Origin of the sequence: uncultured Planktomarina sp. (assembly GCA_943788425.1) — a bacterium.
In the GTDB taxonomy this organism is placed as follows: Bacteria; Pseudomonadota; Alphaproteobacteria; order Rhodobacterales; family Rhodobacteraceae; genus Planktomarina.
This window is the reverse complement of the sequence record CALSQF010000013.1, coordinates 1-55,652: the sequence shown is the minus strand read 5'-3', so window position 1 is coordinate 55,652 and position 55,652 is coordinate 1. Positions and strand designations below refer to the sequence as shown.

The following is a 55,652-nucleotide window of genomic DNA, read 5'->3' as shown; positions in this document are numbered from 1 at the left end:
TGACGCCGAGCCGCGCGATGACGGTAGCCGGCGCACAACCCGTTACGATATTGATATGACAAAATGCATTTACTGTGGATTTTGCCAAGAGGCCTGCCCAGTGGATGCGATTGTCGAGGGACCGAATTTTGAATTCTCAACCGAGACGCGTGAAGAGTTATTTTACGACAAATCCAAACTGCTAGAAAATGGCGACCGTTGGGAAGCTGAGATTGCCCGCAATCTCGAACTCGACGCGCCATATCGCTAAGCGGCCAAGGGAAGGAATTACAATGGGTATCGCGGAACTCGCGTTCTACGCATTCTCAATGTCCACTTTGATCGGGGGCATTTTCACAGTCGTGGCGCGCAACCCTGTGCATTCGGTTTTGTGGCTGATTTTGGCTTTTCTCTCGGCGGCGGGCCTCTTTGTCCTACTGGGAGCGGAGTTTGTGGCCATGCTGCTGATCATCGTCTACGTAGGGGCCGTTGCGGTATTGTTCCTTTTTGTGGTGATGATGCTTGATGTGGACTTTGCTGAATTGAAAGCCGAGATGGCAAGATATCTGCCGCTCGGGTTGGTGATCGGCGTGATTGTCTTAATCCAGTTGATGTTTGCGTTTGGCGTTTGGGACTACTCCGCCGGATATGAGGGGCGCTTAGCCGCTGAATTCGGCGCTGGAACCAATACGGGCGAGCTGGGCGTCATTCTTTATGATGACTATATATTGATTTTCCAATTGGCCGGCTTGGTTCTGTTGGTGGCGATGATTGGGGCAATTGTTCTGACGCTGCGCCATCGGGTCGATGTTAAGCGCCAGGATGTGGTCGCTCAGATGATGCGTGATCCCGCAAAAGCTATGGAATTGAAAGACGTGAAACCGGGGCAGGGACTATGATCGGACTTGAACATTATTTGGCCGTTGCGGCGGCCCTGTTTGTGATTGGTATCTTTGGGCTGTTTCTAAATCGCAAAAATATCATCATCTTGCTGATGAGCATCGAATTGATGCTGCTGAGTGTGAATATCAATTTCGTTGCTTTTTCGGCCTTCCTTGGTGACTATGTTGGGCAAATCTTCACGCTGTTTGTATTGACTGTGGCAGCCGCCGAAGCGGCCATTGGTTTGGCGATTTTAGTGTGTTTCTTCCGTAACAAAGGCTCGATTGACGTTGAAGACGTCAACGTAATGAAAGGGTAAGGCGTTATGGAAACTATACTCCTTTTCGCTCCATTGGTGGGGGCTTTGATTGCAGGCTTCGGTCATGGGGTTATCGGCGATAAAGCGGCGCAGGTTTTGACCACTGGTCTTTTGTTTCTGTCGGCGCTTTTGTCTTGGGTGCTGTTCCTCAGCTTTGACGGGCCAGACTGAAAGCATTCATATTTTGCGCTGGATTGAGAGCGGAACCTTGTCGACCGATTGGGCCATTCGTATGGACCGTCTGACGACGATTATGTTGATTGTGATCACCACCGTCTCGGCTTTGGTGCATCTCTATTCCATGGGCTATATGGCACATGATGATCACTTCCGGGACGGCGAGAGCTATCGGCCAAGGTTCTTTGCCTATCTGTCGTTCTTCACATTTGCCATGTTGATGTTGGTGACCTCTGACAACCTATTACAGCTGTTCTTTGGCTGGGAAGGTGTGGGCGTGGCCTCTTATTTGCTGATTGGGTTTTATATTCGCAAACAAAGCGCAGGCGCGGCTGCGATCAAAGCTTTTGTGGTGAACCGTGTTGGCGATTTTGGATTTTTGCTTGGTATCTTTGGCCTTTATCTTGTGGCTGATAGTATCAAGTTTGAGGACATCTTCCTGATCGGTCCGCAGCTGGCCACGATGGAGCTGCAGTTTTTGTGGCGCGATTGGAACGCGGCGAACCTGATCGCCTTCTTGCTGTTCGTCGGTGCGATGGGCAAATCTGCGCAGTTGATCTTGCACACTTGGTTGCCGGACGCGATGGAAGGCCCGACGCCTGTGTCTGCCTTGATCCATGCGGCGACCATGGTCACAGCGGGGGTCTTTTTGGTCTGCCGCATGTCTCCCATCATGGAGTTTGCACCCGATACGATGAGCTTTATCGTCTTTTTGGGGGCGTCCACGGCCTTCTTTGCGGCCACTGTCGGTCTCGTCCAAAATGACATCAAACGGGTGATCGCTTATTCAACCTGCTCGCAGCTGGGATATATGTTTGTCGCCGCAGGGCTTGGGGTTTATTCCGTGGCAATGTTCCACCTTTTAACCCATGCCTTTTTCAAGGCGATGCTGTTTTTAGGTGCGGGTTCGGTTATTCACGGCATGCATCACGAGCAGGATATGCACAATTATGGCGGTTTGCGTAAGAAACTGCCGTATACATTCTGGGCTATGATGATCGGCACGCTCGCGATCACCGGTGTGGGTATCCCCCTCACGCACTATGGTTTTGCCGGCTTTCTGTCGAAAGACGCGGTTATTGAGAGTGCCTATGCGGGAACAATGGGGGGCTATGCCTTCTGGATGTTGGTGATAGCTGCGATGTTCACCAGTTTTTACAGCTGGCGTTTAATGTTCTTGACCTTCTTTGGCGCGGCGCGTGGTGACAAACACACCCATGAGCACGCCCATGAAAGCCCAAAGGTCATGTTGGTGCCGCTTGCGGTGCTGGCGGTTGGGGCGATTTTCTCTGGCATGGTGTTTTACAAGCCGTTTTTTGGCGATCATCACAAGGTTGAGGTGTTCTTTGGGATCATCCAGGAAGATGCAGATCACGCCGAGGGCTATGGGCTGGATGGGTTTAGCTTGATTGCGCCTGCACATGCGGCCACGAGCGCGGCCAGCCGCTCTGACGCCGATGCGGTCGCGCATGACAGCGGCGAGGACAAACTGGGTCGCGGTGCCATCTATATGGCGCCAAGCAACACGGTGCTTGACGATGCCCATCACGTCCATTGGTTGGTCAAATTATCGCCATTTATCGCCATGGTATTGGGGTTTGCGGGGGCTTGGGCGTTTTACATGACAAAACTGGACCTGCCGCGCCGGGTGGCTGAGAGCAATCCCGTGCTCTACCGCTTCTTGCTCAACAAATGGTATTTTGATGAAATTTACGATGTGATCTTCCTGCGCCCTGCGCAATGGTTGGGGCGGAGCTTCTGGAAAATTGGAGATGGCAAAATCATTGACGGCGGCATCAACGGTTTGGCCATGGGGATTATCCCCTTCTTTACCAAATGGGCCGGGCGCATGCAGTCGGGTTATATTTTCACCTATGCTTTCGGCATGGTCATCGGTATCGCAGCCTTGGTTACTTGGATGACCATCGCGGGAGGTAAATAATGAGCAACCTTCTTAGCCTAATTACATTCATTCCTCTGGTCGCAGCGATCATTTTGGCGCTTTTGGCCCGCGGGGATGGTGAGGCCTCTCAAAACAATGTGAAATATTTGGCGCTGGCAGCGACCGGGTTTACATTTCTGGCCTCCCTTATGCTGCTGTCGGGTTTTGAGCCAAATGATACGAGCTTTCAATTTGTCGAAGAGCGCAGCTGGCTGTTGGGCATGCAGTATAAGATGGGGGTCGATGGGATAAGCCTGTTATTTGTTTTGCTGACCACCTTCACGATGCCCTTGGTTGTTGCAGCTTCTTGGAATGTCACGCATCGTTTAAAGGAATACATGATCGCCTTTTTGGTGCTTGAAAGCCTGATGATCGGCGTGTTCTGCGCTTTGGATCTGGTATTGTTTTACATGTTTTTTGAAGCGTGTTTGATCCCAATGTTCCTGATCATTGGCATTTGGGGCGGAAAAGAGCGGATTTATGCGTCGTTCAAGTTCTTTCTCTACACCTTCTTAGGCTCGGTTCTGATGCTGGTTGCCATGGTGGCCATGTTCGCTGATGCAGGTACGACGGATATGGTCGTGCTTTTGAGCCATAATTTTGGATCTGAAACTCTGAGTGTTGCAGGATTTCATATTATTGGTGGGGCTCAAACACTCATGTGGCTGGCTTTCTTTGCCTCTTTTGCGGTGAAAATGCCGATGTGGCCGGTGCACACTTGGTTGCCGGACGCCCATGTGCAAGCGCCCACGGCTGGCTCTGTGGTGCTTGCGGCTATTTTGCTAAAAATGGGTGGCTACGGGTTTCTGCGGTTCTCTTTGCCGATGTTCCCTGTCGCCTCCGATTTTCTAGCACCCTTGGTGTTTTGGATGTCGGCGATTGCGATCGTCTACACGTCACTGGTCGCCTTGGCGCAGCAAGATATGAAAAAGTTGATTGCCTATTCATCAGTAGCGCATATGGGTTATGTCACTATGGGAATATTTGCCGCCAATCAGCAAGGGATTGATGGCGCGATATTCCAGATGCTGAGTCATGGCTTTATCTCTGGCGCCTTGTTCCTGTGTGTTGGGGTGATTTATGACCGGATGCACACCCGCGACATTGACGCCTATGGTGGCTTGGTCAATCGGATGCCCAGCTATGCATTGATCTTTATGTTCTTTACTATGGCCAATGTTGGCCTGCCCGGCACATCTGGATTCGTGGGTGAATTCCTTACCCTGATGGGGATTTTTCAAGTGAACACCTGGGTGGCGCTCTTTGCGACCTCTGGGGTGATTTTATCGGCTGGATATGCTTTGTGGCTGTATCGCCGCGTGGTATTGGGCGATTTGATCAAAGAGAGCTTGAAATCCATTACCGATATGGCGCCGCGTGAGAAGATGATCTTTGCCCCTCTTGTGGCAATGACACTGATTTTGGGTGTTTATCCGGCGCTTATTCTTGACATCATTGGGCCGTCGGTTGCGGCTTTGGTTGAAACCTATCACAGCAATGTGGCCGCTCACGGCATTGTGAGTTCGGCCGCATCCACTGCGTCCCATTAAAGGGGAATTTTGGATCATGATCGCTTCTGATTTCACGACTGTTCTCCCTGAGGTTCTTCTGTCGCTTTATGCTATGCTGGCTTTGGTTGTTTTCGTTTATACCGGCAAGGATCGGCATGCGGTGCTGTCGATTTGGTTGACCAGCGGTGTATTTTTGCTTCTGGCGTTGGTCTTGGCGATGGGTACGCCAACTGGCACAGCCGCCTTTGACGGGATGTTCATGGATGACAGCTTCGCGCGCTTTTGCAAAATCGTGATCTTACTGTCGGCGGCTTTGATTTTGGTCATGGGCCAGGATTACGCGGCCAAACACGATATGCTGAAGTTCGAATACCCGCTGTTGGTGGCCCTGTCGGTTGTCGGTATGATGGTGATGGTCTCCGCTGGAAGCCTTTTGACACTCTATATGGGGTTAGAGCTGCAATCTTTGGCGCTTTATGTGATCGCAGCTTTCCGCCGTGACAGTGCCAGATCGACCGAAGCGGGATTGAAATATTTTGTGCTGGGAGCCTTGTCGTCTGGCCTCCTGCTGTATGGCACCTCTTTGGTCTATGGCTTTGCCGGCACGGTAGAATTTTCCGGTATTATGGCCGCAACCAGCGATGGGGATATATCCATCGGTTTGTTGTTGGGCTTGGTCTTCGTGATCGCTGGCATGGGCTTTAAGGTCTCTGCAGCGCCGTTTCACATGTGGGCGCCAGATGTCTATGAAGGGGCGCCAACACCTGTCACCGCTTTTTTTGCTACGGCGCCAAAGATGGCGGCGATGGGTCTATTTGCGCGGGTTGTGCATGACGCATTCGGCGGTGTGACTGCCGACTGGCAGCAAATTGTAGCCGTTTTATCTGTCTTTTCAATGTTTCTTGGCGCAGTGGCGGCGATTGGACAAAAAGACATAAAGCGTCTGATGGCCTACTCCTCGATTGCCCATATGGGGTTTGCTTTGATGGGGCTGACCGCGGGCACCGTGTTCGGCGTCCAAGCCATGCTGATCTATATGGCAATTTATATCTCCATGAACATCGGCATGTTTGCCCTGATCCTCTCCATGGAGCGAGACGGCCGCCCCGTGAGCGACATTGCGTCCCTTAGCATGCTGTCAAAATATCAGCCCTTGCGCGCCCTTTGCGTGGTTTTCATTATGTTCTCTATGGCAGGTGTCCCGCCGATGGTTGGATTTTTCGGCAAATTCTACGTGCTGCGTGCCGCTTATGAGGCGGGTTTGGCTTGGCTCGCGATAGCCGGGGTGGTGGCCTCTGTGATTGGCGCCTACTATTATATACGCATCGTTTACTTCATGTATTTTGGCGCGGACAGTGAGCCGCTCGATACGCAGACGCCGCGTCGGCTTACTTTGATTTTGGTGGTCTCTACCGCTCTAATCACCGTGGGTGCAGCCTTTAGCCTATTTGGCATCGAGCCTTTGGCGCAATTGGCGGCGGAGTCTCTTGCAAATTAACTTGCCATCTGGCGTCAGCGCTAGTTTTCATGCGCGGGCGGCATCCACAATGGATTTGGCGCGCAGTTATGACGGGGCCCAGGGATTTCCGCATTGGATCTTGGCCGGCACGCAAACTCATGCCCGCGGACGGCAGGGGCGCAGTTGGCTAAGCCCAGCCGGCGCCTTTTCTGCCAGTTTGGTTATGCAGCCTCGCTGCTCCCCTTCAAAGGCCGCGCAGCGGTCATTCGTTGCAGCCTGCGCTTTGCGGAGGGCTTTGGCCAGCGTGGTGGACGCAGGGGCTCTGGCTCAAAAATGGCCAAACGATGTTTTGCTGAATGGCGGGAAAGTCGCTGGGATCTTGCTTGAATCTTTCGGGTCTGGACAGCTGGTGGAGCGGTTGACGATCGGGATAGGGGTGAACCTTAGTCATGCGCCTCAGGATGTCGCGCAGGCCAGTTTTGCTCCGATTGGCGTGGCGGATGTGACCGGCCAGAGCCTTTTCCCGGATGCCTTTCTTTCAATGCTTGCGGCAGAATTTGCAGCGGTTGAGGCGGTTTTAGACGAGCAAGGCTTTGCCGAAGTTCGCGCGGAATGGACGGCGCATGCGGCGCGTTTAGGTGAGAATATTACTGCGCGCACAGGCCAAGAGGAGATCACCGGCCGTTTTGAAGGGCTGGATGCACAGGGCAATTTGCTGCTGTTGACGGCAGGCGGCAAGAGGGTCATACCAGCCGCTGATATCTATTTCTAGGGCCCGTAAAGATGCTACTCGCGATTGACTGCGGAAATACCAATACAGTGTTCTCGATTTGGGATGGCACTCAGTTCATCGCCAACTGGCGGCTTGCCACGTCCCATAAACGCACAGCCGACCAATATTTTGTCTGGCTCAATACGTTGATGACCCTCGATGGCATCGCCAGCGACATTGATGAGATGGTGATTTCCTCGACCGTCCCGCGGGTTGTGCTGAACCTTAGGGTTCTGGCAGATAAATACTTTGGGACGCGGCCGCTGGTGGTTGGGCGTACGGATTGCCGGCTTCCGATTGATGTTCGTGTCGATGCGGGCACGGCGGTCGGACCGGATCGGTTGGTCAATTCCGTGGCTGGGCATGATTTGTTCGGCGGCGATCTGATTATTGTAGATTTTGGGACAGCCACCACCTTTGATGTGGTCGACAGCGATGGTGCTTATGTCGGCGGCTCCATTGCGCCGGGGGTTAATCTCAGCCTTGAAGCATTGCATCAAGCGGCCGCGGCACTGCCTCATGTGGATATCTCAAGGCCCCAACGTGTGATCGGCACCAATACTGTGGCCTGCATGCAGTCGGGTGTGTTTTGGGGCTATGTTGGCCTGGTGCGGGAGATCTGCGAGCAGATCAAAGCAGAACACGGCAAACCGATGAAAGTTATCTCTACGGGCGGCCTGGCGCCGCTTTTTCAACACTCAGTTCATCTGTTCGATGCTTACGAAGATGAGCTTACAATGCACGGTCTTACCGTGATCCATCAATTCAATAAGGAAATTTGATGAGCCAAGAACGTTTAATGTATCTCCCTCTCGGCGGCGCCGGAGAGGTGGGAATGAATTGTTATGTCTACGGGTACGGACCCCAAGACAAAGAGCGCCTAATTGTCGTTGATCTTGGCGTGACCTTTCCAGATATGGATAGCTCCCCCGGGGTTGATTTGATTATTCCTGATATTTCTTGGCTCGAGGCGCGCAAAGACCGCATTGATGGCGTGTTCATTACCCATGCACATGAAGACCATGTGGGAGCGGTCGGCCATACATATGCCCGGCTGGGCGCCCCAATCTACAGCCGCGCCTTCACGGCCAATATCGCCCGGCGGAAACTGGAGGAGCATGGTGTGGCCGCCAATGCGGTGACGGTCATGGGAGCTTGGCCTGACCAAGTGGCTTTGGGGTCGTTTAAAGTGGGTTTCCTGCCCATCAGCCACTCGATTCCTGAAAGTTCGGGTTTGGTGATCGACACGCCCGAAGGGCGGGTTGTGCATACGGGGGATTTCAAACTGGATGAGACGCCGTTGGTCGGCGAAGGTTGGGATCCTGTCCTTTGGGGCGAGATTGCCAAACCCGGCGTCAAGGCTTTGGTTTGTGACAGCACCAACGTATTTTCTTTGTCCCCGGGACGGTCTGAGGCGACTTTGGGTGACAATATCACGCAATTGGTGGCATCCGCCGATCAATTGGTGGTGGCCACCACCTTCGCCAGCAATGTGGCACGGGTCAAAACCCTGGCAGAGGCAGCGCGCCGTGCGGGGCGCTCGGTCTGTCTTATGGGACGTGCGATGAACAAAATGGTGGAAGCGGCGCTTGAAGCTGGTGTTTTATCAGATTTTCCTCCGGTGATTAGCCTGGAGGAAGCTTTGGATGTGCCGCGGGGCAATCTGATGTTCTTGGTCACTGGCAGTCAGGGCGAGCGGCGCGCAGCCTCTGCGCAATTGGCCAATGGTAAATATCGTGGGCATAAGTTGAAGGAAGGGGATTTGTTCCTCTTCTCATCAAAAACCATTCCAGGCAACGAACGTGGCGTGATTAAGATCATTAACCAACTGTCTGAAATTGGCGTGGATGTGGTGGATGACTCTACCGGGGCTTATCACGTGTCGGGCCATGCCAACCGCCCGGATCTGGAGACGATGCACGCTTTGATGCAGCCACAGATTTTGGTGCCCATGCATGGCGAACACCGCCATCTGCGTGCGCATGCCAATTTGGCCAAAGCCAAGGGGATGCAATCGGTTGTTGCGGTCAATGGGATGGTAATCAACCTGTCAGGCAACGCGCCTAAGGTTGAGGAATTCATTGAAACAGGTCGCACCTATATTGATGGATCTGTGCAGATCGGTGCTTTGGATGGGGTGGTGCGCGACCGTATTCGCATGTCGCTCAACGGTCACGTGATGGTGAGTGTGATATTGGATGATGATGGCCCGTTGGGCGAACCTTGGTGTGAAATCAAGGGTCTGCCAGAAATTGGTAATAGCCGCGCTGGTTTGGCCGAAGTTCTTGAAGAAGACTTGAACCAATTTATGATGCGTGCAGGTCGCAAGACGTTGCTTGACGATAAAAAGCTTGAAGACGAGCTGCGCCGCATTGCACGGCATTCCGCCCAATCGGAGATTGGCAAAAAGCCAGAAGTCACAGTTGTGATTAGCCGTTTGTCGTAAGCAAACCGTTTCAGACCCTGCCCGATGTTGCCAGGGGGCAGGGAATATTTGCTGCAATTGTCTGTTATGCCCAGATCGCTTTAAGCGTGGTCTTCCTGAAAAGACGTATTGTCCTCTGGCGCCTGGGCCGTCAGGCTAAGATCTTCGGTGTCACCGTCGCTGCTGAGCTGTTCAGCATCCTCGGGCGCGGTATTGGAAGCCGATGGATCTCTGCCCTCTGCCAACAAACGTTCGGTGAAACTTTGCGCAATAAAATTGGGCATGGAGGCATCCAAAGCCGCCCCACCACGATTGTTGTTGCGCGGCTCTGCGTCGCGGCTGCGACCACGTCCACGGCCACCGCGCTTGTTTTTATGATCTTCGCGTGCTGGGGTGAGCGGTTGCGCTGCGTCTTCAGCTGTGGCCACGACTGCCGGCGCAGCATCTTCTGGCGCCGAAGCCGTATCGATTGCCTCTGGCAGGGCCTGCGCCTCGGACGGTGGCTCTGCAGGTAATGTCTTTGCTTTGACAGTGCGGCCGCGTCTTGCCGGTTTCTTTTCTGTGCGATCCTCGGAAGCTGTTTCAGCCTCGGCAGTCTTGCCAGACATCGCGTGCTCCATCCGGGGAATTTCCATTTTCACCAGCCCTTCGATTGCGGCAAAATTCTTATCATCTCGGGGGCTGCAAATCATCATCGCTGTGCCAGACTTTCCGGCCCGGCCTGTGCGACCGATGCGGTGGACATAGTCCTCCGCATGGCTGGGAACGTCATAGTTGAAAACATGGCTCACATTCGGCACATCAAGCCCGCGCGCCGCCACATCAGAGGCCACCAGAAATCGCAGGGCGCCGGATCGAAAATTATCAAGCGTTTCCATGCGCTTAGATTGATCCAGATCGCCATGAATTGGCGCTGCATCAAGGCCGTATTTTTGCATGGACTTGGCCACTACATCCACATCCATCTTACGATTGCAAAAGATAATGGCATTGGTGCAGTTTTCCGCTTCGCTGGCAATCATGCCCCGCAAGAGTGCCCGTTTCTCTTTGCCATCACGATCTTTGCGGCTGGCTTTGAACATGATGACAGATTGGGTGATGGTATCGGAGGTGGTGGCGGCGCGGGCCACCTCTATTTTTGCAGGCGCTGAGAGGAACGTATTGGTGATCCGCTCGATCTCTGGCGCCATTGTCGCGCTAAAAAATAGGGTTTGGCGGGTGAAGGGGGTGAGTTTGAAGATCCGCTCAATATCTGGAATGAAACCCATATCGAGCATCCGATCTGCCTCATCCACCACCATGATCTGCACGCCGGTCAAAAGTAACTTGCCGCGTTCAACGTGATCGAGCAGCCGACCGGGTGTTGCAATCAACACATCGACGCCTCGGTCAATCAGCTTGTCTTGCTCTTTGAAGCTCACGCCGCCAATTAGCAGAGCTTTGGTCAATTTGCTGTATTTCGTATAGGTGTCGAAGTTTTCAGCAACTTGCGCGGCTAATTCGCGGGTCGGGCAAAGCACCAAACTGCGGGGCATTCGCGCGCGCGCGCGGCCACGCCCCAGCAAGGTGATCATGGGCAGGGTAAAACTGGCAGTCTTGCCGGTTCCGGTCTGTGCGATGCCCAAGACATCTTTTCCTTCGAGTGCCGGCGGAATGGCTCCAGCTTGAATGGGGGTAGGGGTGTCATAGCCCGCTTCGGCGATGGATTTAAGGACTTTAGCGTCCAAATTTAGGTCAGTGAATTTTATCATGTACGTCCATTAAGATGTGTTGCGACAAGAATTTTGCACAACGTGTTTGGACGCAGGTCATTCGCGCCCATCGCAGGGTTGGCCCCTTGCCAACTCCGCTCGTATAGGCGGTAATCTGCCATAGGTCAAACCCGCATGCTGGCATGGCCGCCGCGGCGAATAGGCCGTTATACCATCATTTCTTTCGTCGCGGTCAATGCCACATCTGGATAGTCGCGTGCGACGCGGTCAATGTCCCATTGTAGCCGCGTCAAAAACACCATGTCGTCATCATTGTCCCGCGCCATATGCTGTTTGTTGGTCTGTGCGAAGGCGTCGATCTTGTCCAGCGGCCCTGAGACCCAGCGGGCCGAGGTAAATTGACTGGGCTCCATCCTCACCGGAAGCCCGTATTCAAGCTCAATGCGGCTGGCTAGCACCTCAAATTGTAAGGCTCCCACCACTCCGACAATAAAGCCTGATCCAATCATCGGTTTAAAGACCTTGGCTGCGCCTTCTTCGGCAAATTGCATGAGGGCTTTTTCCAAGTGCTTGGCTTTAAGCGGATCGCCTGCGCGGACAGATTGCAGCAATTCTGGTGCAAAACTCGGAATGCCAGTTACCTGGAGCGTTTCCCCTTCTGTCAGCGTGTCGCCAATGCGCAATTGTCCGTGGTTCGGAATGCCAATGATGTCCCCCGCCCAAGCCTCCTCGGCCAGTTCACGGTCGGCAGCAAGAAAGAGGACCGGGTTGGAAATCGACATCTGCTTCTTACTGCGCACATGCGTCAATTTCATCCCGCGTTTGAAGTGGCCTGAAGCCAAGCGTACAAAGGCGACGCGATCGCGGTGTTTAGGGTCCATATTGGCCTGCACTTTGAACACAAACCCCGCCACTTTGAGCTCTTCCGGGGCGAGAAAGCGCGGTTCTGCCCTTTGCGGCTGTGGCTCGGGGCCAAAATCAGCGATGCCCTGCATCAATTCTTGTACCCCAAAGGAATTGATGGCCGAACCGAACCAAATTGGGGTTAAAGTACCATCCAGCAGCGCCTGACGGTCCATAGTTGGCAACAGCTCTTTGGCCATTTCAATCTCTTCAAGAAACACTTCAAGAAGGTCCGCAGGCAAATGTTCTGCCAGGGCTGGATCGTCCAATCCATTGATTTTTAGAGATCCAGACACTCTATTGCGGTCTGCTCTGTCCATAAGTTCCAATCGGTCACGCAAGAGGTCATAGGTGCCAATGAATTCCCGACCGCGCCCAATGGGCCAAGAGGCGGGCGTGACATCAATCGCGAGATTTTGTTGAATCTCATCAATGATATCGAAAGTGTCACGGCTTTCGCGGTCCATTTTATTACAAAACGTCAATATTGGCAGATCGCGCAGGCGGCAGACTTCAAAGAGCTTTTGGGTCTGGCTTTCAACACCTTTGGCGCCGTCAATGACCATTACGGCCGCGTCAACAGCTGTGAGCGTGCGATAAGTATCTTCGGAAAAATCCGAGTGGCCCGGGGTGTCCACCAAATTGAACCGAAAGGTTTGGAAGTCAAATGACATGGCTGAGGCGGATACCGAGATGCCTCGATCTTGCTCCATTTTCATGAAATCTGAGCGCGTTCTTCGGGCCTCACCCTTGGCGCGTACTTGCCCGGCCATTTGAATGGCGCCGCCGTAAAGCAGAAATTTTTCCGTTAAAGTGGTCTTGCCGGCATCAGGGTGGCTGATGATGGCAAAGGTGCGCCGGCGGGCAATTTCTGGTGGAAGGGTGGGGCGGTTGTCTAACATGACCCGCGTATAGGTTGGGATGATGCCATTGGCAAGAAATCCTGTCTCACACAGGTGGCATGGGCGGTTTTTTCGAGTGGCCCAGCTCTAGCCGACATTTTTATAAGGCAGGCCACTGGGCAAATACAGAGCGCGCCGGCTGGGTTTTGCGGGGTGAGATGAGGATTGCACAGCCCGCGGCAATCTTTCGGATGCCTCGCTGCTCCGATCTTCGCCGCGCATGCGAGATTGCACAGCAAGGCCATTGGCAAAAACCAAGTGCGAAATGGCAAAACGTATTTGAACGCAATCCACAAAACCAGCCTCCACCCAATCGATTGTTGTGCCACTGTACAAATGCATTGCTTTGATGAATCGTCCCCCGTGGCTGCCATCGGTTTGGGGATATCAGATGTGGTGCTCTGCGCTCAGGATGAGATCGCGATCTGTGCCAAAGTAGGATTTCGCGATCCATATAGGACGGTTCTCGCCCTGCTTGCGTTGGGTTTTGATCTCAACGCCTGTCACGTTTTGCTCTGCGAAGTCCTGAGTGAGAAGCTTTTGCCTGGGTTTGAGATCCTCGACAGCGCATAGGCGCCGGTCAGCTAGGGTGATTTGCGTACCGGGATAGAAAATTGGATAGCTCAGCTCGGCCAATTTGCCTAGATTAACATGGGACTCAATGCTAGTAATCGATAGTCTGTATCGGGCCGCATGGCGCAGAATCCAGATAGATAGACTTGTTTAATCTTTCCAAGTTCAACCTCTACAAAGATCAGAGCGCCGAAGGTCTGCCCGACATCGGACATGAGGGTGATTTTACAGTCCAGGTAGACTGCCGCGCCGATTGCACCAATGGCGCTATGAGGCGCCACACGAAGCCTCTGACCAGAAGCGTCCGCTTGCAAAGTCAATCGGGTGGGTTGGGCTTTTGCCTTTAGACGATGAATATCTTCGAGATATAGATCTGTCTTATGGGACAAGAGATCGCCATAGTTAACGCCTTGCACCGCGGCGAGCTGCCCGCTCGTATAAATTGTGAAGGCCTGCACCTTTGCCATCATTTGAAATTATTCAGGTATAAACGTTCTACTAAAGGATAATATCCCCCATATGTGTGAGAAAATTTTATATACGTAAACTCAAATTTATGCTTTGGTAACTTTTTTGTTCAATTAGCACGTATTTTTTAACAAGGACTGGTGTCATAAGACCCTCCCAAATGCTAGACTTTGTGAATACTTAACGAGGAAATAAACAATGGATATGGGAATTTCTGGCAAGAAAGCTTTGGTGTGTGCCTCTTCAAAAGGTCTTGGGCGGGGCTGTGCTGAGGCTTTGGCCGGTGAAGGGGTTCATCTGGTGATCAATGGGCGGAATGGTGATGTGTTGGCCGCCACGGCCTCTGAGATTCGCTCTAACTGTGGGGTATCTGTCACCGAGGTGGCCTGCGATGTCACCACGCCCGAGGGGCAGGAGATGTTGCTGAGCGCAGCCGGGGATGTCGATATTTTGGTGACCAACGCCGGAGGGCCGCCGCCAGGGCTATGGTCCGACTGGGATCGCGCTGATTTTATCGCAGCTCTTGACGCCAATATGTTAACGCCGATTGCCTTGATGAAAGCCTGCCTGCCGGCAATGATGACCCGCGGTTGGGGCCGGGTGGTGAATATCACCAGCCAGTCGGTCAAAGCGCCTATCGGGGTTCTTGGCCTGTCCAATGCCGCCCGCACGGGGTTGACCGGATATGTTGCAGGAACGGCACGACAAGTGGCCGAACATGGCGTTACGATTAACAATCTTTTGCCCGGCATTCATGCCACGGACCGGGCGGTCTCACTCGACAGTGGCATCGTAAAGGCCCAAGGTATCACAATGGCGCAGGCGCAAAGCCAGCGACAGGCCACGATTCCCGCGCGCCGCTATGGCACTGCTGAAGAATTCGGAGCGGCCTGTGCGTTTTTATGCTCGCAACATGCGGGATTTATGGTGGGGCAGAATATTTTGCTTGATGGTGGCGCGACAAACGCCACAATTTAACCGGATCACGCCGCGTAGAGCTTTCCTTTTTCAAGCGAATGTCCAAAGGTATGACCGGGCATGCGCGGCAAGCAATGCGCGGCGGATTTTGAAACGAAACATATTGAAGGGCTTTATTGATGAAACATGAAAACGTGCAAGAATATTATGGCAAAACCTTGCAGTCTTCGGCCGATCTTCAAACCAATGCCTGCTGCGAGCCGGCCGAAATGCCCAGCTGGTTGAAGAAAATCCTAGCGCAGCTGCATGATGCGGTGCTGATGCGCTATTATGGCTGCGGTTTGATTGCGCCCGAAGCCCTCAAGGGCGCGCGGGTATTAGATCTTGGCTGCGGCGCGGGCCGGGATGTTTATGCGCTGTCGCAAATGGTGGGCGAAGAGGGCTTTGTGGTCGGTGTGGATATGACCGACGCGCAGCTCGATGTCGCCCGAAGCTTTCAAGACTATCATCGGGAGGCATTTGGATATCGCGCATCAAATGTTGCGTTTCACAAAGGTTATATTGAATCGCTCGGAGATTTACCGCTGGATCCGGACTCCTTCGACGTGATTGTCTCCAATTGCGTGGTCAATCTCGCGAGCGATAAGCAAGCGGTGTTGCAGGGGGCTTATGAGCTGCTCAAACCCGGTGGCGAGATGTATTTTTCGGATGTCTATGCCGATCGCCGCGTGCCAGAGGCTATGGCGCGCGATGAGGTGCTCTATGGCGAATGCCTGTCTGGAGCTCTGTATTGGAATGATTTTCTTAACCATGCGGGAATGGCAGGCTTCAAAGATCCGCGTTTGGTCACCCATCGCCCCATCACCATTGAAAACCCCGTGCTGGAAGCCGCGGTAGCGCCGCTAAAATTTACCTCCGCCACCTATCGCCTATGGAAATTGGCGGATTTGGAAAGTGATTGCGAGGACTACGGGCAGGCGGTGATCTACAAAGGGACAATTGAAAATTGCCCTCATGGTCTGCCGCTGGATGGGCATCATTGGATCGAAACGGGGAAGGTCTTCCCGGTCTGTGGGAATACTTGGAATATGCTGGCGCAAACGCGATTTGCGGCGCATTTCGAGTTCATCGGCTCATTTGATACGCACTATGGCATTTTCGAAGGCTGCGGCGCTGCGTCTCCTTTTGAAGCTGATGCCGCAGAGGCCAGCTGTTGCTAAATCACCGCATGCCACATACATAAGCCTGAGTGTTTTTGTCAGTTAGGCGCTTCTGTTGTCGAATCCGAGACTTGAAATCCGAAACTTGTCGCGCCGCTTTGCCGGTCAATTCGCGGTGGATGATGTCAGCCTGCGGCTTGAACCGGGGCAGGTGACGTGCCTGCTGGGCCCCTCGGGATGCGGGAAATCGACCACGTTGCGCATTGTGGCAGGGGTTGAGCGGCAAGATAGCGGCGAGGTGTTGATTGACGGCGCATTGGTCTGTGATGGCACGCGCTCGCAACCCCCTGAGCTGCGCAACATCGGCATGATGTTCCAAGATTTTGCACTTTTCCCACATCTATCTGTTTGGGAAAACGTCGCTTTTGGTCTGAAAGGCGCAAAGTCGATGCGTCGTGCGCGGGCCGAAGAGCTTTTGGAGCGGGTCGATCTGGCCGGCTATGGCGCTCAGATGCCCCATGAATTATCCGGCGGGGAGCAGCAGCGGGTGGCATTGGCCCGCGCGGTGGCGCCGGGACCCAGAATCATGCTTCTTGATGAGCCGTTTTCCGGCCTAGATGATCGCTTGCGCGATGGAATCCGTGATGAGACGCTCGAGGTTCTGCGCGAAGCGGGCACGGCAGTTTTAATGGTGACGCATGATCCTGGCGAGGCGATGAAAATGGCCGATGAGATTGCCCTGATGCGAGACGGCAAGATTGTGCAAAAAGGCGCGCCCTATACAATCTATAATTCGCCGATCGATAAAGACGCTGCATCATTTTTTAGTGATATCAATGTCATGGTGGGAAAAGTTAAAGGCGCCCTGGCCAAAACGCCCTTCGGCGAATTCTTCGCGCCCGGTCATGCAGATGGCACGATATTGGACATCGTCATCCGCCCGCAACACATTCGCATTGATTTTGACCGTGCTGGCCAAGGCCCCAGCCCGACCGATGCCATGGGCCATGCGGCGCGCGCCAAGGTGCTGCGGTCGCGTTTTTTGGGGCAGAATTCATTGGTCGATTTTAAGCTTGAGCAAGGCGCGGTGCTGACCGCTTCGGTGCCCTCAGTGTTTTTGCCAAAGCCTGACACGCTGTTTTGGCTGCTGGCGCCACGCAAGAATTGCTACGTCTTTCCCCGCTCTGAATGACGCCCAAGCGCGGTTATGATCGATGGCGTGCGCGGTCGGGATGTTTGCTCCACGCCAAATAATCGACCAAGGATTTGCCGGGCTCCTCAACAAATACGGCTGGCATGGCGTCAAGCCGCGTGATTTCATCCACCCGGAGGGTGACAAACCCCTGCGTGCTTTCACACCAAGCGGCTAGGGTCCACAGCCGCCCCCAATAATCCAGCGCCAAAGGTCGCAATCGCCGTATTTGGGAGCCAATCGTAATCTGCATCAACTGTTTCGAACGAATGGCCTGCCTGAGTTTTGGCATATGCTGAAAGCCGCGGGCGGCATCGGCGAAAGGGTAGGTGGCAAAGGACCAACCCGAGGCTGCAGCGCTATCTTCGGGTAAAACCCCGTCTATGCGCCGCGACAGGGCTTTTGCGGCGGCCGAAAGCTCGGCATCTTCACTTTCCCCCACGGCTGCCAATCCCAAATGCAGCGCCTCCAGCTCAGTTTTCGTCAAATTGAGCGCCGGCAGCGTGTAGGCGGCGGTGATTTGATATCCGAGGCCGCGCTCACCGCGAATGGGCACGCCAGAAGCTGCCAAAGTGTCCATGTCGCGATAAAGCGTACGGAGCGACACGCCAACAAGCTCTGCCAAATCGCAAGCCCGGTAGAGATTTCCATCGCGTAGGATTTGAATCAGGGAAAAAAGACGGTCTTTGCGTGCCATACTGACAGAATAATGGCAGTTGAGTGTCCACACAACGGCAAAATGTTGCGAACCTGCTTTCTGCTCCGGCACAACTGGCTTAGAAACAGCCAACACTTCATCTAAGGATACACGATATGACCCCTGCATTTCTCACAAACATCCCTCCGATGGGCTATTTGATCATAGCCCTTGTCGTCTTGGTTCTATTCGGCCGCGGAAAAATCTCTGCCATGATGGGCGAAATGGGCAAAGGCATCACCGCCTTCAAAAAAGGCGTCAATGATGGCCAGCAAGAGATTGAGGAAGCCGCATCCGAAGGCGCAAAAGATGTGACGCCTGATACGGAAAAAGACAAATCCTAATCACTATTACCTCTTTGACATAAGGAAGGGTCTCGATGTTTGGATTGGGATGGGCTGAGATACTGGTCGCGGCTGTCGTGGGGCTGATTGTCATCGGTCCTAAAGAATTGCCCGGCGTGTTTCGCAAAATTGGTCAATTTGTCGGTAAAGCCAAGGCCATGGCCCGTGATTTCAGCCGGGCGATGAACGACGCTGCTGATGATGCGGGCGTGAAAGATGCGATGGACTCGGTCAACTCTCTCAAAGACGGGGTGCGCAGCGTCTCGGATCCGACCACCAAGTGGAAAGATTTCGTACCGGGATCTGAAATTGGAAAACTGTCAGAAGAGCGGGCTGAAAAAGCCAAGAAAATGCATGATGCCATGGCTGAAAGAGCGCAGCAGCGCCTTGACGCGGAAAAAGTGACGAAGGCCGTGGCCTCCAAGGAGACCCAAAAACCTGCGGCAGCTAAAAAACCCGCGCCGGCTAAGAAACTTGCGGCTGCTAAGAAACCTGCGGCAGCCAAGAAACCAGCGGCTGCGAAAAAATCGGCGACGCCCAAAAAATCTGCGGCTAAAAAGGCTGCTCCAAAACCTGGTAAAGATACATGAGCCGCGAAGACGAAAACCTAGACGATTCTTCTGCCCCTCTGATCGAACATTTGACAGAGCTGCGCACATGCCTAATCCGGGCTGCGCTTGCCTTTATCGTTGGTCTGTTCGCCTGTTTCTTCGTGGCGGAATATATCTTGAATTTCCTGGCTGAACCCATTGCCGAAATTTTACGCCGCCGCGGTGAACTCGCACAGTTGATTTTCACGGCGCCACAAGAAAAATTCTTTGTTTTGATCCGCATATCGGTGATTTTTGGCCTCGGGGTCTCTTCGCCTGTGATCGGCTATCAACTTTGGCGCTTTGTCGCGCCAGGCCTATATAAGGCCGAAAAAAATGCCTTTTTGCCCTTTATCATCGCCTCGCCTGTTCTTTTCCTGATGGGGGCTGCTTTTGCCCATTATGTCGTCAGTCCGCTGGCTCTCAACTTCTTTATTGGATATGCCGATATCATGCCGACGGTGACCGCCTTATTGACGGGAACTGAGGTGCAAGTGGCTGATACCGCCTTGAAGACGCGGTTTCTCGGGTCAGTCCGCGAGACTTTGGACATTGTTTTGAAATTCATCATGGCCTTCGGCATATGTTTCCAATTGCCAGTTTTGCTGACCTTGATGGGCAAAGCGGGCTTGGTCTCTGCGATAGGCCTGCGGGCTGTGCGCAAATATGCTATTGTTGGTATTTTGATCCTCGCTGGGATCGTCACGCCACCGGATGTGGTGACTCAAATTATTCTTTTCGTGGTGGTTTATGGGCTTTACGAAATATCGATTTGGTTGGTTGTCTATGTGGAGCGTAAACGCAACGCGTTCTTGAAAGAGCAGGGCGTCTCTGACGAAGATCTGTTTGCGGATGAGGATGAAGATGGCACCGGGGGGCAAGCATGAGTGATGCGGCTTTGATCCGAATTGCCAATGCGCTAGAGCGTATGTCGCCCGCCCCGCTTGAGGCTCCTGACGTTGCCGAGGCGGAGGCGTTTTTGTGGCACACAAGCCCCGATCAGTTGGAGCCGATTGCCAAAGTGTCTCGGGTTGATCTTGATCTGCTCGTCGGCATCGACCGGTCGCGGGACGTTTTGCTTGAAAACACCCTGCGCTTTGCGCGCGGCATGTCGGCGAATAATGCGCTGTTGTGGGGCGCGCGAGGGATGGGAAAATCCTCTCTGGTCAAAGCGGTGCATGCGCAGATCAATGCGCAAGGCCTGCCGTTGAAAGTGGTCGAGCTGCAACGCGAAGATTTGCCGTCGGTCACGCGCCTTCTGGCCTTGCTACGCGGCGCGCCCTATCGCTTTTTACTGTTCTGTGATGATCTATCCTTTTCCCATGATGACCAGCATTATAAGTCTCTCAAAGCTGTTTTGGATGGGGGCATCGCGGGGCGTCCAGACAATGTGATCTTCTATGCCACCTCAAACCGCCGGCATCTCATGCCCCGCGATATGATCGAAAACGAGCGATCAAGCGCTATCAATCCGGGCGAGGCCGTTGAAGAAAAGGTCAGCCTGTCGGACCGTTTCGGGCTGTGGTTGGGCTTTCATCCGTGTGATCAAGATCAATACCTGAGTATGATTGAGGGCTACTGCGCGGCTCATGGGGTCGCGGTAGACCCTGAGGTGCTGCGTGCAGAGGCGATCGAATGGCAGGCGACACGCGGCTCTCGTTCGGGCCGCGTGGCCTGGCAATTCTTCGTAGATTTGGCCGGCCGCCATGGGGTGGTGGTCTAGGTCGCCAAATCTTGCATTCTAAATATAGTCATCGGGATCGACGGATTCGAGGCCTTTGCGCACTTCAAAGTGCAAAAATGAAGGCGTTCCCGCGCGTACCTTGGCGATCTCTTGGCCGCGCGTGACCGCATCTCCTTTCTTCACCAATAGGTTGTCGACATTTGTGTAGACTGTCAGCAATCCATCGGCGTGTTTGATGACAACAATAGCAACGCCCTTTGTGTCTTCGGTGATGGCCGCGACGGTGCCGACATCGGCGGCAGATACCGCCGCGCCCTCTGGGGCCCCAATATCAAGGCCCTCATTTGTCCCTTTTTTATAGCTGCGAATAATCGTACCGCTGACCGGCCGCATGAAGCGGGCGTCGCTTTGCGAGGCTTGGGTTACGGGGCCGGTATTGGCCACAGGCACAGGCACGGTCACAGGCGCCGTGGCGTCGGCGGTCGCTGGCGTCGTCATCACCTCAGCTGGGAGCAGTTCGCTGCGCGGTTGCGGGCGGGTGCTGCTGGGCGGTGTGGGGGTGATCGAGCCTTCGCCTGGCGCGCTGACTGGAGTGGGTCGGTTTTGAGTGATAGGGATCAACAGATACTGCCCAGGACGCAGCTCCGTGGTCAGGCTAAGACTGTTCCATTTCGCGAGATCCTCGGCAGAGACCGAATAGAGCCGAGAAATTGTATAGACCGTTTCACCATCAACGACCCGGTGGCGCTTGGGCTCTGCGGGCTTTGGTCCGGCGCTTGGATCATCTGACAATTCACTAATGTCTACCACGGTTGGGGTGAGCGGGGCGCCATCTGCTGCCACAGCTGTCATATTTGAGGGCAGGGCAATCACTTCGCCATAGCGCAAGATCGCCTCCTGCGGGATGCCATTAAATCGGCCCAACCGATCTGCATTGACGCCAATGCGTGCGGCGACATCGCCAATTCGATCACCTGTTCTGGCCAGGACAACTTGATAGCTTGGGAATGTGATGACCCCGCGTGCATCGGGCTCAGGGCGCTCCGCCACCGCAGTTGCAGCCGCGCTTGTTGTGTCTAAAATCCCGCCAAATTGATCGCGGACATCCAAGCTAAAACTATTCGTGCAGCCTGCAATTGCCGTGGCTGCAAGAAACGGTATTATGTACTTCGTGCCAAATTTCAGTGCCATTATACTCTCCTCACCCGGACCTCTTATTGTGAGGTCTCTTAGTTACTCTCTTTGCCCAGACCTTCGAGAAGCGGCACAAAGCGCACGGCTCTGAGCTCTTGGTAATCTAAACCCTCTTCGGTTTTCGTCACCTTGACCAAAGTCTGCACGGTATCCGACTGCCCGACTGGCAAAACCATAATACCGCCTATGCGCAATTGTGCCAACAGGGGGCCGGGCGGATCTTCGCTTGCGGCGGTCAAGAGGATACGATCAAAGGGCGCTTGCTCTGGCAGCCCGCGGCTGCCATCGGCGGTAAAGGCAATGATATTAGAAATATCCTCGGCCTCAAACACCCGACGCGCGGCTTTGACAAGACGGCTGTGTCGATCCACGGTATAAACCCGCCGGGCCAATTGGCTCAATATGGCCGCCTGATAGCCTGACCCCGTGCCAATTTCCAAAACCTTACTGCGCGGTTGCACGTCCAGCGCTTCGGTCATCAAGGCCACAATGGACGGCTGGGAGATGGTCTGACCACAGGCAATGGGCAGCGGCGTGTCTTCATAGGCGCGATCTTCAAAGGTTCCGCGAATATATTTGCCGCGATCGACTTTCTCCATAGCCGTGAGCACACGCTTGTTGGTCACACCATGTGAGCGCAGGGAGAACAAAAATTGCATTTTGCGTTCAGCGGCTGGGTCCATCTTTTAGCCCAGAATTCTAGCCAGGTTTGCCAGTTGGTCATGCGCGGTCAAATCTGCGCGCATGGGTGTGAGAGAGATATAGCCGTCCAAATTAGCCGCGGCGTCAGTGCCATCCTGTGTTGGAGCTTGCTGGGGCCGGCCGTGCATGAATAAGAATTTTCGGCCATTTGGCGCATTGGTGGCATGTGCACCAAAGGCCCCGTCACCACGATACCCTTGTTTAACAGCCTTCATCCCCAAGACTCCAGAGGCCGGAACAGGTGGGAAATTAATGTTGTAAAACAATGCATAATCTTCAGCGCGCGCAAAACCCGCATCCAGACAGGCTTGAATGGCCGCAACACCGTGACCGGCACTGGCCTCAAAACTATTGTCCAAATCCGTGTTTTGCGGTCCGTAAAACTGCGAAAGGGCAATAGAGGGAACCCCGGCAAGAGCCGCTTCCATCGCCGCACCAATGGTGCCGGAATAGACGGTATTTTCCGCCGAGTTATTGCCTTTGTTAACGCCGGATAAAACCAAATCTGGGCGCTGGGGCAATAGATCGTTGAGCCCAGCCAGGATGCAATCGGCCGGAGAGCCTTCTACTGCAAACTTTCGCTCCGCATATTGATGCACAAGCACGGGTTTCGTGTAAGAAATACAATGGCCAACACCCGATTGCTCAGATTGTGGCGCCACTGTCCAAACCTCACCCTCGGGGCCAGCCAGCTGGATTGCGAGATCATGCAGCACCTGCAGGCCGGGCGCCATAATTCCGTCGTCATTTGTGATAAGTATACGCATAGACCTTGGTTAAAAGGTTGTGCCGCGGCGGGCAAGCCTGATCGACCCGCAGCCCAAGCATTTTCTCCAGCAAGGTAAAAATATACGCAGTTACGCGGCGGCAAACAGGTCTAGGGCTGTAATTATCCGGGCCGCTTCGCTGTCGCAACTGCTCAAGGCAATGCGATCTTCACCGGGATAGAAGCGCGCGCGCGTGGCCGTGGGCATGGGGGCGGGGGTGAGGATTTCGACTTTGGGACCGGTTTTAGCGGTCTCTGCCTGCCAGCTTTTGGCCAAGGCAATCTGCGCCGATTTTGTGGCGCCATAGCTGCCAAAGAATTTTTTCCCGCCGCAGGGATCGTCAAAGAAAACAGCAGTTCCGCTCTGATGCAATAAGGGCGCGATATTGGGGATCAACATGCCAGTGGTGGTGACGTTGAGCTTGATTGACTTGTCCCAATCGCGGGCATCTATGCAATTGGTCGGCGCCAGAGGGGCGGCATGTATTGCGCAATGGGCCCATAGGTGCAGCCCGCCCCAGCGATCATGGATCGATCGGCACAGGTGGCGCACGGCATTTACATCCGTGACATCAATGGGCGCGAGGGTTGCTTGGCCACCGCAGGCTTGGATGCGGTCATCCAATTCTTCAAGCCCACCCGTGGTCTTTGCTACAGCGACAATGTGAAATTTCTGCGCAAGCTGAAGCGCCAAAGCTGCGCCAAGCCCACGCGAGGCGCCAGTGATGAGAAGGGGATATGTCATATGGCGCGTCATGGGGGCAAATGCGCAGCAGGTCAAGGGGCCCGGCGCTACTCAGCAGCCTTCATTTGAAACCCGCTGGAAATTTGATCTGAGGGTATCACGGGATAGTCGCCGCTGAAACAAGCGTCGCAATATTGCGGCTGTGCGCTGTCGCGGTCGGTGCCGCCAACCGCGCGGTAAAGCCCATTCAGCGAGATAAATTTCAAACTGTCGACGGCCAAATGTTGGCGCATCTCCTCTTCGGACATGGTCGCGGCCAATAGTTTTTCGCGATCTGGCGTATCTACTCCATAAAAGCAGGGCCAAGCCGTTGGCGGACTGGCGATGCGGAAATGCACTTCAGCGGCGCCAGCGTCTAGGATCATTTCTTTAATCTTGCGCGATGTGGTTCCGCGCACAACGCTGTCGTCCACCAAAATTACCCGCTTGCCGCGGATCAAAGCCCGGTTCACATTTAGCTTCAAACGCACGCCCATGTTGCGAATTTGCTCGCTGGGCTCAATGAAGGTCCGGCCCATATACTGATTGCGAATGATGCCCATAGCGTAGGGAATGCCCGATTCAAGTGAAAATCCGATCGCCGCAGGCGTGCCACTGTCGGGCACAGGGCAAACGAGGTCGGCTTCTACCGGCGCTTCTTTGGCCAATTCGCGGCCGATGGCCTCGCGGGTTTCATAAACGCTTCGGCCGCCGAGGATGCTGTCGGGGCGGCTGAAATAGATGTGCTCGAAGACACAAAACCGCGGCCGCGCCGGGCGAAAAGGGTAACTGCTTTCGACGCCATTGGCGGTGATAACCACCATCTCGCCGGGGTGAATTTCGCGCACAAACTCGGCGCCAGTGATATCTAAAGCGCAGGTTTCGGAGCTCAGTACCCAACCATCGCCCAATTGACCCAAGACCAAAGGCCGCACGCCCAACGGATCGCGCACGCCAATCAGCTGGGTTTGTGTCATGGCAACGATGGAAAACGCCCCTTCAACGCGGCGCAACGCATCTTCCATCCGTTGCGGGATGTTCTGCTGGAGGCTGCGGGCCATGAGGTGAATAATGCATTCGCTGTCCGAGGAGGATTGGAAAATCGACCCGCGTCCAATCAATTCTTTGCGCAGAGAATTGGCATTGGTAATATTGCCATTATGCGCAATCGCCGCGCCGCCCATGGAAAACTCACCGAAAAAGGGCTGCACATCGCGCATCGCCGTGTTGCCCTTGGATCCGGCGGTCGAATAGCGCACATGTCCGATCGACAGATCGCCCGGCAGCTGCTCCATAATTTTTGCACTGGTAAAATTGTCGCGAACATAGCCAAAGCGGCGCACAGAATTGAAGCCGAGGGTTTCATCATGGGTGACAATGCCGCCAGCCTCCTGGCCGCGATGTTGCAAAGCATGTAAGCCAAGGGCGGTGAAATTCGCCGCATCCGCTGTCCCAATCACCCCAAACACGCCGCATTCTTCGCGCAGTTTATCGTCGTCAAAGGGATTTGTGTGCATCTGGTCCAACGGTTGGGTCACGCGATAGGCTCCGGTATATGACGTTACACCCCATGCCTTACGCCATCACAGCAGGCATGTCACTTTGACAATGCGAAAAACACGGTGTTTTTCTCATAAAAATGAAAAAAAACACGGCCTGCGTTCTGGAGCGATCGGTTAAAATTACCGACGTTTAAAGGGAATTTATGCGCTGCACTCGCCAACCAGTTGATCGTATTGAGTTCTTAACCAACCCAATGCGGCTTCCGGGTTTTGATCCTGTACATCGTCCACATAGCGCTCAAAGACTGCGGCTGAGCGTGATGTCTCTAGCGCCACAATATCTTGGTTCGGCATCACGGTGAAGTAGATGAAAAACCCGACGGCCACCAAGATAACACCGCGCGCCACTCCGAAGAAAAAGCCCAGCATTTGGTCAAAGCCCCCAAAGATGGAGCGTTGCACAATGGCCGAAAACAGCGGTGTGAAGAGGGAGACCAAGAGCAAGGACAGCGCAAAGACGATGGCAAAGCTGGCGACAATCAACAATTCGCAGCTGTCACCCAACATATCGCCCAGATAAGGAATTTGCCGAACCAAAGGTTTCGCTGTGTCAGCAAAGACAAATGCGACAAAAGCCGCGGCGATCCAGCCCGCAATCGCTGTAATTTCGCGCACAACGCCACGAGAATAGGCCAACAATGCTGACATCACGATCACGACCGCGACACCACCGTCGACTATTGTAAAACCGTCCACTGTGCTTCTCCACTCTGCGCTATTCAGCGGCTTCCGAACAGGTCTTCAACAAATTGAGCCAAATCATCAATCGGCCGAAATGTCATTCCCGCAATTTCTTCAAGTTTTTTGGCGGCCGGCGCCAGCGCCTGACAGAAACCAAGTTTCTGCGCTTCTTTCAACCTATTTTCTGCCTGAGAGACGGGTCTTAACGCGCCTGAGAGCGAAATTTCTCCAAAAATAACGGCATCTCTTGGCAAAGCTGCGTCTTCGCGGGCGGAAATTAAGGCTGCGGCCACGGCCAGGTCAGCCGCCGGTTCTGTGACACGCATACCTCCGGCCACATTTAAGTAGACATCTAGACCGGTGAAGGGGATGCCGCAGCGGGCTTCCAATACGGCAAGAATCATCGCCAGCCTTTGCCCATCCCAGCCAACAACGGAGCGTCGCGCCTGCCCGTGCGGCGAGGGGGCGACAAGGGCTTGAAATTCGCAGAGGACTGGGCGCGTGCCCTCTATCCCGGCAAAGACCGCGGAGCCTGCTGTTGTCTTGCCGCGTTCGGACAAAAAGAGAGCAGAGGGGTTTTTGACTTCGACCAAACCCTTGCCGGTCATCTCAAAAACACCAATTTCATCGGCCGGCCCGAAGCGGTTTTTCACGGCGCGCAACAGGCGAAACTGATGATTGCGCTCGCCTTCGAAGTATAAAACCGTATCGACCATATGCTCCACCACCCGGGGCCCGGCGATTTGCCCATCTTTGGTGACATGCCCGACCATAATCACCGCCACGCCCTTGCGTTTGGCATAGCTGGTCAGCTCATGGGCGGAGGATCTTACTTGGCTAACCGAGCCGGGGGCCGCTTCGATGTGATCGGCCCACATGGTTTGAATGGAATCGATGATGACCAAATCGGGCTTTTCAGCATCCAAGGTGGTCAGAATATCGCGCAGATTGGTCTCAGAGGCGAGGATCACAGGGCTTTCGCTAAGACCAAGGCGATGGGCGCGCATGCGCACCTGCGCGGTGGCTTCCTCGCCGGAGATGTAAATGACCTTCAAACCATTGCGGGCAAAACGCGCTGCGGCTTGCAGCAAAAGAGTGGATTTGCCGATCCCAGGATCCCCACCGACCAAGAGGGCGCTGGCCTTGACCAATCCGCCCCCCAATACCCGGTCCAATTCTGCCACGCCAGCCATGGTGCGCGCGGGTGGTTCTTCCACCGTGGCCAGATCGGTCAGCGTGATGGTCCGGCCCCGTTTGCCGCCAAGAGTTTTACCCGGCCCCGCCGAGAGCGGACCTTGGTCCACCAGAGTGTTCCACTCCATGCAGCTGTCGCATTGACCGGCCCATTTGCTATGAGACGCGCCGCATTTGCTGCAGGTGAATGTCGCTTTGGCCATGTGGTGTCCTTTTCATCTGGCCTTGAGATATAGGGTGCTGCCGATAAAGTAAGCCTGAAAATGTTGAAAGTTACTGTTTAACGCAGGGTCTCAATTGGACCTTCGGCGCGACCATTCACAAATTGCTCCACATAGGGATCGCCGCTTTGCGCCATATCTGTCTGACGACCGCACCATTGAATGGTCCCGCGATGCAGCATGGCCACTTTATCGGCGATGGTGTGCACAGAGGTCATGTCATGCGTTATGGTCATGGCCGTCACCCCCATCTCCACGACGATTTCGCGGATCAATTCGTTGATGACACCGGACATAATGGGGTCGAGCCCGGTGGTGGGTTCATCAAAGAAGATAATTTCTGGTTCGGCGGCAATGGCTCTCGCAAGGCTGACACGTTTTTGCATGCCGCCAGAGAGCTCGGCCGGAAAGCGATCTGCCACGTCCGGCGCCAGACCCACGCGGCGTAATTTTTCGATGGCAATTTCGCGGGCCTCTGCCAGGGGGCGTTTGAGCGCGCCGCGCTGAAGCCGGAACGCTACATTTTGCCAGACCGGCATTGAGTCGAAGAGTGCACCGCCCTGAAACAGCATGCCAAAACGGCTCAGAAAGGCGTCGCGTTTGACCTTGGTGACATCTTGCCCATCGACCAAAATCCGCCCCTTGTCCGGTTGGATGAGCCCTAGAACTGTTTTGATCAAAACAGATTTTCCGGTGCCCGAACCGCCGACGATTACCATGCTTTCGCCGCGCTCGACGGTTAAATTCACCCCACGCAGCACATGATTGGAGCCAAAGGATTTATGTATGTTTTCAAAGGTTATCATGCTGTAAAGAATACCGCTGTGAGCAGGAAATTTGCCGCCAAAATCAAAACCGCTGCCGCTTGCACGGAAGCTTTGGTTGCCGCGCCCACGCCCTGCGCGCCGCGGCCCGAGTTCAGCCCATAATAGCATCCCATCAATGTGGCGATAAACCCAAAGGCCATGCCCTTGGCCATTGAGGAGAGGATATCGGCAGAGGTTAGGAAGTTCATCGTGTTTAAAATATAGGTGGCGGGGTTAAAGCCTAGGGTTTGTGTGGCGACGATAAAACCGCCAAAAATGCCGATGCTATCGGCCACGGCGACCAAGACGGGCCCCGCCATGAGCCCAGCCAAGACCCGCGGCATCACCAAATATTTCATCGGGGCGGTGGACAGGGTGACAAGCGCATCAATTTGTTCCGTGACTTTCATCGTGGCCATTTCAGCGGCGATGGAACTTGTGACACGCGCAGCAATCATCAACCCCACCAAAACCGGTCCCAATTCGCGCACCATGCCAATAGCAACAATTTGCGGCACAACCTCAGGAGCGTTGAAGCGCGACCCGCCGGAGTAAATTTGCAAAGCCAAAGCCGCCCCGGTGAACAGGGCGGTCAACCCGACGACGGGCAGGGACAGGTAGCCGACATTCAACAGCGCGGTGAAAAATTCGCGCAGATAAAATGGCGGGCGAAAGACATGGGACAGGGTGGCCAGCGCAAAGAGCACCAAACGGCCCAAAGCGGAAATCGCATCGATGCATAAGCGCCCCAGCGCACGGACAATCAAGATCATCTGCGCGTTCATTGATTCACATAACGCCGCGCATAGCGGGCGCCCAGCGATGTGAGAATTTCATAACCGATCGTCCCGGCTTTATCTGCCAATTCATCCACCGATTGATAGGGACACAGGATATCCAAAGTCTCGGGCGGTTGTGGCAAGGCTGTGACATCCACGCCAATCATATCCATTGAGACCCGTCCGACGATGGGGCAGGCTTGGCCCTCGTGCCACAGCGACGCGTTATTGTACAGGGCGCGCAGCAGCCCATCGGCATAGCCGGCGGCGACAGTTGCGATCCGGGCAGGGGCACTGGCGCTCCAGCTGTTGCCATAGCCCACGGTTTCCCCTTCCGCAACATCGCGAATTTGAATCACCGGCAAAGACAAATGCACCACAGCTTCGGCCTGAGCATAGGGCGCGCCGCCATACAGGCCGATACCCGGGCGGGTCATGTCAAAATGATACTCCGGTCCCAGTAGTATCCCGCCCGTCGCGGCCAGCGAGCGTTTCAAGCCCAAGCCATCGGTCATTGCGCAAAATTGCGCCAATTGTTGCCGGTTCATCGGATGATCGGGTTCATCGGCACAGGCCAGGTGACTCATGACCAAACTTGGGTTTAATCCAACCACCAAATCCCGTACCGCCTCCCATTCCGAGGCCTCCATGCCCAAGCGGTTCATGCCGGTGTCAAGCTGGACCCCAAAGGCATGGCCGGGTAGGGCTTCCAAATGGCGCGTCAGCTGGTCCAAAGAGTTAAGCAAGGGCACGAGATGCAGATCATGGATCATGTCCGTATCGCCCCGCATGTGCCCAGAGAATACATAAATAGTCACATTATCGCCCAATTCACGGCGAATTGCCGAGGCCTCTTCTGCGGCGGCCACAAAGAAATGTCGCACCCCCGCAGGATAGAGCGTGCGTGCAACCCGCCCGGAATCCAGACCATAGCCATCGGCTTTGACCACAGCGGCCGTTTCAACATTTTCGGCAGACATGCGATCTAAAGTGGACCAATTGTTGGTGATCCCCTTCAGATTAATCGTTAAATTTCCTGTGCTCATGGGGCGCTTCGGTCCTGCTATTTATAAATTTCACCGGGATTTTATGCGCCGAATTGGGCAGAGGGTCAATCGACTGATGCTTTAGAATTCATCCTCAAGCGATTGTTGCCATGGTTTGACGAGATTGCCAAAGCGGGTGAACTGCCCTTCAAAACTCAACTCGACTGTGCCAATTGGCCCATGCCGCTGCTTTCCGATGACCACCTCGGCCTTCCCATGCAGCCGCTCCATTTCTTCTTGCCATATGGCCATTTTGTCGAGCTCGTGATCGCCCGGTTTTTCGCGTTCTTTGTAATATTCTTCGCGGAACACAAACATTACCACATCCGCATCCTGCTCAATCGAGCCAGATTCGCGCAGATCTGACAATTGTGGCCGCTTGTCTTCACGGTTTTCCACCTGACGCGAGAGCTGTGAAAGGGCGACCACTGGAATATCAAGCTCTTTGGCGATGGCTTTGAGGCCCATAGTGATCTCGGAAATCTCATTCACCCGGTTTTCTGACCGTCCAGTGCCGCGGACCAGTTGCAGATAGTCCACAAATAATGCGTCCAGCCCATGGGTTCGCTTCAAACGGCGTGCGCGGGCGGCCAGCTGGCTGATCGGCAGGGCCGGGGTATCATCAATGAACAAAGGCGCCGCCTCCAGCTCCTTAGCCGCATCGACAATTCGGCGAAACTCGCCCTCAGTAAAATCACCCCGACGAATTTGGTTTGAGGGGATTTCCGCCACTTCAGATAAAATACGCGATGCAAGCTGTTCGGCGGACATTTCAAGGCTGAAAAAACCAACAACCCCGCCGTCAACTGCACCCTCTTCACCAGAGAGTGTGATCCCTTTTTTATAGGCGCGTGCGATGTTAAACGCGACATTGGTGGCCAATGACGTTTTGCCCATTGAGGGGCGACCGGCCAAGATTAGAAGATCTGACCGGTGCAGCCCGCCCAGCTTTTTGTCCATATCAATCAGCCCGGTCGATACGCCGGCGAGTCCGCCTTCGCGTTGATAGGCGGCATTGGCGACTTTAACCGCATCGGTGACGGCGGTGAGAAACGATTGGAAGCCTTGCTCGGTCTGGCCTTGCTCAGCCAAGGCATAGAGTTTTTGTTCAGCTTCAATAATTTGCTCGTTAGACTCGCTTTGCACTTCAACGCGGGCCGCCTTCGCAGCGATCTCATTGCCCACGTCGATCAACTCGCGGCGGATGGCGAGGTCGTAGATCATTTCGGCATAATCGCGCACGGCAAAAGAGGATATTGCCGCGCCTGCGAGTCGCATCAAATATGCAGGCCCACCTAATTCCGCGAGCCCCGCATCATCTTCCAAAAAGGCCTTCAAAGTGACGGGGCTGGCTAGATTATTTTTGGCGATGCGGGCGGCTGCGGTCTCAAATATCCGCGCATGTACCGGGTCATAAAAATGTTCAGCTCGCAAAATTTGCGCGACGCGGTCGAATAGATCGTTGTTCGTGAGGATGGCGCCAAGCAATTGTTGTTCGGCCTCAATGGAATGCGGCACGCCAAGAGGCGCCACGTCGCTCGCGGGGGGCTGCAGATTCGCAATCTCACTCATATCCGTCTCCTCAATGGTCCACGCTTACTGCAGTTCAGGATGTTTGGCCATGTGGAACAGATCGGTGCACAACCTGTGGATAAGCCAGGGATTGGGAGCTCATACCGGCTAATTTGTCGATCCTGCGCTAGATCTAGTAGCGCGCGACTGCCTGTGTACTTTGCAGCGCAATAGAGCCGCCACAGCGCGCCAGCTTGTCCACATTCTGTACACAGGTTTATCCTAGGAAATTATTTGGCGCGCGCGTCTTGCCACGCTTCGGGAGATTTCAAAAAGATTTCCACCTCGCGCAGGGTCTTACTATCAAATGCGCCCTGCGCTCGGGCTTCCACCAGAACGTCCCACCACGTGCATAGGTGATGTAAAGTCACCCCATGATCGCCGAGGGTTTTTTCGGTCTGCGGGAAAATTCCGTAATAAAAAATCACCGCCGTATGCGCGCAGGTTGCGCCGGTCTCTCGAATGGCATCGACAAAAGAGATCTTGGATCCACCATCGGTGGTCAGATCTTCTACCAGCAGAACTCGTTGCCCTTCGGACATGGCTCCTTCAATGCGGGCGTTGCGGCCGTAGCCTTTGGGTTTTTTCCGAACATAGGTCATCGGGAGCGCCATCCGCTCGGCCACCCAGGCGCCAAATGGAATACCGGCGGTCTCGCCGCCGGCGACATTATCAAATGCTTCAAACCCGGCGTTGCGCATCACAGTCACAGTCAGAAAATCCATCAAAGTGCTGCGAATACGCGGGAAGGAAATCAGTTTGCGGCAATCTATATAGGTTGGAGATGGCTTGCCAGAGGCCAATATAAAGGGCTCATCGGCATTGAAATGCACGGCTTTAATTTCCAGCAGCATTCTAGCGGTCAATCGCGCGATTTCACGTTGGTCGGGATAGCTTGTTGGTATCATGAGCAGGGCCCTTTGTTGCTATGCGCTCAGCTCGACACGGTCCAGTGAAGATCAAAGCCAGGATTGAAGAGAGTGACCGTACCGGCGCCCGAGTCGATATGCTTGGGAAATTGTACCGGGTCGCCCTTCGTGAGGGTGATCGTATCGGCATTCGGCGCCAGGCCGTAAAACTTTGGGCCAAAAAGAGCGGTGAAACCTTCGAGCCGATCCAGCGCTCCGGCAGCTTCAAAAACTTCCGCCAAACACGACATGGTATTTGTAGCCGAAAACACACCGGCGCATCCGCAGGCGCCCTGCTTTGCCTCATCGGTATGGGGGGCGCTGTCGGTGCCTAGGAAATAACACGGATTGCCGCTTGTTGCCGCGTCAAGCAGGGCCATGCGATGGGTCTCGCGTTTGGCAACAGGCAGACAATAATAATGGGGCTTTATTCCGCCAGCGAGAATGTGATTGCGGTTGATGATCAGGTGATGGGTCGTGATTGTGGCGGCCAGCTGGCCCGGATCAGATTTTGCATAGTCAGCGCCCTCGGCGGTTGTGATATGCTCCATAACTACTTTCAGCCCCGCCACCCGGCGGCGCAGAGGATCGAGAACCCGGTCAATAAACACCGCCTCGCGATCAAAAATATCAATATCCGCATCGGTGACCTCGCCATGCACGCACATGGGCATACTAATTTCGGCCATCTTCTCCAGCACCGGTTGCAGCTTGTCAAAATCTCTCACGCCGCTGGCTGAATTGGTCGTCGCTCCGGCAGGGTAAAGTTTGGCCGCCGTCACCAGTCCCGAGGCATGGGCCGCGGCCAAGTCTTCTGGGTCACTTTGTTCGGTCAAATAGAGTGTCATGAGCGGTTGGAAATCCGACCCAGCGGGCAGGGCGGCCATAATGCGGCTACGATAGGCTGCGGCCTGGGCTGCGGTCACCACCGGCGGGACCAGATTTGGCATGATAATGGCGCGTCCAAAATTACGCGCGCTTTCCGGTGCCACAGCCTTCAGCATGTTGCCATCGCGTAAATGCAGATGCCAATCATCGGGGCGGGTGAGAGTCAAACGATCTGTCATAGCTGCTGTTTAACCGGGCCGGAGGGGCGCTGCCAGGGCAAATTTGCTTTACATAGAGAGCGTTTGCAATCAAGCGCGCACCTCTTGTATGGCGCGGCGGTACGACCCATGATAATGGTTCGGTAAATAGTCACGAAAATAGGAGATGCGCCGATGTTGACCTTTGTCCTTTCTGTGATTGCAGGTTTCGCCACCCCTTTTGTAGAGCCATTCTTGACCAAGTTGATTCAGCCGCGTTTGGATAAATTTCCTGTGCATGAGGTTGAATACCGCACGATTACCTTCGTTTTTCTGCTACTCGGCGTCGCCATCGCTGCGATATCCTCGGGTGTGGTGGTCTCGGCTTTCACGGTTTTGTTCGGTGGACTCTTGGGTCTTTTCGGACTGCGCTTGTTCAAAGTGATCAAATCTGTGACGAGCGGCACCGAAGGAGATGCCCAGGACCGCTAGGCGCCAGCTGATCTATGCAGCGGTTGCATAGCGGGAATGTGGTTTTTTGCACTGCCCAACCCTGTGGATCGTACCTACTTACGGGTCAACGCGACACAGGAGCTTTTCAAATGGCAATTATCGTAGACGTCCCACACGGCAACCGCATCGCCGCCGGTCTGAACCGAGTGTTCAACGGCATTCTTAACTTCCTGGTATCCATCAGCACAGCGCAATCGCGTGTGCGTCAGATTGAATTTCTCTGCGCCCTGACCGATGAAGAGCTGGCCGAGCGCGGCCTGTCCCGTCAAGACATCGTGCGCTATGTCTACCGCGACGCCTATTACATCTAAGTGAGCTATGCCTCAGGCGCTGGCCTGAGGCACTTGGTCCCGACGTTTGCCCCTCGGTTGATCCTTCATCATCCATTAGGTTTGCAATTTTGCGCCCATGGTCGTCTTGAGCATGAATCTCCGCGTAATGCCAATTTGGAACAGGCCTGGTGTTGCCACTGGGAAGTGAATATCTGCAATACTCTATTGTCATGCAGAAGCCTTTGCTCAAACAAAGATCCGAGCCGGCTTACCTCAAAGAAAACCCGTCATTAAAACCATATTCAATATGGGCACCTGGCAGAAATTTAGAATTTCAGACCCAGATTGAAACCTAGTGCGTTGATTGGTTTGATATAATCGCGCGAGGGTGCCGGGGTGCGCGCACCCAGGAGGCATTTTTGCCCTTGGCGGTTTTCAGCGGCGGCGCAGTTAGAAGGCAAAAACTCCCCGCCGAGGCGAGGAGTTTTCAATCTTTTGGGGGCGGCGGGTGCCGCCGCAATTGCGCTTAAGTCAGGCTTTCATCGATCGCCTTGCAGGCCGCAACCAACCCTTTGACTGCGTCGACGGATTTGTTGAACATCGCTTGCTCGTCTTTGTTCATTTGAATGTTGATGACGCGCTCAACGCCGCCGCCGCCGATTACAGTTGGCACGCCGACATACATGCCCTTGAGGCCCAAAGCGCCATCGACATAGGCCGCACAGGGCAGAACACGCTTTTGATCGCGCAGATAGGCCTCGGCCATTTCAATCGCAGATGTGGCCGGAGCATAATAGGCCGAACCTGTTTTGAGCAGCCCGACGATCTCGGCGCCGCCATCGCGGGTGCGCTGGATGATCGCGTCCAGCTTGTCTTGCGTGGTCCAGCCTATGCTGACCAGATCGGGCAAGGGGATGCCGCCGACGGTCGAGTAGCGGGCCAGGGGCACCATAGTGTCACCGTGACCACCCAAAACAAAGGCTGTTACATCCCGCATTGACACATTGAACTCGAGGCTCAAGAAGTGACGGAACCGCGCGCTGTCGAGCACGCCAGCCATGCCGCAGACCATATTATGCGGCAGGCCAGAGAATTCGCGCAGCGCCCAGACCATCGCGTCAAGCGGGTTGGTGATACAGATCACAAAGGCATTGGGGGCGTGATCGCGGATGCCTTCACCCACAGATTTCATGACTTTGAGATTGATTCCAAGAAGGTCATCGCGGCTCATGCCCGGTTTGCGCGGCACACCAGCCGTCACAATGCAAACATCCGCGCCGGCGATATCGGCGTAAGATTGCGTACCGGACATGGCGGCATCAAAGCCTTCGGAGGGGCCAGATTGTGCGATATCCAAGGCTTTGCCTTCGGGCATGCCTTCCGCAATATCGAAAAGCACGATGTCGCCGAGTTCTTTAAGGGCGGCTAAATGAGCCAACGTGCCACCGATCATACCGGAGCCAATGAGAGCAATTTTGGGTCGTGCCATGGGGATCTTCCTCAAATGTGAATTTGCAAGAGCGGTTACACCCAAATACGCCGCGTGCCAAGGGAACATCGCGGGAAATCGCATCAGGGCGTGGTGCTCTGGCGTGTCAACGGGTAGGATTTGCTGCAATGCGGCAAAATGCACTTGAATTTTAACTTCGATTGATGGCAGTTATGCGCAACATTATTGCGAGGCTAAAAATGACTCTACGGCCCTATCGTTCTGTTCTCTACATACCGGGCAGCCGGACGCGTGCGCTTGAAAAAGCCCGCAGCATGCCGGTGGATTCGATAATTTTCGACCTCGAAGATGCTGTGGCGCTTGAAGAAAAAGCCTCCGCTCGGGCGACTCTGGTCGCCCATCTGTCGGACGGAGGTTATGGGGTTCGCAGTCAAATTATTCGCATCAATGGGCTAGATACCCCCTGGGCGGCAGTAGATATTGCTGCGATTGCCGAAGCCCGACCGGAGGCGGTTTTATTGCCCAAGGTCGATAACGCCCAAATGATTTCGCAGCTCAGCGCAGCGATGGACCGGTATGATGGCTTCGAGAACACTCAAATTTGGGCGATGATGGAAACCCCGCGCGGCATTTTGAACGCAGCAGAGATTGCTGACGCGCCGCGTATGGGGGGCATGGTCATGGGGACCAATGATTTGGCCAAGGATCTCAACACGAGGTTCGATCCGACGCGCGCGCCCTTGTTGGCGGCGTTGAGCCACTGTGTCTTAGCTGCAAAAGCGGCCGGAATCGTCATTGTTGATGGGGTTTATAACGCCTTCAAGGACGATGCAGGTCTGCAGATTGAGGCCGCGCAAGGGCGCGATATGGGCTTTGACGGCAAAACCTTGATTCATCCGGCCCAGGTGGCGGTTGCCAATACAGTCTTTGCACCTTCTGATGTGGAACTTGATCTGTCTGAGCGGCAAATCGCGGCCTTTGAGGCGGCGACGGCCGAGGGGCTTGGCGTTGCGGTTGTGGATGGAAAAATCGTGGAGAATTTGCATATTGAGACCGCTCGCGCCACCTTGGCTAAGGCTGCGATGATTGCAAAACTGGAGGACACGGCATGAAGATCTACAGGTTTTTGTCCGAAGACGATTCGTCTAAATTTTGCCACAAAGTGACAGAGGCCCTGTCCAAAGGCTGGGAGCTTTATGGAGATCCGACCTATGCGCATGATGCAACGGTGGGCGTGATGCGCTGTGGCCAGGCCATCGTCAAGGAGGTTGCCGGAGAGTATAGTCCTGAGATGAAACTGGGAGAGCAATAATGAAGACCAGTGCAGGATTGTTTTTTGAAGATTATCGAGTGGGGCAGGTCATCGATCATGCGGTCCCGCGGACGGTGGGGACCGGTGAGCGGGCGCTTTATCACGCGCTTTATCCGGCGCGCCACGCGCTCTATTCCTCCGATCACTTTGCGCAAAACTGTGGTTTGCCGCAAAGCCCGTTGGATGACCTGATCGCTTTTCATGTGGTTTTTGGCAAAACTGTGCCAGATATCTCTTTAAATGCCGTGGCCAATTTGGGCTACGCAGAGGCGCGCTGGCTGCGGCCTGTCTATCCCGGGGATACACTGCGCGCGCGCTCAACTGTCATTGGAGTGAAGCAAAACTCAAGCGGCAAAACAGGCGTTGTTTGGGTGCGCAGTGAGGGGTTCAACCAAGCAGATGAGATGGTGATGTCGTTTGTGCGTTGGGTTATGGTGCGTAAGAGGGATGCAGCGGCCCCTGCGCCGCAAACCGTTGTGCCGACGCTGGCACCGGCCGTTCTAGCATCGGATTTGAGTGTGCCCGATGGGTTGAGCTTTGCCGATTATAACACTGGTTTAGCCGGAAGTTTTTATCTCTATGGTGACTATACCATTGGCGAAGTGATAGACCATGTTGATGGCGTCACTCTGTCAGAGGCCGAACATATGATGGCCACCCGCTTGTGGCAAAATACTGCGAAAGTCCATTTCGATGCCACGACTCGACCAGATGGTCTGCGCTTAATCTATGGTGGGCATGTCATATCCATGGCGCGGGCCTTGTCCTTCAATGGGCTGGGCAATGCGCAAATGCTTGTAGCGATCAACGGGGGAGCCCATGCCAATCCTTGCTTTGCAGGGGACACGTTGCGCGCTTGGAGTGAGGTGCTGGATAAGTCGGAAACCTCTAATCCCTCCGTTGGTGCGTTGCGTTTGCGGTTGGTGGCGCACAAGGGGGTGTCGCCGAATCTGCGCGGAGATGACGGCAAATATCACAGCGATGTGTTGTTGGATCTTGATTATTGGGCCTTGATACCGCGGTAATTCTGCCGCCAGCTAGTGTTTCGTGATCACAAAATTTATTCGTGATCACGAAATGCAAAAAAACGACTATTAACGCCCAGACTGCGGTAATTTGCCCGTCATAACCCTGGCCTTCAGGGCTTGCACATGGCACGAACCCCGTAGAGTATGCTTGGACAAGCTGAGAGGGATATATCATGTCTGATGTTAATCGTGGCAATCGCCCGTTGTCTCCTCATTTGACGATCTACCGTCCTCAAATGACATCGATTTCTTCTATATTTGTGCGCATCACAGGAAACGCCCTTTTGGCCGCGACGCTTTTGTTGATCGCTTGGCTCTTAGCGGCATCGACCAGCGCAGTGGCTTTTGCTTGGGTGCAATGCGTGATCACAAGCTGGTTCGGCGACTTGGTCTTTCTTCTGTCGCTCTGGGCGCTTTGGTATCACATGCTCGGCGGCCTGCGTCATTTGATTTGGGACACCGGTCGCGGATTGGAGTTGAAAACCGCAGAGCGTATGGGTTGGATGATGATCATCGGATCGCTACTTCTCACCGCTCTCACTGTAATTTGGCTGTAAGGAGCGCATGATATGGCTTTTTTGACCGACCGCAAACGCGCAAGCGGCCTTGGCGCTGCGAAAACCGGAACGGAGCATTTTTGGGGTATGACGATTTCCTCCGTGGCTTTGCTCATGCTCGTGCCAGTTTTTCTGTTCACTGTGGGACCAATGATTGGACAAGACTATGAGGCGGTAACAGCCCACTTTGCCCGCCCGTTTCCCGCATTGGTCGCGCTTTTGACCTTCATTGTTGCATTGCTGCATTTCAAAAACGGCGTGACCGTACTGATTGAGGACTATGTACACGGCCTGGCCCGTAAGGTCTGGATTATCATCATGACCTGTGTGTCCTACGCGGCCATCGCTGCGGCTGTTTTCGCCATCGCGCGCCTCGCCCTTTAAGTTTCGGAGACCATACCTATGGCTGCTTATGAATATGAAACCCATGATTTCGATGTTGTGGTGGTTGGGGCTGGGGGCGCAGGTTTGCGCGCGACACTCGGGATGGCCGAACAAGGCTTGCGCACAGCTTGCGTCACAAAAGTTTTCCCAACTCGCTCCCATACGGTGGCCGCTCAGGGTGGCATTGCTGCAAGTCTGGGCAATATGGGCCCTGACAGCTGGCAGTGGCACATGTATGACACGGTCAAAGGATCCGATTGGCTTGGCGATACAGATGCCATGGAATATCTCGCCCGCGAGGCGCCCAAGGCAGTCTATGAGCTGGAACATTACGGCGTGCCTTTCTCGCGCACTGAGGCGGGAAAAATTTACCAGCGCCCCTTTGGTGGCCATACGACAGAATTTGGTGAAGGTCCGCCGGTGCAGCGCACCTGTGCCGCCGCCGACCGGACGGGGCACGCCATTTTGCATACGCTCTACGGCCAGTCTTTGAAGAATAATGCAGAATTCTACATCGAATATTTCGCCATTGACTTGGTAATGTCACAGGATGGCGTGTGCCAAGGGGTGGTGTGCTGGAAGCTGGATGATGGCACCATGCATGTGTTCAACGCCAAAACTGTTGTATTGGCCACGGGCGGCTATGGGCGCGCATATTTCAGTGCGACATCGGCGCATACCTGCACTGGCGACGGTGGCGGCATGGTCGCGCGGGCGGGGCTGCCGTTGCAGGACATGGAATTTGTGCAATTTCACCCCACGGGCATCTATGGATCGGGCTGCTTGATCACAGAAGGTGCGCGCGGTGAGGGTGGATTTTTAAGCAATTCGCAAGATGAGCGATTCATGGAGCGCTATGCGCCGAATTATAAAGACTTGGCGCCGCGCGATTATGTCTCGCGCTGTATGACTATGGAAATTCGCGAAGGGCGCGGTGTGGGACCTGAGGGGGACCATATCTACCTCAATCTGAGCCATCTACAACCCGAAGCCCTCGCGGAGCGCCTGCCGGGAATTTCAGAATCTGCCAAGATATTTGCCGGCGTTGACGTGACCAAGGAACCAATTCCAGTTCTTCCTACAGTGCACTATAACATGGGCGGCATTCCAACGAATTTCTGGGGTGAAGTGCTGAACCCAACAGCCAAAGACCCCAATGCCATTGTTCCCGGCCTGATGGCTGTGGGCGAAGCGGGCTGTGCCTCGGTTCATGGGGCCAACCGTTTGGGTTCGAACTCATTGATTGATTTGGTGGTCTTTGGCCGCGCCGCTGCGATCCGTGCAGGTAAAACCGTCGATGCGGCCGCTCCAGCGGCGGCGATGAATATGGCGTCTGTGGACAAAGCTTTTGACCGCTTTGATGGGCTGCGCCACGCGGCGGGTCATTTGCCCACCGCAGATCTGCGCCTCGAAATGCAAAAAACCATGCAGGCGGATGCGGCGGTGTTCCGGACCTCGAAGACCTTAGCCGATGGGGTCGATAAGATGACCGCTGTGGCCGATAAAATGAGAGATATTAAAGTGACAGACCGCAGCCTGGTGTGGAATTCCGATCTTATGGAAACTCTGGAGCTTACCAATTTGATGCCGAACGCCATGGCGACAATCGTAGGCGCAGAGGCGCGCAAGGAAAGCCGTGGTGCACATGCGCATGAGGATTTCACCGAACGTAACGATGACAATTGGCGCGTGCATACCATCGCTCGGGTGGATGAATCACAGGTTGATTTGAGCTACCGACCAGTGATTACCGAACGGCTGACAACCGAAGACGAAGGGGGCATTTCCCTGGCGCAGATCGCACCGAAAGTGAGAACGTTCTGATGCGGCCTATGGGGTATTTTGCTGCAGCGGCTGTCTCTTGGATCGGGGGGGCAGCTCTTGCTGAATTTTCCCAATCTCAGCTTGCGGCTTTGACGGTATTGTCTCCATTGGCGCAGGAACAATTGGATCCAACGAATGCGCAGTCCCTTGCAGAATGTATGGTCTTAGCGGCCAAGGCGGAGGAAGTGTCTCGCATCGCTGCTTTTGCTGGCATGGCACCCAGCCCGGTCATAATTGATCTGGCCAATGAAATTATCCAGCGCCCGACGGTGCTGAGCTGTTTGACTGAAAAGCTGTCTTAGGGGATGCGGGCTTTGGCATATCACCCGATGAGACAGTTGACGTTGCTTGTTGATAGGCTGCATGGCGCTGTTTGCGTCTGCTCTGTGGAGAAATAATATGGTACAACTGACACTCCCAAAAAATTCCCGCATCACCCGCGGTAAAGTCTGGCCGAAACCGGAAGGCGCGACAAATCTACGGGTTTTCAAGATTTACCGTTGGAACCCTGATGATGGCAAAACTCCACAGGTGGACACTTATTTCGTAGATATGGACACCTGCGGCCCCATGGTTTTGGACGCTCTCATCAAGATTAAGAGCGAAATTGATCCCACTCTGACCTTCCGCCGTTCCTGTCGCGAGGGTATTTGTGGCTCCTGCGCGATGAATGTCGATGGTGTGAACACGCTGGCCTGCATCTATGGCATGGATGAGATCAAGGGGGACGTGAAGATCTATCCCTTGCCGCATATGCCGGTCGTTAAAGATCTGATTCCTGATTTGACGCATTTTTATGCGCAGCATGCGTCAATTATGCCTTGGCTTGAGACAAAGACCAACCGTCCGGCGAAGGAGTGGCTGCAATCGATTGAGGATCGCAAAAAGCTAGATGGGCTCTATGAATGTGTGATGTGCGCCTGCTGCTCGACGTCTTGCCCGTCCTATTGGTGGAACGGTGATCGCTATCTCGGCCCAGCGGCTTTGTTACATGCTTATCGCTGGATTATTGACAGCCGTGATGAGGCGACCGGAGAGCGCTTGGATAATCTGGAAGACCCGTTCAAACTCTATCGCTGTCATACCATCATGAATTGCACCAAGACCTGTCCAAAAGGTTTGAATCCGGCAAAATCAATTGCGTCTATTAAAGAAATGATGGTCGAACGGCGGGTCTAGACACAGGTCGCTAGGCGAAAGCGGCTTCCAGGGCTATTTCCACCATATTCCCAAAGCTGCGTTCGCGCTCTTCAGAGGGCAGGGCCTCATGGGTTAGCAGATGATCAGAAATGGTACATACCGCCAAAGCGCGCCGATTGTGGCGAGCCGCCAGATTGTAAAGCTCCGCTGTTTCCATCTCGACGGCCAAAATCCCATGACGCGTCATTTGCTCGTTGAGGTCGGGGCGCTCATCATAAAAGACATCTGACGAATAAATTCCACCCACATGGGCGTCGATGCTGCGCCGGCGTGCGGCGGTTACAGCCGCCTCCAGCAGGCCATAATCGGCACAAGGAGCAAAATTGATCTCTTTGAACATGCCAAGGGATGGGGTGGAAAGGGTGGAGGCGGTCATGGCAATCACCACATCGCGCAGCTTGACCTTGGGGCTCATACCACCGGCCGAGCCGATGCGGATCAAAGTTTTGGCGTCATAGTCTTTTATCAATTCATTGACGTAGATGGAGAGGCTCGGCATGCCCATGCCAGATCCTTGAATGGTCACAGGGTTGCCGCGCCAAAGCCCCGTATAGCCCAGCATGCCGCGCACTTGGTTGACGCATTTTGCCTTTTCCAAAAAGGTCTCCGCCGCCCATTTTGCGCGCAGAGGGTCCCCGGGCAAGAGCACAGTTTGGGCAATTTCGCCAGGTTGCGCATCAATGTGAATGGTCATGATATCACCTCGAATATTTTATGAACGGAGTCAGCGTGCCGATCCGGTCATAGAGCACACGCGCGTTTTCGTTGAAATCTTGGGTCATCCAATAAACGTTTGGCGTGCCATTGGCATCGGCCGCAGCGTAAACGGCCTCGATCAAAGCGCGGCCAATACCCTGCCCACGGACCGTATCTTTGACATAGAGATCTTGTAAATAACATACATCTTCTGTGCGCCAATTGTGGGCGTGATAAATGTAATGGACAATGCCCACCGCCGCGCCGTCCAGCTCGGCGACACGCGCATTTTGCACACGATTGGTCGGATTGATCAGCCGTGCAAAGGTCGTTTCATAAATTTCAGGTGCAATCGCCGTGTCGTAAAACGACAGGTAGTCGCGCCACATCTGCCCCCAAACGACCCGGTCGTCAGCTACAAGAGGGCGGATGTTCAGCGGCATATGCCAGCTCCTTCGTCGTTAAGCGGAATGTGCCCCGTCGGCGAGAGATTTGACAAAGGCCAAGATCTCCGCAGGGGACTTTCCGGCGCCAATTTCATCAACAATGGCCGAGCCAACAACCGCGCCATCGGCCACGGATGCGATATCATGCGCATTTTGCGGGGTGCGAATTCCAAAGCCCACGATGATTGGTAAATCGGTGGCCGCTTTGATGCGCGCGACTTCTGGTCCAACGTTGCTGGCCTGCGCGGCCGCAGCGCCGGTGATGCCATTGATTGAGACATAGTAGACAAAGCCAGAGGTGTTGGTGAGGACTTTGGGCAAGCGCTTATCATCGGTGGTCGGCGTGGCCAGGCGGATAAAATTCAGGCCGGCCTTTTGAGCGGGAATGCACAGTTCGCTGTCTTCTTCCGGCGGCAGATCGACCACAATCATCCCATCGATGCCTGCCTCTTTGGCTTCGGCAAGAAAACGCGCGACTCCGCGCGAATAAATTGGGTTGTAATAGCCCATCAACACAATTGGCGTTATGTCATCGGTTTCGCGAAACTCTCGGACCATTTGCAGGGTTTTGTCGAGGGTCATTCCGGCCTCTAACGCGCGTTGCCCAGCCAATTGAATGGTGGGGCCATCGGCCATTGGATCGGTGAAGGGCAGGCCCAATTCTATGATATCAACCCCGGCGGCGGGCAGGCCTTTGACCACCTCTAATGCGCTATCATAGGTCGGATCTCCAGCCATGACATAGGTCACAAAAGCCTTTTTTCCGGCGGCTTTGAGTTCTGCAAATTTTGCGTCGATCCGTGTCATATCTGGCCCTTCATATTGCTTATGTCCTGACATGCCGTAAAGGCGGGCCAAGTTCAATATACTTTGGCCAAGCATAGAGCATTCTGTGACATTTGCCGCGCCGCCCACTCAACGCAGTTCTGCTTGCTCTGCTGGACCGGCGCAGATAAGAGCGGTTTGAAAATGAAGGAGTGCATCATGGGTTTTAGAATGGGTATCGTTGGCTTGCCAAATGTTGGCAAATCCACCTTGTTTAACGCGCTGACCAAAACGGCTTCAGCGCAGGCGGCGAATTTTCCATTTTGCACCATTGAGCCGAATGTTGGTGAGGTTAACGTGCCAGACGCGCGCTTGGCCAATCTGGCACAGATTGCCAACTCAGCGACTGTCATACCGGCGCGCATGACCTTTGTGGACATCGCCGGGCTCGTCAAAGGCGCAAGCCAAGGCGAGGGGCTGGGCAATCAATTTCTAGCCAATATCCGCGAAACTGACGCAATCGCCCATGTGGTCCGTTGTTTTGAAGACGGGGATGTGGTGCATGTCTCTGATCATGTAGATCCCATTGCAGATGCCGATACCATCGATACAGAACTTATGCTGGCGGATATGGAAAGCGTCGAGAAGCGCCTTCAAAACATCGTGCGAAAAGTGCGCGGCGGTGACAAGGAAGCGGTGCAGCAAGAGCGCCTGCTACGCGCTGCTTTGGCCGCTTTAGAGCAGGGCAAGCCAGCCCGCACAGTTGAGGTCGATCCAGAAGATGCCAAGCAATGGAAAATGCTGCAATTGCTCAGCACTAAGCCGATCCTCTATGTCTGCAACGTGGGCGAGTCTGATGCGGCGTCTGGCAATCGCTATTCAGACGCTGTGGCGAAAATGGCCGCAGAGCAGGGCAACAGCCATGTGATCATTTCCGCGCAGATCGAAGAAGAGATTAGCCAGCTTGACGACGAAGAGGCTGAGATGTTTCTTGACGAAATGGGGCTTGAGGAAGCTGGCCTCGATCGCCTGATCCGCGCAGGCTACGCGCTTTTGGCGCTTGAGACCTATTTCACAGTCGGCCCTAAAGAGGCTCGGGCCTGGACGATCAAACAGGGTACAACCGCGCCGCAGGCTGCGGGTGTTATCCATGGTGATTTCGAGCGCGGGTTCATTCGCGCTGAGACCATAGCCTATGAAGATTTTGCCGCGCTTGGCGGCGAGTCTGCTGCAAAAGAGGCCGGCAAAATGCGCGCTGAGGGAAAATCTTATGTCGTGCAAGACGGTGATGTGATGCATTTCCTATTTAATACCTAGGGGCGGCACAATCGGCTCACCGGCAGGGGGAGGGGGCGCAATGGCGCTTAAACTGATCGTCGATACAGATCCAGGCATTGATGATGCCATGGCGATTTTTTACGCCATTGCCGCTCCTGAGATTGATCTTTTGGGTCTGACAACCGTGTTTGGCAATGTGACAACCCCCAAAGCCACGCGCAATGCGCTGTATTTGCTGGAACAAGCGGGGATTGAGATTCCTGTGGCGGAAGGGATGCATCGCCCCCGCATGCTCCCGCCATTTCCACCATCCTCTGCGGTGCATGGGGGCGAGGGTCTTGGAACGCTTGATGTGCCCATTTCCCAGCGTCACGCCTTGGTGGAGACCGCTCCGGAGTATCTGGTACGGATGGCGCGCGCGCATCAGGGGGAATTATTGCTCTGTCCCATTGGGCCTTTAACCAATATTGCCGCGGCGATGGAACTCGATCCGTCGTTTTGCGGCAATCTCAAGGGCATGGTTGTCATGGGCGGCAGTCTGCGGGCAGGGGGCAATATCACCTCGGCTGCGGAGGCCAATTTTTATCATGATCCCCATGCGGCCGATTATGTGCTGCGCTATGGGTGCAATATCACGCTGGTGGGTCTTGACGTGACGAACCGGGTGATCTGCCCACGCAGCTTCTTTTGCGGGCTTGGCGTCTGAAAGTCGGAAAATGGGTGGGCTTTTGCGCGATATGGCAGATTATTACATCGATTTCTATGAGACTGTTGGAAAATTTGCCGGATGCGGCATGCATGATCCTTCTGCGCTGGTGGCCTGCATCGCGCCTGAACTCTTCACCACGGAGCCCCATGCTTTGCGCGTGACATGCCACGGCGACCGTTCTGGCGAAATGATTATAGAGGAAAGTTCAACTGCCCAGCTGGTAAATGTCTGTACGGATGTGCAAGCCGAGGCGGTGAAGCAGAATTTTTTCAACAATGTGGCGAAACTCAGCTAAATCGACCTTGTCCCCAGCCCAACTCCCCGTTAAACGGATCAACGGAGACGTGGCCGAGTGGACGAAGGCGCTCCCCTGCTAAGGGAGTAGGCCCGGAAGGGTCTCGAGGGTTCGAATCCCTTCGTCTCCGCCACCCACCCAAACCTGTGTTTATATTATTAAAAATAAACGATTTTTTGGATGTTACTGAACTAGCTACCACACACGTTAACCACACACGTTAACCACACACGTCAACCACACACGAAACTCAGAAAACTAAAATGAAGTGATCTAGAGTTCGTGCCTTAATTGCTTTGTCTGGTGTTTCATGAATCTGATTCATATTGGCTCACCTAACCCCAGCCCCATCCATCGCAACATCAGAGTTACCCGTGTAAACGATCTGATACGTGTTGTTACCCTTCACGCCGCAGTTATGGCATCTGGCTCTCTGACGTACCTCGTTAGCAGGACAGGGTGATTCACCAAAAAGCGATGCAAAAATTAAACTGGTTTGAACGATTATAACATGCATTATAATCAACAGTTAGCTTTCAAAATGGAGTGAATAATGACGAACTTAATGAATTCTACTTCTGATCGTGATCGTCGTCAACGTAATGGAGCCACTAGAGGTCGTGATTTATATTGGGGCTTTACTATTGGAACTCTAAGCAATTTGGTCACTTTGTTTATTATTGCACAAGCTGGTCGCTTACCAACACTTGCAATATCAGCAATGATTGTAGCTACATTCGTTTTTGTAATGATAAACTCATTTGACTGCATGGATGACCTTAAAGCCAACGCAGACGATATGGATGCCGATGAGGCAGCGACAAATTTTGGTGCGAAGTTTAGGAAGGCTCCTTGGGGAATGTTTAAGGCGGTCGTTACAGTTATGTTCGGCGGCGTCGCAGTTACTCAACTTGGATCAATCTGGGGCTTTATGTGAAGTTTTGATTAGTGCTACCTAACCCCAGCACCATCCATCGCAACATCAAGGAGGCGTAGTCTCCGACTACTTGAATTACCCGTGTAAACGATCTGATACGTGTTGTTACCCTTCACGCCACAGTTATGGCATCTGGCTCTCTGACGTACCTTCTAAGTTGTCGTTATGACTATGATTACCACTCTAAGATATAGACTTGATCAAACATGTTTAACTATCATAACTTTTCCACGTTGTTATTAATGGAGAAAATGAAATGTTTGCAACATCAGCTGATTGGTCATTCGATTCAATACCGGAAAACTTCTACGACAAACAGAACGAGTATATATTAGAGTTCAAATCCTTAGGTGCGGTTAACTTTTTCTATGTGCAGACCAGTCCGACCACAGCAAGAAGTATGATGGTTTGGCCAGATAAGGAAACTGCCCACGCAGCCTTGGTAAGGGTTAGAGAGGGAGTAGCAGCTGAAAATGGCTCCGTAATAGTATCTGTTTGCGAAGGCGATATTTTAGCTAGTTTTTAGTTTTTCAAAAATAGACTGGCTCTTTTCTCTAGCATAGTATGGTGCTTACAGAGGCCGCAGGTGGTGCCGAGTTGGTGCTGTGGGATGGTTGAGAGTTTGGTCATAATGTTAAAACTTGTCACAGGTCGCAATGAAAAATCCTGTCAGAGGCGCAGAGGCAAAGGCATAATTGAGGCGTCCATCTATGAGGTAAAGTTTTGCAGTCACACTTGAAGCCTCCAAGATTGAACCTCCTTCCAAGAAGAAAACAATATCCATGGTAGTTCCATCAAAATACCCCCGACATGGTGCCAAGGGCCATGGGCATGGGAGCTAGTATTGTCGACCTATCTGTCGGGGTTGCACGAGCTCAATCAGCGTTGTGTTAGTTTTGCTCGGGCCGCGGTCCGTGGATCAACGGCAAGGGTTACTGTGCCTGATCGCTGCAGTTGAGACGTAGGGCGCAGGACCGCCCCGTCCCTATCCCAGGGCCCCGCGTCTCGGACCACGGGCCTTTAATATTAGCGTTGTAGATTCATTGGGGGATTGTTTTGTTTGGTAACTGCATCTTTATTCACGCACCAACTTCAAGCTGAACCGCGCTGCCGCTCTCGCTAAGTGGCGTCAATTATTGAGCGCATAGATTTAGGCTACACCAGCAATTAGATGCGAGTTCTCAATAATAGGGCCGCACAAATCAATCTCCGATTGGTTTAGGTCCGGGGTCTTTGGTCAATGGCAACAGCGATGTTCGGATGCGCCGCAGGTTCTCTTTGACTCGTTCTGGCCGCTTTCTCGCAGCACCGGCGGCCAGGACATCGACAATCGCAATGTAGACAAGACGCGAGGCTGAGGGTTTGTAAATGTCTTGATCTTCAGGAATATCGATTTGGATTGAAATGTCCGTTAGCAGTGCAAGGTCTGAGCCGGTTTTGGTTAAGCTGATCGTAGTTGCGCCATATTGTTTGGCGATTGCAATGCTATCCAAAAGTTCAGCAGGTTGACCACTTGATGAAATTGCGACCAGCACATCACCTTCGATCAGGGTCGAGGATAGCATGCGCTGGAGATAACCGTCGGCATGCGCCTCTGCGGGAATACCAAGCCGAAAAAACCTGTTGGCCCCCTCACGAGCAACATTGGCAGAGCCCCCGCCAACACCAAGAAAGGCTATGCGGCGGGCATCGGCAAGTTTGTCTGTTGCTTGTTCAATCGCCTCACTATCCAGTTGCCCACGAACCAGCGTCAGAGTGTCGACCAATGTACTGAACACCTGTGTTACCAATTGCCCGGTTTCAGATTGATCTCCGCTTGCCCCCCCAAGGTATTGCAAACTGACCGCCACGTTTTGCGCAAGTCTGATTTGAAAGTCGCGGAACCCTTCGCAGCCGATTGTTGTACAGAATCGATTCACTGTCGCGACAGAAACCTCGGTTGCCGCTGCAATCTCGTGCTGCGAAAGAAAAGAGATTCCCTCAAGGTTTGCCAGCACAAAATCAGCAACCAGTTGCTCGCGCTTGGGGAAAGCTCCGTTCAGAGTGCGCACATGCGAGATGAGATCGATAACTTCGAGCATTGTCTTGGTGTGCCTCTCATACGGGCTTATATGCCACTACATCCATTTCAACCTTGGCGTCTACCATTAGCGCACTTTGCACTGTGGCCCGCGCGGGTGGATGTGCGGCGAAATATTTAGCAAAGACCGAATTGAAACTGGTGAAATCCCGTGGATCGTCCAGCCAAACGCCGACTTGTACCACATGCGCCAAGCTGCAATCTGCAAGTTTTAGAACGGCGATGATATTGGCTATAACAGCTTCTGACTGTGCGATGATCCCCCCTGTGACAACTTCGCCGTCAACTGTCGGGACTTGCCCGGATACATAGATAAAATCCCCCGCACGCACGGCTTTAGAAAAGGGGCGCGGCGTGCCGCCAGCAGCAGCGTCTGCGCCGTCAAAGCGGATGATTTTTTGTGGAGTAGTTTGCATATTGGTAACCTTTATGTAAGTTATTTACATTTTATACTCGGTTTAGCTGACTTTTCCAAATAATATTTGACTATTATTGGCTAAATTGTAAGATATTTACATCTAAATAAAATTAACTTGAAACATCATAACGAAGGAGATTGAGATGAAACTGAAAATTTGGATGAAATCTGCGCTGGCAGTGGGGGCTTTGATGACCCTGACAAGCGGGGCATATGCCGATGGCATGTTGCGCTATGCTACCGTGGGCGAACCTCCCAGCCTTGATCAACAGGTTGTTACCTCTGATCTGGCAACCACCATTGCGCATCATATGTTTGAAGGTTTGTACACCTTTAATGCGTCCAATGCGCCAGTACCGCTGCTAGCATCTGGCGAAACTGTGTCCGCAGATGGCAAAACAATTGTAATTGCGCTGCGCGAGGGTGTTAAGTTTCATAATGGTCAGGCTATGACATCTGCCGACGTCCTGGCATCACTTCAGCGTTGGGGCGAATTTGGCTCACGTGGCAGCCTGATTTTTGATCACGTCGACAGTGTTGAGGCGAGTGGAGATTATGAGATCACCATAAATCTTAAAGAGCCCTTCGGCCCTTGGAAAAATCTAATGGCCTTTATAAACGGTGGTCCCGCGATCTATCCAGCTAGCGTTATGGAAGGCGCTACAAAGGAACCAATCTCTCCTGATCAGTACATTGGGACAGGTCCATACAAGTTCAACGAATGGGAGGCCAATCGCTATGTAGAGTTGGTGCGCTTTGACGGTTACATTTCGCCCGAGGGAGCGGCCGACGGATACGGCGGTGAACGAGCGACTAATTTTGATACACTCCGTTTTATCCCAGTGTCTGATGTGGGTACTCGGGTCGCCGGGGTTCGCGCTGGAGACTACGACTATGCCGAAAGCATTCCGGGTGATTTGTTTGCAGATTTGGATGCAGATACGGGCGTGAAAACTATGCTTAACGGTGGGCCAATTTTTGGTTTGGTCTTTCTAAACTCCAGTGATGGTCCATTGAAAGAAAACTTTGCGCTGCGTCGTGCCATTCAGACGGCCATCGACAAAACACCCGCCTTGCAAGTTTCTATTGGGCCCGAAGGACTGTGGCGCGCCAATGGCTCTTTTGCTCCAGAAGGCAGTGTTTGGGCTACTAAAGCAGGCACCGAAAACTACAGCCGTGGAGACGCAGAAGCAGCAAAAGCTATGGCAGCAGAGGCAGGCTACGACGGTCAGCCAATCAAGTTCATGGTCTCGACTAACTATCCATTCCATTATGACAGTGCGATCGTTTATACCAAGCAACTGGCGCAGGCGGGGTTCAATATTGACCTTCAGGTCTATGACTGGGCAACATTGATTGAAAAGCGTGCGCAGCCTGATCAGTGGGATTTGTTCTTTACACACCATGGTTTTGTACCGGATCCAATCTTGATCTCTGTGATGAACGACAATTACCCCGGTTGGTGGGCAACTCCCGAAAAGAAAGCTTTGAAAGATCGTTTCACAGCGTCCTCAGACCCGAGTGAGCGTCAAGAAATTTGGGCGGAGCTTCAGGCCTTGATCTACGAACAGGTGCCAACAATGAAGACCGGCGACGTTTATACCTACAACATTGCCTCTCCAAAGCTGAAAGGGCTTGGCAAACAGACTTTGATTTGGCCAAGCTTTTGGAACGTTTCCAAGTAAGGTTCTTCCCAGCCCCCTGCTAAACTTGAAGCGGGGGGCTAATTTACCCATTCCAGTCAACTGAGGTTAACATGCTTGCGTATACTGCAAAACGCCTTTTGACTCTTATCCCAACGCTTCTGGCAGCATCTATATTGGTGTTTCTTTTTGTGCACCTAATCCCTGGGGATCCTGCTGCAATCCTGTTGGGCGACACGGCGACGCCTGAAGAGGTGGCACAACTTTCTGCTGAAATGGGCTTTGACCGTCCCCTCCACGTTCAATATTTTATTTGGCTGGGAAATGTCTTGCAAGGCGATCTCGGCACTTCAATTTTCTTTCGCCAACCGGTCTTATCGGTCATCGGCAGTGGGGCTGAGACGTCGATCTTGCTCGCAAGTATGACAATGATTTGGATCATCCTCATTGGCTTACCAATTGGCATTTTATCTGCTACCAGACAAGGAACCTGGATCGATCAGATTACTTCAAGCGGGGCGATGTTGGCTGCGTCCATCCCGACCTTCTGGCTTGGCCTTTACCTGATCATGATCTTTTCTGTTACACTGGGATGGTTTCCGAGTTCTGGCTTTCCGTCGCTGTCGGATCACGGCGGTATAACAAACTTACGCTATCTGCTACTTCCGAGCCTGACCTTAGCCGCGCCAAACGCAGCTTTGATAGTTCGGTTGGTCCGCGCCTCTATGCTGGATGTCTCGCGCGAGGATCATGTCCGCACCGCCCGGGCGAAAGGGCTGCATCCGACGCGGGTAGCCATCAAGCACATATTCCGCAATGCTTTGATCGCCGTTGCTGCAGCGTTCGGATTTACTTTTGCTGCCCTGATATCTGAGGCGGTTGTGACTGAAACTGTGTTCTCGCTCCCTGGAATTGGACGACTTGTCGTTCAATCTATCTTGCGCCGGGATTATCCGGTCATACAAGGAGTCATCCTTGTGATTGTTGTTCTATACATGGTTGTCAACTTGGCCGTGGACCTCGCCTATGCGCGGTTAGATCCAAGGGTATCTCTAAAATGAACACTTTGATTTTCTTCCAAACTGCATTTGCCGGCCGCAGGCTTGCCACATTAGGTTTTCTCTGGCTCGTCATGATTACAGTAGCGGCATTGGCGGCACCGCTCATTGCTCCCTTTGATCCGCTTGAGATTGACCCGGTGGGCCGATTGGCAGAACCGGGATGGCCAAATCTCTTTGGCACAGACCACTTTGGCCGTGATACGTTCTCGCGCGCGGTATATGGCGCCCGCATGACGGTGATCATTGGGACGGGCAGCGTCGCTGTTGCTCTTTTAGCAGGTGGCTTGATTGGTATGATCTCAGCCTATTTTACCCGATTGGGCCATTTTCTTATGCGCTGTGTGGATGTCCTGATGGCTTTCCCCGCTTTACTGATGGCGCTTGCCTTGATCACGCTGCTGGAGCGAAGTGTATTCAACACGATCCTTGTGATCGGTATTGTCTACGCCACCACCACCGCCCGGATCCTATATGGTATGACATTGAAATTGAGGGGCGAAGTGTTCGTTGATGCTGCTGTCTGCTCTGGCGCTGGACACTTTTCCATTCTCTTTCGTCACATTCTGCCGAATCTCGTCTCACCTTTGCTGGTGCAAGCCAGCTTCATATTTGCCTTTGCGCAGTTACAGGCCGCTGCACTTGATTTTCTCGGTCTTGGCCTGCCACCCGAAGTGCCAAGTTGGGGCAATATGCTGTCCGAAGAACGCATCTATGTCACCCGCGCCCCATGGCTTCTGATCTATCCCGGCATGCTGATTGTGTTATCAGTTTTTTCTATGAACCTAGTGGGGGACGCGCTGCGTGACAGCATCGATCCGCGCTTTAAAGACGATATTGCGGGGGTCTGATCACATGGCATTGCTGGAGGTTCAAGATCTTGAGATAGCCGTCAGGACAAAGGGCAAGCTTTTGCCAGTTGTTCAAGGCGTGTCCTTTGACGTTGATGACAATGAAACTCTGGGCATCGTTGGTGAAAGTGGTTGTGGCAAAAGTCTTACTGCGCTGGCGATTATGGGACTTTTGGGGGGCACCACCGTGCGGATCACTGGCGGGAATATCCGCTTTGATGGTATGGATTTGTTGACGCTTTCTGACGGTGAACGGCGCAGCATCATGGGCAACCGGATGGCGATGATTTTCCAAGAACCGATGACGAGTCTCAACCCTGTCTACCGCATTGGTGACCAAATCATCGAAAACATTCGCCAGCATCAAAAAATGACCAATGCACAGGCGCGCGACCGCGCGGTTGAATTGCTGAGCCTTGTGCGGATCCCAAACCCGTCTGAACGTGTAGACAGTTTTCCCCATCAAATGTCTGGTGGACAACGTCAGAGAGTCATGATCGCAATGGCTTTATCTTGTGATCCTAAACTGCTGATCGCAGACGAGCCCACGACTGCGTTGGATGTGACAGTGCAGAAAGAAGTTCTCGATTTGATGGCGGACCTTCAGACCCGTATGGGGACAGCTATCGTTCTGATCAGCCATGATCTAGGGGTGATTTCGGAGACCTGCGATAAGGTCGCGGTTATGTATCGCGGCCGCGTGGTCGAGGCCGCTGCGACAGAAAATCTGTTCGCAGAATTGGCCCATCCTTATACGCGCGGATTGTTGAACTCAATTCCGGTGGTAGATAGCGATGTTGATTGGCTTGAGGCGATACCCGGCCGAGTGCCGACATTGGAAGAAGAGTTAACCGGCTGTGCGTTCCACCCGCGTTGCGCTTTGGTGACAAAGTTATGCGCCACCAGCGTGCCTCAAGAGACTGAGTACAAACCTGGCCATTCTGTCCGGTGCCATTTTTCTGGAAAGGTCGCGCCATGACTGAACCTTTACTTCGCGTAATTGACCTTAAGACACATTTCCGCACCAAAGCTTCATGGATGTTTGGCGAGAAGCAGTTGATTAAGGCTGTTGATGGGGTTTCTTTCGACATTGCTCCGGGGGAAGTGCTTAGCCTTGTTGGTGAATCTGGGTGTGGAAAATCCACGGTGGGGCGTACACTTACCCATCTGGAACAAGCTACATCTGGGCGGGCGTTGTTTGAAGGCCGAGATTTTTTAGTGATGTCACCCAATGAATTCCGTCCCTTACGACGCGAAATTCAAATGATATTTCAAGACCCTTTTGCCTCCCTCAACCCGCGCCTCAAGATTGAACAGACTTTAGGAGAGCCGCTTTTTATCCACGGGTTATGCAAGACTTGGGACGAGGCGCGCGCCAAAATAGCGGTGATGCTGGAAACTGTTGGAATGGACCCACTGGTTATGAAACGCCATCCGCATGAGTTTTCGGGCGGCCAGCGCCAACGCATCGGGATTGCACGTGTTATGATCCTGAAACCCAAACTGGTGATCGCCGATGAGGCCGTATCGGCGTTGGACGTGTCTATTCAGGCGCAGGTTCTGAACCTTCTCAAAAAACTGCAACAGGATAGTGGTGTATCGATGCTGTTCATCAGTCATGATCTGGGTGTTGTGCGCCACATCAGCGATCAGGTAGCGGTCATGCATGAGGGAAAAATCGTGGAAATTGGCCGGAAACGCCAGATATTTGAGGCTCCCCAGCACGAATATACTCGTAAACTTCTCGAGTCTATCCCGAGGGTCAAAATCGGAAAGGAGGTTGCGTGATGCAAAGTTCCAAGCGTGTTTTCCTAGGGTCAATTGCGACAGAGACTAACACGTTTTCGCCGCTGAGGACAGATATTCAGGATTTTAAGGAAAGCTTCTATGCCCCCCCAGGAGGACACCCGAAGACGCCGACTTTGTGTAGTGCCGTCTATCCGGTAGCCCGCGCTCGAGCAGCCGAATTTAACTGGCAAATTGTTGAGGGAACCGCGTCTTGGGCAGAGCCCGGTGGGATTGTAAATCAGCACACGTGGGAATTTCTACGTGATCAGCTATTGGCCGAACTCAGAGCAGCAATGCCTGTTGATATCGTACTTCTTGGCCTGCATGGTGCCATGGTTTCGCAAGGCTGTCTGGACTGT

General features: G+C 53.7%; 61 protein-coding genes, 1 tRNA gene and 1 pseudogene (1 of these 63 running past the window's edge). 39 read left to right on the top strand and 24 right to left on the bottom strand.

The features are described from left to right. The 9 genes and pseudogenes from nuoI to ABLW18_RS11425 form a co-directional block, all read left to right on the top strand. Positions 1-250 carry the 3' portion of an NADH-quinone oxidoreductase subunit NuoI gene (nuoI, locus tag ABLW18_RS11465; protein ID WP_347823834.1) on the top strand. Its footprint begins 245 nt before the window's first position, so only the last 250 of its 495 coding nucleotides appear in the window; its start codon lies beyond the left edge, outside the window; its stop codon occupies positions 248-250. Between the two features lie 28 nt (positions 251-278). Then, positions 279-878 carry an NADH-quinone oxidoreductase subunit J gene (locus ABLW18_RS11460; protein ID WP_347823884.1) on the top strand — a complete coding sequence of 200 codons (600 nt, stop codon included), beginning with the start codon at positions 279-281 and terminating at the stop codon, positions 876-878. Beyond that, the gene (nuoK, locus tag ABLW18_RS11455) at positions 875-1,180 is read left to right on the top strand and encodes an NADH-quinone oxidoreductase subunit NuoK (RefSeq protein WP_044049702.1); all 306 of its coding nucleotides are present in this window, start codon (positions 875-877) and stop codon (positions 1,178-1,180) included. The genes ABLW18_RS11460 and nuoK overlap by 4 nt, the downstream gene beginning before the upstream one ends. Positions 1,181-1,186: 6 nt before the next feature. Then, positions 1,187-3,299, top strand: a pseudogene (gene nuoL, locus ABLW18_RS11450) (NADH-quinone oxidoreductase subunit L). Then, on the top strand, positions 3,299-4,849 hold the full coding sequence (locus ABLW18_RS11445) for an NADH-quinone oxidoreductase subunit M (RefSeq protein ID WP_347823833.1): 1,551 nt from the start codon (positions 3,299-3,301) through the stop codon (positions 4,847-4,849). The pseudogene nuoL and the gene ABLW18_RS11445 overlap by 1 nt, the downstream one beginning before the upstream one ends. A gap of 16 nt (positions 4,850-4,865) precedes the next feature. Further along, entirely contained in the window at positions 4,866-6,308 is a 1,443-nt protein-coding gene (nuoN, locus tag ABLW18_RS11440; RefSeq protein ID WP_347823832.1) for an NADH-quinone oxidoreductase subunit NuoN, read from the top strand. After that, the gene (locus ABLW18_RS11435) at positions 6,298-7,041 is read left to right on the top strand and encodes a biotin--[acetyl-CoA-carboxylase] ligase (RefSeq protein WP_347823831.1); all 744 of its coding nucleotides are present in this window, start codon (positions 6,298-6,300) and stop codon (positions 7,039-7,041) included. Before nuoN ends, ABLW18_RS11435 begins: the two co-directional genes overlap by 11 nt. An 11-nt stretch (positions 7,042-7,052) precedes the next feature. Further along, on the top strand, positions 7,053-7,823 hold the full coding sequence (locus ABLW18_RS11430) for a type III pantothenate kinase (protein ID WP_347823830.1): 771 nt from the start codon (positions 7,053-7,055) through the stop codon (positions 7,821-7,823). Next, positions 7,823-9,487 carry a ribonuclease J gene (locus ABLW18_RS11425; RefSeq protein ID WP_347823829.1) on the top strand — a complete coding sequence of 555 codons (1,665 nt, stop codon included), beginning with the start codon at positions 7,823-7,825 and terminating at the stop codon, positions 9,485-9,487. Before ABLW18_RS11430 ends, ABLW18_RS11425 begins: the two co-directional genes overlap by 1 nt. A gap of 80 nt (positions 9,488-9,567) precedes the next feature. On the opposite strand, the gene ABLW18_RS11420 is transcribed toward ABLW18_RS11425, so the two are convergent. Continuing rightward, a complete protein-coding gene (locus ABLW18_RS11420) occupies positions 9,568-11,217 on the bottom strand; it encodes a DEAD/DEAH box helicase (protein ID WP_347824928.1) in 1,650 nt (549 codons plus the stop codon). A gap of 167 nt (positions 11,218-11,384) precedes the next feature. Next, positions 11,385-12,983: a peptide chain release factor 3 gene (locus ABLW18_RS11415; protein WP_347824927.1), complete on the bottom strand. Its 1,599-nt coding sequence runs from the start codon at positions 12,981-12,983 to the stop codon at positions 11,385-11,387. 363 nt (positions 12,984-13,346) lie between these two features. On the opposite strand from ABLW18_RS11415, the gene ABLW18_RS11410 reads away from it, so the two are divergent. Then, positions 13,347-13,556: a hypothetical protein gene (locus ABLW18_RS11410; protein ID WP_347824926.1), complete on the top strand. Its 210-nt coding sequence runs from the start codon at positions 13,347-13,349 to the stop codon at positions 13,554-13,556. A 68-nt stretch (positions 13,557-13,624) separates the two neighbouring features. Here ABLW18_RS11410 and ABLW18_RS11405 read toward each other — a convergent pair whose 3' ends face one another. Beyond that, entirely contained in the window at positions 13,625-13,945 is a 321-nt protein-coding gene (locus ABLW18_RS11405; RefSeq protein ID WP_347824925.1) for a hypothetical protein, read from the bottom strand. 277 nt (positions 13,946-14,222) lie between these two features. Between ABLW18_RS11405 and ABLW18_RS11400 the strand changes: the two genes are divergently transcribed. From ABLW18_RS11400 to ABLW18_RS11390, 3 genes are all read left to right on the top strand, one after another. Next, a complete protein-coding gene (locus ABLW18_RS11400; protein ID WP_347824924.1) occupies positions 14,223-15,002 on the top strand; it encodes an SDR family oxidoreductase in 780 nt (259 codons plus the stop codon). A 119-nt stretch (positions 15,003-15,121) separates the two neighbouring features. Next, positions 15,122-16,162 (top strand): methyltransferase domain-containing protein, encoded by a 1,041-nt coding sequence (locus tag ABLW18_RS11395; RefSeq protein ID WP_347824923.1) that lies wholly within the window; start codon positions 15,122-15,124, stop codon positions 16,160-16,162. A 55-nt stretch (positions 16,163-16,217) separates the two neighbouring features. Continuing rightward, entirely contained in the window at positions 16,218-17,294 is a 1,077-nt protein-coding gene (locus tag ABLW18_RS11390) for an ABC transporter ATP-binding protein (RefSeq protein WP_347824922.1), read from the top strand. Between the two features lie 13 nt (positions 17,295-17,307). On the opposite strand, the gene ABLW18_RS11385 is transcribed toward ABLW18_RS11390, so the two are convergent. After that, positions 17,308-18,084, bottom strand: coding sequence for a WYL domain-containing protein (locus ABLW18_RS11385; RefSeq protein WP_347824921.1), 777 nt, complete (start codon positions 18,082-18,084; stop codon positions 17,308-17,310). Between the two features lie 23 nt (positions 18,085-18,107). Between ABLW18_RS11385 and ABLW18_RS11380 the strand changes: the two genes are divergently transcribed. The 4 genes from ABLW18_RS11380 to ABLW18_RS11365 are packed head-to-tail and all read left to right on the top strand — an operon-like array spanning position 18,108 to position 20,648. After that, positions 18,108-18,335 carry a twin-arginine translocase TatA/TatE family subunit gene (locus tag ABLW18_RS11380; RefSeq protein WP_044049712.1) on the top strand — a complete coding sequence of 76 codons (228 nt, stop codon included), beginning with the start codon at positions 18,108-18,110 and terminating at the stop codon, positions 18,333-18,335. Between the two features lie 35 nt (positions 18,336-18,370). After that, the gene (gene tatB / locus ABLW18_RS11375) at positions 18,371-18,925 is read left to right on the top strand and encodes a Sec-independent protein translocase protein TatB (protein ID WP_347824920.1); all 555 of its coding nucleotides are present in this window, start codon (positions 18,371-18,373) and stop codon (positions 18,923-18,925) included. Further along, positions 18,922-19,812 carry a twin-arginine translocase subunit TatC gene (gene tatC / locus ABLW18_RS11370; RefSeq protein ID WP_347824919.1) on the top strand — a complete coding sequence of 297 codons (891 nt, stop codon included), beginning with the start codon at positions 18,922-18,924 and terminating at the stop codon, positions 19,810-19,812. The genes tatB and tatC overlap by 4 nt, the downstream gene beginning before the upstream one ends. Continuing rightward, positions 19,809-20,648 (top strand): ATP-binding protein, encoded by an 840-nt coding sequence (locus tag ABLW18_RS11365; RefSeq protein ID WP_347824918.1) that lies wholly within the window; start codon positions 19,809-19,811, stop codon positions 20,646-20,648. Before tatC ends, ABLW18_RS11365 begins: the two co-directional genes overlap by 4 nt. Before the next feature lie 18 nt (positions 20,649-20,666). Here the strand turns inward: ABLW18_RS11365 and ABLW18_RS11360 are convergent, their stop codons facing one another. The 13 genes from ABLW18_RS11360 to pyrC form a co-directional block, all read right to left on the bottom strand. Further along, positions 20,667-21,800 (bottom strand): peptidoglycan DD-metalloendopeptidase family protein, encoded by a 1,134-nt coding sequence (locus ABLW18_RS11360; protein WP_347824917.1) that lies wholly within the window; start codon positions 21,798-21,800, stop codon positions 20,667-20,669. A 38-nt stretch (positions 21,801-21,838) separates the two neighbouring features. Next, positions 21,839-22,486: a protein-L-isoaspartate(D-aspartate) O-methyltransferase gene (locus tag ABLW18_RS11355; protein ID WP_347824916.1), complete on the bottom strand. Its 648-nt coding sequence runs from the start codon at positions 22,484-22,486 to the stop codon at positions 21,839-21,841. Positions 22,487-22,489: 3 nt separating this feature from the next. Next, the gene (gene surE / locus ABLW18_RS11350) at positions 22,490-23,272 is read right to left on the bottom strand and encodes a 5'/3'-nucleotidase SurE (RefSeq protein ID WP_347824915.1); all 783 of its coding nucleotides are present in this window, start codon (positions 23,270-23,272) and stop codon (positions 22,490-22,492) included. Positions 23,273-23,362: 90 nt separating this feature from the next. Then, on the bottom strand, positions 23,363-24,016 hold the full coding sequence (locus ABLW18_RS11345; RefSeq protein ID WP_347824914.1) for an SDR family NAD(P)-dependent oxidoreductase: 654 nt from the start codon (positions 24,014-24,016) through the stop codon (positions 23,363-23,365). A 47-nt stretch (positions 24,017-24,063) separates the two neighbouring features. Then, complete coding sequence (purF, locus tag ABLW18_RS11340; protein ID WP_044049720.1) at positions 24,064-25,512, bottom strand: amidophosphoribosyltransferase; 1,449 nt, start codon at positions 25,510-25,512, stop codon at positions 24,064-24,066. Positions 25,513-25,698: 186 nt separating this feature from the next. After that, the gene (locus ABLW18_RS11335; RefSeq protein ID WP_347824913.1) at positions 25,699-26,253 is read right to left on the bottom strand and encodes a CvpA family protein; all 555 of its coding nucleotides are present in this window, start codon (positions 26,251-26,253) and stop codon (positions 25,699-25,701) included. 23 nt (positions 26,254-26,276) lie between these two features. Further along, positions 26,277-27,635 carry a DNA repair protein RadA gene (gene radA, locus ABLW18_RS11330; RefSeq protein ID WP_347824912.1) on the bottom strand — a complete coding sequence of 453 codons (1,359 nt, stop codon included), beginning with the start codon at positions 27,633-27,635 and terminating at the stop codon, positions 26,277-26,279. Positions 27,636-27,712: 77 nt separating this feature from the next. Next, the gene (locus ABLW18_RS11325; protein WP_347824911.1) at positions 27,713-28,459 is read right to left on the bottom strand and encodes an ATP-binding cassette domain-containing protein; all 747 of its coding nucleotides are present in this window, start codon (positions 28,457-28,459) and stop codon (positions 27,713-27,715) included. Beyond that, positions 28,456-29,244 (bottom strand): ABC transporter permease, encoded by a 789-nt coding sequence (locus ABLW18_RS11320; RefSeq protein ID WP_347824910.1) that lies wholly within the window; start codon positions 29,242-29,244, stop codon positions 28,456-28,458. The genes ABLW18_RS11325 and ABLW18_RS11320 overlap by 4 nt, the downstream gene beginning before the upstream one ends. Then, positions 29,241-30,284, bottom strand: coding sequence for an alanine racemase (gene alr / locus ABLW18_RS11315; RefSeq protein ID WP_347824909.1), 1,044 nt, complete (start codon positions 30,282-30,284; stop codon positions 29,241-29,243). Before alr ends, ABLW18_RS11320 begins: the two co-directional genes overlap by 4 nt. Before the next feature lie 81 nt (positions 30,285-30,365). Continuing rightward, on the bottom strand, positions 30,366-31,856 hold the full coding sequence (locus ABLW18_RS11310; RefSeq protein WP_347824908.1) for a replicative DNA helicase: 1,491 nt from the start codon (positions 31,854-31,856) through the stop codon (positions 30,366-30,368). Positions 31,857-32,086: 230 nt separating this feature from the next. Further along, positions 32,087-32,764, bottom strand: a complete 678-nt coding sequence (locus tag ABLW18_RS11305; protein WP_347824907.1) for an orotate phosphoribosyltransferase — start codon at positions 32,762-32,764, stop codon at positions 32,087-32,089. A 26-nt stretch (positions 32,765-32,790) separates the two neighbouring features. Beyond that, a complete protein-coding gene (pyrC, locus tag ABLW18_RS11300; RefSeq protein WP_347824906.1) occupies positions 32,791-33,831 on the bottom strand; it encodes a dihydroorotase in 1,041 nt (346 codons plus the stop codon). Between the two features lie 153 nt (positions 33,832-33,984). On the opposite strand from pyrC, the gene ABLW18_RS11295 reads away from it, so the two are divergent. Further along, positions 33,985-34,281, top strand: coding sequence for a hypothetical protein (locus ABLW18_RS11295; protein ID WP_347824905.1), 297 nt, complete (start codon positions 33,985-33,987; stop codon positions 34,279-34,281). A gap of 110 nt (positions 34,282-34,391) precedes the next feature. Further along, the gene (locus ABLW18_RS11290; RefSeq protein ID WP_347824904.1) at positions 34,392-34,613 is read left to right on the top strand and encodes a DUF1127 domain-containing protein; all 222 of its coding nucleotides are present in this window, start codon (positions 34,392-34,394) and stop codon (positions 34,611-34,613) included. Between the two features lie 487 nt (positions 34,614-35,100). On the opposite strand, the gene mdh is transcribed toward ABLW18_RS11290, so the two are convergent. Next, entirely contained in the window at positions 35,101-36,063 is a 963-nt protein-coding gene (gene mdh / locus ABLW18_RS11285; RefSeq protein ID WP_347824903.1) for a malate dehydrogenase, read from the bottom strand. 200 nt (positions 36,064-36,263) lie between these two features. Here mdh and ABLW18_RS11280 point away from each other — a divergent pair, with 200 nt between their 5' ends. The 8 genes from ABLW18_RS11280 (at position 36,264) to ABLW18_RS11245 (ending at position 42,308) form a co-directional block, all read left to right on the top strand. Beyond that, positions 36,264-37,136: a CoA ester lyase gene (locus ABLW18_RS11280; RefSeq protein WP_347824902.1), complete on the top strand. Its 873-nt coding sequence runs from the start codon at positions 36,264-36,266 to the stop codon at positions 37,134-37,136. Then, the gene (locus ABLW18_RS11275; protein WP_347824901.1) at positions 37,133-37,336 is read left to right on the top strand and encodes a DUF1737 domain-containing protein; all 204 of its coding nucleotides are present in this window, start codon (positions 37,133-37,135) and stop codon (positions 37,334-37,336) included. Before ABLW18_RS11280 ends, ABLW18_RS11275 begins: the two co-directional genes overlap by 4 nt. Further along, positions 37,336-38,361, top strand: coding sequence for a MaoC family dehydratase (locus tag ABLW18_RS11270; RefSeq protein ID WP_347824900.1), 1,026 nt, complete (start codon positions 37,336-37,338; stop codon positions 38,359-38,361). Before ABLW18_RS11275 ends, ABLW18_RS11270 begins: the two co-directional genes overlap by 1 nt. Before the next feature lie 176 nt (positions 38,362-38,537). Then, the gene (gene sdhC / locus ABLW18_RS11265; protein ID WP_347824899.1) at positions 38,538-38,921 is read left to right on the top strand and encodes a succinate dehydrogenase, cytochrome b556 subunit; all 384 of its coding nucleotides are present in this window, start codon (positions 38,538-38,540) and stop codon (positions 38,919-38,921) included. Positions 38,922-38,933: 12 nt separating this feature from the next. Continuing rightward, on the top strand, positions 38,934-39,305 hold the full coding sequence (gene sdhD / locus ABLW18_RS11260; protein ID WP_347824898.1) for a succinate dehydrogenase, hydrophobic membrane anchor protein: 372 nt from the start codon (positions 38,934-38,936) through the stop codon (positions 39,303-39,305). 18 nt (positions 39,306-39,323) lie between these two features. After that, complete coding sequence (gene sdhA / locus ABLW18_RS11255) at positions 39,324-41,129, top strand: succinate dehydrogenase flavoprotein subunit (RefSeq protein ID WP_347824897.1); 1,806 nt, start codon at positions 39,324-39,326, stop codon at positions 41,127-41,129. Between the two features lie 8 nt (positions 41,130-41,137). Continuing rightward, entirely contained in the window at positions 41,138-41,431 is a 294-nt protein-coding gene (locus ABLW18_RS11250) for a hypothetical protein (protein WP_347824896.1), read from the top strand. Between the two features lie 97 nt (positions 41,432-41,528). Beyond that, positions 41,529-42,308, top strand: coding sequence for a succinate dehydrogenase iron-sulfur subunit (locus tag ABLW18_RS11245; protein ID WP_347824895.1), 780 nt, complete (start codon positions 41,529-41,531; stop codon positions 42,306-42,308). Between the two features lie 10 nt (positions 42,309-42,318). On the opposite strand, the gene deoD is transcribed toward ABLW18_RS11245, so the two are convergent. From deoD to trpA, 3 genes are read right to left on the bottom strand one after another with little or no spacing between them, the layout of a single operon-like run. Next, positions 42,319-43,023, bottom strand: a complete 705-nt coding sequence (deoD, locus tag ABLW18_RS11240) for a purine-nucleoside phosphorylase (protein WP_347824894.1) — start codon at positions 43,021-43,023, stop codon at positions 42,319-42,321. A 4-nt stretch (positions 43,024-43,027) separates the two neighbouring features. Beyond that, positions 43,028-43,468, bottom strand: a complete 441-nt coding sequence (locus ABLW18_RS11235) for a GNAT family N-acetyltransferase (protein WP_347824893.1) — start codon at positions 43,466-43,468, stop codon at positions 43,028-43,030. Positions 43,469-43,486: 18 nt separating this feature from the next. Beyond that, a complete protein-coding gene (gene trpA, locus ABLW18_RS11230) occupies positions 43,487-44,278 on the bottom strand; it encodes a tryptophan synthase subunit alpha (RefSeq protein WP_347824930.1) in 792 nt (263 codons plus the stop codon). A gap of 177 nt (positions 44,279-44,455) precedes the next feature. On the opposite strand from trpA, the gene ychF reads away from it, so the two are divergent. The 6 genes from ychF to ABLW18_RS11200 all read left to right on the top strand — a co-directional run bounded on the left by ychF (position 44,456) and on the right by ABLW18_RS11200 (position 47,981). Then, on the top strand, positions 44,456-45,553 hold the full coding sequence (gene ychF / locus ABLW18_RS11225; RefSeq protein WP_347824892.1) for a redox-regulated ATPase YchF: 1,098 nt from the start codon (positions 44,456-44,458) through the stop codon (positions 45,551-45,553). 40 nt (positions 45,554-45,593) lie between these two features. Next, a complete protein-coding gene (locus ABLW18_RS11220; RefSeq protein WP_347824891.1) occupies positions 45,594-46,220 on the top strand; it encodes a nucleoside hydrolase in 627 nt (208 codons plus the stop codon). A gap of 10 nt (positions 46,221-46,230) precedes the next feature. Then, a complete protein-coding gene (locus tag ABLW18_RS11215) occupies positions 46,231-46,518 on the top strand; it encodes a nucleoside hydrolase (protein ID WP_347824890.1) in 288 nt (95 codons plus the stop codon). A gap of 43 nt (positions 46,519-46,561) precedes the next feature. Beyond that, positions 46,562-46,651: transfer RNA gene (locus ABLW18_RS11210), tRNA-Ser, on the top strand. 420 nt (positions 46,652-47,071) lie between these two features. After that, on the top strand, positions 47,072-47,455 hold the full coding sequence (locus ABLW18_RS11205) for a hypothetical protein (protein WP_108865781.1): 384 nt from the start codon (positions 47,072-47,074) through the stop codon (positions 47,453-47,455). Positions 47,456-47,711: 256 nt separating this feature from the next. Then, on the top strand, positions 47,712-47,981 hold the full coding sequence (locus ABLW18_RS11200) for a hypothetical protein (protein WP_347824889.1): 270 nt from the start codon (positions 47,712-47,714) through the stop codon (positions 47,979-47,981). A 108-nt stretch (positions 47,982-48,089) separates the two neighbouring features. On the opposite strand, the gene ABLW18_RS11195 is transcribed toward ABLW18_RS11200, so the two are convergent. The 3 genes from ABLW18_RS11195 to ABLW18_RS11185 form a co-directional block, all read right to left on the bottom strand. Then, positions 48,090-48,239: a hypothetical protein gene (locus ABLW18_RS11195; RefSeq protein WP_347824888.1), complete on the bottom strand. Its 150-nt coding sequence runs from the start codon at positions 48,237-48,239 to the stop codon at positions 48,090-48,092. A 418-nt stretch (positions 48,240-48,657) separates the two neighbouring features. Further along, positions 48,658-49,536, bottom strand: coding sequence for a MurR/RpiR family transcriptional regulator (locus ABLW18_RS11190; RefSeq protein WP_347823797.1), 879 nt, complete (start codon positions 49,534-49,536; stop codon positions 48,658-48,660). A gap of 16 nt (positions 49,537-49,552) precedes the next feature. Continuing rightward, positions 49,553-49,951, bottom strand: a complete 399-nt coding sequence (locus ABLW18_RS11185; protein ID WP_347823798.1) for a Rid family hydrolase — start codon at positions 49,949-49,951, stop codon at positions 49,553-49,555. Positions 49,952-50,096: 145 nt separating this feature from the next. Here ABLW18_RS11185 and ABLW18_RS11180 point away from each other — a divergent pair, with 145 nt between their 5' ends. From ABLW18_RS11180 to ABLW18_RS11155, 6 genes are all read left to right on the top strand, one after another. After that, entirely contained in the window at positions 50,097-51,638 is a 1,542-nt protein-coding gene (locus ABLW18_RS11180; RefSeq protein ID WP_347824887.1) for an ABC transporter substrate-binding protein, read from the top strand. A gap of 71 nt (positions 51,639-51,709) precedes the next feature. Continuing rightward, positions 51,710-52,657 (top strand): ABC transporter permease, encoded by a 948-nt coding sequence (locus tag ABLW18_RS11175; RefSeq protein WP_347824886.1) that lies wholly within the window; start codon positions 51,710-51,712, stop codon positions 52,655-52,657. Next, positions 52,654-53,505, top strand: coding sequence for an ABC transporter permease (locus tag ABLW18_RS11170; protein ID WP_347823801.1), 852 nt, complete (start codon positions 52,654-52,656; stop codon positions 53,503-53,505). The genes ABLW18_RS11175 and ABLW18_RS11170 overlap by 4 nt, the downstream gene beginning before the upstream one ends. Before the next feature lie 4 nt (positions 53,506-53,509). Further along, positions 53,510-54,484: an ABC transporter ATP-binding protein gene (locus ABLW18_RS11165; RefSeq protein ID WP_347824885.1), complete on the top strand. Its 975-nt coding sequence runs from the start codon at positions 53,510-53,512 to the stop codon at positions 54,482-54,484. Continuing rightward, positions 54,481-55,293: an ATP-binding cassette domain-containing protein gene (locus ABLW18_RS11160; RefSeq protein WP_347824884.1), complete on the top strand. Its 813-nt coding sequence runs from the start codon at positions 54,481-54,483 to the stop codon at positions 55,291-55,293. Before ABLW18_RS11165 ends, ABLW18_RS11160 begins: the two co-directional genes overlap by 4 nt. Beyond that, positions 55,293-55,652 (top strand): M81 family metallopeptidase (locus tag ABLW18_RS11155; RefSeq protein WP_347824883.1); only part of this gene is annotated, 360 nt, incomplete at its 3' end. The genes ABLW18_RS11160 and ABLW18_RS11155, both read left to right, overlap by 1 nt.

Coding starts and splice junctions, on each gene's coding strand:
- nuoK (WP_044049702.1), top strand. CDS start 875: ATGATCGGACTTGAACATTATTTGGCCGTTGCGGCGGCCCTGTTTGTG.
- ABLW18_RS11445 (WP_347823833.1), top strand. CDS start 3,299: ATGAGCAACCTTCTTAGCCTAATTACATTCATTCCTCTGGTCGCAGCG.
- nuoN (WP_347823832.1), top strand. CDS start 4,866: ATGATCGCTTCTGATTTCACGACTGTTCTCCCTGAGGTTCTTCTGTCG.
- ABLW18_RS11430 (WP_347823830.1), top strand. CDS start 7,053: ATGCTACTCGCGATTGACTGCGGAAATACCAATACAGTGTTCTCGATT.
- ABLW18_RS11425 (WP_347823829.1), top strand. CDS start 7,823: ATGAGCCAAGAACGTTTAATGTATCTCCCTCTCGGCGGCGCCGGAGAG.
- ABLW18_RS11420 (WP_347824928.1), bottom strand. CDS start 11,217: ATGATAAAATTCACTGACCTAAATTTGGACGCTAAAGTCCTTAAATCC.
- ABLW18_RS11415 (WP_347824927.1), bottom strand. CDS start 12,983: ATGTTAGACAACCGCCCCACCCTTCCACCAGAAATTGCCCGCCGGCGC.
- ABLW18_RS11400 (WP_347824924.1), top strand. CDS start 14,223: ATGGATATGGGAATTTCTGGCAAGAAAGCTTTGGTGTGTGCCTCTTCA.
- ABLW18_RS11395 (WP_347824923.1), top strand. CDS start 15,122: ATGAAACATGAAAACGTGCAAGAATATTATGGCAAAACCTTGCAGTCT.
- ABLW18_RS11380 (WP_044049712.1), top strand. CDS start 18,108: ATGACCCCTGCATTTCTCACAAACATCCCTCCGATGGGCTATTTGATC.
- tatB (WP_347824920.1), top strand. CDS start 18,371: ATGTTTGGATTGGGATGGGCTGAGATACTGGTCGCGGCTGTCGTGGGG.
- tatC (WP_347824919.1), top strand. CDS start 18,922: ATGAGCCGCGAAGACGAAAACCTAGACGATTCTTCTGCCCCTCTGATC.
- ABLW18_RS11365 (WP_347824918.1), top strand. CDS start 19,809: ATGAGTGATGCGGCTTTGATCCGAATTGCCAATGCGCTAGAGCGTATG.
- ABLW18_RS11360 (WP_347824917.1), bottom strand. CDS start 21,800: ATGGCACTGAAATTTGGCACGAAGTACATAATACCGTTTCTTGCAGCC.
- ABLW18_RS11355 (WP_347824916.1), bottom strand. CDS start 22,486: ATGGACCCAGCCGCTGAACGCAAAATGCAATTTTTGTTCTCCCTGCGC.
- surE (WP_347824915.1), bottom strand. CDS start 23,272: ATGCGTATACTTATCACAAATGACGACGGAATTATGGCGCCCGGCCTG.
- ABLW18_RS11345 (WP_347824914.1), bottom strand. CDS start 24,016: ATGACATATCCCCTTCTCATCACTGGCGCCTCGCGTGGGCTTGGCGCA.
- purF (WP_044049720.1), bottom strand. CDS start 25,512: ATGCACACAAATCCCTTTGACGACGATAAACTGCGCGAAGAATGCGGC.
- radA (WP_347824912.1), bottom strand. CDS start 27,635: ATGGCCAAAGCGACATTCACCTGCAGCAAATGCGGCGCGTCTCATAGC.
- ABLW18_RS11325 (WP_347824911.1), bottom strand. CDS start 28,459: ATGATAACCTTTGAAAACATACATAAATCCTTTGGCTCCAATCATGTG.
- ABLW18_RS11320 (WP_347824910.1), bottom strand. CDS start 29,244: ATGAACGCGCAGATGATCTTGATTGTCCGTGCGCTGGGGCGCTTATGC.
- alr (WP_347824909.1), bottom strand. CDS start 30,284: ATGAGCACAGGAAATTTAACGATTAATCTGAAGGGGATCACCAACAAT.
- ABLW18_RS11310 (WP_347824908.1), bottom strand. CDS start 31,856: ATGAGTGAGATTGCGAATCTGCAGCCCCCCGCGAGCGACGTGGCGCCT.
- ABLW18_RS11305 (WP_347824907.1), bottom strand. CDS start 32,764: ATGATACCAACAAGCTATCCCGACCAACGTGAAATCGCGCGATTGACC.
- pyrC (WP_347824906.1), bottom strand. CDS start 33,831: ATGACAGATCGTTTGACTCTCACCCGCCCCGATGATTGGCATCTGCAT.
- ABLW18_RS11295 (WP_347824905.1), top strand. CDS start 33,985: ATGTTGACCTTTGTCCTTTCTGTGATTGCAGGTTTCGCCACCCCTTTT.
- ABLW18_RS11290 (WP_347824904.1), top strand. CDS start 34,392: ATGGCAATTATCGTAGACGTCCCACACGGCAACCGCATCGCCGCCGGT.
- mdh (WP_347824903.1), bottom strand. CDS start 36,063: ATGGCACGACCCAAAATTGCTCTCATTGGCTCCGGTATGATCGGTGGC.
- ABLW18_RS11280 (WP_347824902.1), top strand. CDS start 36,264: ATGACTCTACGGCCCTATCGTTCTGTTCTCTACATACCGGGCAGCCGG.
- ABLW18_RS11275 (WP_347824901.1), top strand. CDS start 37,133: ATGAAGATCTACAGGTTTTTGTCCGAAGACGATTCGTCTAAATTTTGC.
- ABLW18_RS11270 (WP_347824900.1), top strand. CDS start 37,336: ATGAAGACCAGTGCAGGATTGTTTTTTGAAGATTATCGAGTGGGGCAG.
- sdhC (WP_347824899.1), top strand. CDS start 38,538: ATGTCTGATGTTAATCGTGGCAATCGCCCGTTGTCTCCTCATTTGACG.
- sdhD (WP_347824898.1), top strand. CDS start 38,934: ATGGCTTTTTTGACCGACCGCAAACGCGCAAGCGGCCTTGGCGCTGCG.
- sdhA (WP_347824897.1), top strand. CDS start 39,324: ATGGCTGCTTATGAATATGAAACCCATGATTTCGATGTTGTGGTGGTT.
- ABLW18_RS11250 (WP_347824896.1), top strand. CDS start 41,138: ATGGGGTATTTTGCTGCAGCGGCTGTCTCTTGGATCGGGGGGGCAGCT.
- ABLW18_RS11245 (WP_347824895.1), top strand. CDS start 41,529: ATGGTACAACTGACACTCCCAAAAAATTCCCGCATCACCCGCGGTAAA.
- deoD (WP_347824894.1), bottom strand. CDS start 43,023: ATGACCATTCACATTGATGCGCAACCTGGCGAAATTGCCCAAACTGTG.
- ABLW18_RS11235 (WP_347824893.1), bottom strand. CDS start 43,468: ATGCCGCTGAACATCCGCCCTCTTGTAGCTGACGACCGGGTCGTTTGG.
- trpA (WP_347824930.1), bottom strand. CDS start 44,278: ATGACACGGATCGACGCAAAATTTGCAGAACTCAAAGCCGCCGGAAAA.
- ychF (WP_347824892.1), top strand. CDS start 44,456: ATGGGTTTTAGAATGGGTATCGTTGGCTTGCCAAATGTTGGCAAATCC.
- ABLW18_RS11220 (WP_347824891.1), top strand. CDS start 45,594: ATGGCGCTTAAACTGATCGTCGATACAGATCCAGGCATTGATGATGCC.
- ABLW18_RS11215 (WP_347824890.1), top strand. CDS start 46,231: ATGGGTGGGCTTTTGCGCGATATGGCAGATTATTACATCGATTTCTAT.
- ABLW18_RS11205 (WP_108865781.1), top strand. CDS start 47,072: ATGACGAACTTAATGAATTCTACTTCTGATCGTGATCGTCGTCAACGT.
- ABLW18_RS11200 (WP_347824889.1), top strand. CDS start 47,712: ATGTTTGCAACATCAGCTGATTGGTCATTCGATTCAATACCGGAAAAC.
- ABLW18_RS11195 (WP_347824888.1), bottom strand. CDS start 48,239: ATGGATATTGTTTTCTTCTTGGAAGGAGGTTCAATCTTGGAGGCTTCA.
- ABLW18_RS11190 (WP_347823797.1), bottom strand. CDS start 49,536: ATGCTCGAAGTTATCGATCTCATCTCGCATGTGCGCACTCTGAACGGA.
- ABLW18_RS11185 (WP_347823798.1), bottom strand. CDS start 49,951: ATGCAAACTACTCCACAAAAAATCATCCGCTTTGACGGCGCAGACGCT.
- ABLW18_RS11180 (WP_347824887.1), top strand. CDS start 50,097: ATGAAACTGAAAATTTGGATGAAATCTGCGCTGGCAGTGGGGGCTTTG.
- ABLW18_RS11175 (WP_347824886.1), top strand. CDS start 51,710: ATGCTTGCGTATACTGCAAAACGCCTTTTGACTCTTATCCCAACGCTT.
- ABLW18_RS11170 (WP_347823801.1), top strand. CDS start 52,654: ATGAACACTTTGATTTTCTTCCAAACTGCATTTGCCGGCCGCAGGCTT.
- ABLW18_RS11165 (WP_347824885.1), top strand. CDS start 53,510: ATGGCATTGCTGGAGGTTCAAGATCTTGAGATAGCCGTCAGGACAAAG.
- ABLW18_RS11160 (WP_347824884.1), top strand. CDS start 54,481: ATGACTGAACCTTTACTTCGCGTAATTGACCTTAAGACACATTTCCGC.